General features: G+C 51.9%; 57 protein-coding genes, 3 tRNA genes and 1 pseudogene (1 of these 61 running past the window's edge). 7 read left to right on the top strand and 54 right to left on the bottom strand.

Going from position 1 to position 57671, the window contains the following annotated elements:
- The 9 genes from B5D32_RS10335 to B5D32_RS10295 all read right to left on the bottom strand — a co-directional run.
- Window positions 1-374 carry the 5' portion of an energy-coupling factor transporter transmembrane component T family protein gene (locus B5D32_RS10335; protein ID WP_078784946.1) on the bottom strand. The gene continues 457 nt to the left of window position 1, outside the view, so only the first 374 of its 831 coding nucleotides appear in the window; the start codon lies at window positions 372-374; the stop codon falls past the left edge of the window.
- Window positions 364-2088 carry an ABC transporter ATP-binding protein gene (locus B5D32_RS10330; RefSeq protein WP_078784945.1) on the bottom strand — a complete coding sequence of 575 codons (1725 nt, stop codon included), beginning with the start codon at window positions 2086-2088 and terminating at the stop codon, window positions 364-366. The genes B5D32_RS10335 and B5D32_RS10330 overlap by 11 nt, the downstream gene beginning before the upstream one ends.
- Before the next feature lie 83 nt (window positions 2089-2171).
- The gene (locus B5D32_RS10325; protein ID WP_078784944.1) at window positions 2172-2720 is read right to left on the bottom strand and encodes an ECF-type riboflavin transporter substrate-binding protein; all 549 of its coding nucleotides are present in this window, start codon (window positions 2718-2720) and stop codon (window positions 2172-2174) included.
- Window positions 2721-2890: 170 nt separating this feature from the next.
- Window positions 2891-2966: transfer RNA gene (locus tag B5D32_RS10320), tRNA-Gly, on the bottom strand.
- Window positions 2967-2972: 6 nt separating this feature from the next.
- Window positions 2973-3048 (bottom strand) — tRNA-Phe (locus B5D32_RS10315).
- A 162-nt stretch (window positions 3049-3210) separates the two neighbouring features.
- Window positions 3211-4461 carry a nucleotide sugar dehydrogenase gene (locus B5D32_RS10310; protein WP_078784943.1) on the bottom strand — a complete coding sequence of 417 codons (1251 nt, stop codon included), beginning with the start codon at window positions 4459-4461 and terminating at the stop codon, window positions 3211-3213.
- A 139-nt stretch (window positions 4462-4600) separates the two neighbouring features.
- A complete protein-coding gene (spo0A, locus tag B5D32_RS10305; protein WP_078784942.1) occupies window positions 4601-5359 on the bottom strand; it encodes a sporulation transcription factor Spo0A in 759 nt (252 codons plus the stop codon).
- A gap of 280 nt (window positions 5360-5639) precedes the next feature.
- Window positions 5640-6857, bottom strand: a complete 1218-nt coding sequence (gene spoIVB / locus B5D32_RS10300; RefSeq protein ID WP_078784941.1) for a SpoIVB peptidase — start codon at window positions 6855-6857, stop codon at window positions 5640-5642.
- A 93-nt stretch (window positions 6858-6950) separates the two neighbouring features.
- Window positions 6951-7841 (bottom strand): YitT family protein, encoded by an 891-nt coding sequence (locus tag B5D32_RS10295; RefSeq protein ID WP_333493863.1) that lies wholly within the window; start codon window positions 7839-7841, stop codon window positions 6951-6953.
- A gap of 359 nt (window positions 7842-8200) precedes the next feature.
- Here B5D32_RS10295 and B5D32_RS10290 point away from each other — a divergent pair.
- A tRNA-Leu gene (locus B5D32_RS10290) sits at window positions 8201-8284 on the top strand.
- A 56-nt stretch (window positions 8285-8340) separates the two neighbouring features.
- Here B5D32_RS10290 and B5D32_RS10285 read toward each other — a convergent pair.
- The 9 genes from B5D32_RS10285 to B5D32_RS10240 form a co-directional block, all read right to left on the bottom strand.
- Window positions 8341-10050 carry a recombinase family protein gene (locus B5D32_RS10285; protein WP_078784940.1) on the bottom strand — a complete coding sequence of 570 codons (1710 nt, stop codon included), beginning with the start codon at window positions 10048-10050 and terminating at the stop codon, window positions 8341-8343.
- Between the two features lie 98 nt (window positions 10051-10148).
- Window positions 10149-10328, bottom strand: coding sequence for a hypothetical protein (locus tag B5D32_RS10280; protein WP_005927535.1), 180 nt, complete (start codon window positions 10326-10328; stop codon window positions 10149-10151).
- A 355-nt stretch (window positions 10329-10683) separates the two neighbouring features.
- The gene (locus tag B5D32_RS10270) at window positions 10684-10929 is read right to left on the bottom strand and encodes a helix-turn-helix domain-containing protein (protein WP_078784939.1); all 246 of its coding nucleotides are present in this window, start codon (window positions 10927-10929) and stop codon (window positions 10684-10686) included.
- A gap of 6 nt (window positions 10930-10935) precedes the next feature.
- Complete coding sequence (locus tag B5D32_RS10265; protein WP_078784938.1) at window positions 10936-11367, bottom strand: sigma-70 family RNA polymerase sigma factor; 432 nt, start codon at window positions 11365-11367, stop codon at window positions 10936-10938.
- Window positions 11368-11949: 582 nt separating this feature from the next.
- Entirely contained in the window at window positions 11950-14304 is a 2355-nt protein-coding gene (locus tag B5D32_RS10260) for an ABC transporter permease (RefSeq protein WP_078784937.1), read from the bottom strand.
- On the bottom strand, window positions 14301-14984 hold the full coding sequence (locus B5D32_RS10255) for an ABC transporter ATP-binding protein (RefSeq protein WP_078784936.1): 684 nt from the start codon (window positions 14982-14984) through the stop codon (window positions 14301-14303). The genes B5D32_RS10260 and B5D32_RS10255 overlap by 4 nt, the downstream gene beginning before the upstream one ends.
- A gap of 63 nt (window positions 14985-15047) precedes the next feature.
- A complete protein-coding gene (locus B5D32_RS10250) occupies window positions 15048-16283 on the bottom strand; it encodes a sensor histidine kinase (protein ID WP_078784935.1) in 1236 nt (411 codons plus the stop codon).
- A 7-nt stretch (window positions 16284-16290) separates the two neighbouring features.
- Window positions 16291-16974, bottom strand: a complete 684-nt coding sequence (locus B5D32_RS10245) for a response regulator transcription factor (protein WP_078784934.1) — start codon at window positions 16972-16974, stop codon at window positions 16291-16293.
- Window positions 16952-17155 carry a helix-turn-helix domain-containing protein gene (locus tag B5D32_RS10240; protein ID WP_078784979.1) on the bottom strand — a complete coding sequence of 68 codons (204 nt, stop codon included), beginning with the start codon at window positions 17153-17155 and terminating at the stop codon, window positions 16952-16954. Before B5D32_RS10240 ends, B5D32_RS10245 begins: the two co-directional genes overlap by 23 nt.
- A 142-nt stretch (window positions 17156-17297) precedes the next feature.
- Here B5D32_RS10240 and B5D32_RS10235 point away from each other — a divergent pair, with 142 nt between their 5' ends.
- From B5D32_RS10235 to B5D32_RS10220, 4 genes are all read left to right on the top strand, one after another.
- Window positions 17298-17666 (top strand): helix-turn-helix transcriptional regulator, encoded by a 369-nt coding sequence (locus B5D32_RS10235; RefSeq protein ID WP_005927725.1) that lies wholly within the window; start codon window positions 17298-17300, stop codon window positions 17664-17666.
- Window positions 17667-17864: 198 nt separating this feature from the next.
- The gene (locus tag B5D32_RS10230) at window positions 17865-18194 is read left to right on the top strand and encodes a plasmid mobilization protein (protein WP_078784933.1); all 330 of its coding nucleotides are present in this window, start codon (window positions 17865-17867) and stop codon (window positions 18192-18194) included.
- Window positions 18155-19483, top strand: a complete 1329-nt coding sequence (locus tag B5D32_RS10225; RefSeq protein ID WP_078784932.1) for a relaxase/mobilization nuclease domain-containing protein — start codon at window positions 18155-18157, stop codon at window positions 19481-19483. Before B5D32_RS10230 ends, B5D32_RS10225 begins: the two co-directional genes overlap by 40 nt.
- A 111-nt stretch (window positions 19484-19594) precedes the next feature.
- A complete protein-coding gene (locus B5D32_RS10220; protein ID WP_005938463.1) occupies window positions 19595-20488 on the top strand; it encodes a BRO-N domain-containing protein in 894 nt (297 codons plus the stop codon).
- Window positions 20489-20604: 116 nt separating this feature from the next.
- Here the strand turns inward: B5D32_RS10220 and B5D32_RS10215 are convergent, their stop codons facing one another.
- From B5D32_RS10215 to B5D32_RS10110, 21 genes and pseudogenes are all read right to left on the bottom strand, one after another.
- Window positions 20605-20805 carry a transposon-transfer assisting family protein gene (locus B5D32_RS10215; protein WP_078784931.1) on the bottom strand — a complete coding sequence of 67 codons (201 nt, stop codon included), beginning with the start codon at window positions 20803-20805 and terminating at the stop codon, window positions 20605-20607.
- A gap of 2 nt (window positions 20806-20807) precedes the next feature.
- Window positions 20808-21752, bottom strand: a complete 945-nt coding sequence (locus B5D32_RS10210) for a hypothetical protein (RefSeq protein WP_478292485.1) — start codon at window positions 21750-21752, stop codon at window positions 20808-20810.
- A gap of 3 nt (window positions 21753-21755) precedes the next feature.
- Window positions 21756-24950: a YodL domain-containing protein gene (locus B5D32_RS10205; protein ID WP_078784930.1), complete on the bottom strand. Its 3195-nt coding sequence runs from the start codon at window positions 24948-24950 to the stop codon at window positions 21756-21758.
- Window positions 24951-25047: 97 nt separating this feature from the next.
- Window positions 25048-27171 (bottom strand): DNA topoisomerase 3, encoded by a 2124-nt coding sequence (locus tag B5D32_RS10200; protein WP_078784929.1) that lies wholly within the window; start codon window positions 27169-27171, stop codon window positions 25048-25050.
- On the bottom strand, window positions 27168-27890 hold the full coding sequence (locus B5D32_RS10195; RefSeq protein WP_078784928.1) for a DUF4366 domain-containing protein: 723 nt from the start codon (window positions 27888-27890) through the stop codon (window positions 27168-27170). Before B5D32_RS10195 ends, B5D32_RS10200 begins: the two co-directional genes overlap by 4 nt.
- Complete coding sequence (locus B5D32_RS10190) at window positions 27880-28131, bottom strand: DUF4315 family protein (RefSeq protein WP_078784927.1); 252 nt, start codon at window positions 28129-28131, stop codon at window positions 27880-27882. Before B5D32_RS10190 ends, B5D32_RS10195 begins: the two co-directional genes overlap by 11 nt.
- A gap of 18 nt (window positions 28132-28149) precedes the next feature.
- Entirely contained in the window at window positions 28150-30135 is a 1986-nt protein-coding gene (locus B5D32_RS10185) for a C40 family peptidase (RefSeq protein WP_078784926.1), read from the bottom strand.
- Window positions 30132-31028, bottom strand: a complete 897-nt coding sequence (locus B5D32_RS10180) for a DNA cytosine methyltransferase (protein WP_078784925.1) — start codon at window positions 31026-31028, stop codon at window positions 30132-30134. Before B5D32_RS10180 ends, B5D32_RS10185 begins: the two co-directional genes overlap by 4 nt.
- Window positions 31025-33427, bottom strand: coding sequence for a VirB4-like conjugal transfer ATPase, CD1110 family (locus tag B5D32_RS10175; protein WP_078784924.1), 2403 nt, complete (start codon window positions 33425-33427; stop codon window positions 31025-31027). Before B5D32_RS10175 ends, B5D32_RS10180 begins: the two co-directional genes overlap by 4 nt.
- Complete coding sequence (locus B5D32_RS10170; protein WP_078784923.1) at window positions 33354-33779, bottom strand: PrgI family protein; 426 nt, start codon at window positions 33777-33779, stop codon at window positions 33354-33356. The genes B5D32_RS10175 and B5D32_RS10170 overlap by 74 nt, the downstream gene beginning before the upstream one ends.
- 20 nt (window positions 33780-33799) lie before the next feature.
- A complete protein-coding gene (locus tag B5D32_RS10165; protein ID WP_078784922.1) occupies window positions 33800-34663 on the bottom strand; it encodes a VirB6/TrbL-like conjugal transfer protein, CD1112 family in 864 nt (287 codons plus the stop codon).
- Between the two features lie 103 nt (window positions 34664-34766).
- Window positions 34767-34850: pseudogene (locus tag B5D32_RS10160) on the bottom strand (Maff2 family mobile element protein); the annotation flags it as partial.
- Between the two features lie 90 nt (window positions 34851-34940).
- Window positions 34941-36611 carry a recombinase family protein gene (locus B5D32_RS10155; protein WP_055262334.1) on the bottom strand — a complete coding sequence of 557 codons (1671 nt, stop codon included), beginning with the start codon at window positions 36609-36611 and terminating at the stop codon, window positions 34941-34943.
- The gene (locus B5D32_RS10150; protein ID WP_002595176.1) at window positions 36612-36809 is read right to left on the bottom strand and encodes a hypothetical protein; all 198 of its coding nucleotides are present in this window, start codon (window positions 36807-36809) and stop codon (window positions 36612-36614) included.
- Between the two features lie 242 nt (window positions 36810-37051).
- Window positions 37052-38389 carry a virulence-associated E family protein gene (locus tag B5D32_RS10140; RefSeq protein ID WP_078784921.1) on the bottom strand — a complete coding sequence of 446 codons (1338 nt, stop codon included), beginning with the start codon at window positions 38387-38389 and terminating at the stop codon, window positions 37052-37054.
- Window positions 38358-39002 (bottom strand): CHC2 zinc finger domain-containing protein, encoded by a 645-nt coding sequence (locus B5D32_RS10135; RefSeq protein ID WP_078784920.1) that lies wholly within the window; start codon window positions 39000-39002, stop codon window positions 38358-38360. The genes B5D32_RS10140 and B5D32_RS10135 overlap by 32 nt, the downstream gene beginning before the upstream one ends.
- A gap of 65 nt (window positions 39003-39067) precedes the next feature.
- Window positions 39068-40648 (bottom strand): MobQ family relaxase, encoded by a 1581-nt coding sequence (mobQ, locus tag B5D32_RS10130; protein ID WP_078784919.1) that lies wholly within the window; start codon window positions 40646-40648, stop codon window positions 39068-39070.
- Between the two features lie 186 nt (window positions 40649-40834).
- On the bottom strand, window positions 40835-41173 hold the full coding sequence (locus B5D32_RS10125; protein WP_003509323.1) for a helix-turn-helix domain-containing protein: 339 nt from the start codon (window positions 41171-41173) through the stop codon (window positions 40835-40837).
- A gap of 525 nt (window positions 41174-41698) precedes the next feature.
- Window positions 41699-41995, bottom strand: a complete 297-nt coding sequence (locus B5D32_RS10120; protein ID WP_002594808.1) for a DUF3847 domain-containing protein — start codon at window positions 41993-41995, stop codon at window positions 41699-41701.
- Window positions 41988-42329 (bottom strand): replication initiator protein A, encoded by a 342-nt coding sequence (locus tag B5D32_RS10115; protein WP_078784918.1) that lies wholly within the window; start codon window positions 42327-42329, stop codon window positions 41988-41990. Before B5D32_RS10115 ends, B5D32_RS10120 begins: the two co-directional genes overlap by 8 nt.
- On the bottom strand, window positions 42326-42514 hold the full coding sequence (locus B5D32_RS10110; RefSeq protein ID WP_078784917.1) for a hypothetical protein: 189 nt from the start codon (window positions 42512-42514) through the stop codon (window positions 42326-42328). The genes B5D32_RS10115 and B5D32_RS10110 overlap by 4 nt, the downstream gene beginning before the upstream one ends.
- Window positions 42515-42997: 483 nt before the next feature.
- Here B5D32_RS10110 and B5D32_RS10100 point away from each other — a divergent pair, with 483 nt between their 5' ends.
- On the top strand, window positions 42998-43804 hold the full coding sequence (locus B5D32_RS10100; protein WP_005924756.1) for a helix-turn-helix domain-containing protein: 807 nt from the start codon (window positions 42998-43000) through the stop codon (window positions 43802-43804).
- 61 nt (window positions 43805-43865) lie between these two features.
- Here the strand turns inward: B5D32_RS10100 and B5D32_RS10095 are convergent, their stop codons facing one another.
- From B5D32_RS10095 to B5D32_RS10040, 12 genes are all read right to left on the bottom strand, one after another.
- On the bottom strand, window positions 43866-44828 hold the full coding sequence (locus tag B5D32_RS10095) for a DUF3658 domain-containing protein (RefSeq protein ID WP_005927687.1): 963 nt from the start codon (window positions 44826-44828) through the stop codon (window positions 43866-43868).
- A 29-nt stretch (window positions 44829-44857) separates the two neighbouring features.
- A complete protein-coding gene (locus B5D32_RS10090) occupies window positions 44858-45235 on the bottom strand; it encodes a TnpV protein (protein WP_005927690.1) in 378 nt (125 codons plus the stop codon).
- Entirely contained in the window at window positions 45195-45467 is a 273-nt protein-coding gene (locus B5D32_RS10085) for a helix-turn-helix domain-containing protein (RefSeq protein WP_002593556.1), read from the bottom strand. The genes B5D32_RS10090 and B5D32_RS10085 overlap by 41 nt, the downstream gene beginning before the upstream one ends.
- A 281-nt stretch (window positions 45468-45748) precedes the next feature.
- Window positions 45749-47368, bottom strand: a complete 1620-nt coding sequence (locus B5D32_RS10080) for a recombinase family protein (RefSeq protein ID WP_000945966.1) — start codon at window positions 47366-47368, stop codon at window positions 45749-45751.
- Window positions 47369-47479: 111 nt separating this feature from the next.
- Window positions 47480-47668, bottom strand: coding sequence for a transposon-encoded TnpW family protein (locus B5D32_RS10075; RefSeq protein ID WP_000427739.1), 189 nt, complete (start codon window positions 47666-47668; stop codon window positions 47480-47482).
- A gap of 14 nt (window positions 47669-47682) precedes the next feature.
- On the bottom strand, window positions 47683-48522 hold the full coding sequence (locus tag B5D32_RS10070; protein ID WP_000200031.1) for an ATP-binding protein: 840 nt from the start codon (window positions 48520-48522) through the stop codon (window positions 47683-47685).
- The gene (locus B5D32_RS10065) at window positions 48519-49313 is read right to left on the bottom strand and encodes a replication initiator protein A (protein ID WP_001205019.1); all 795 of its coding nucleotides are present in this window, start codon (window positions 49311-49313) and stop codon (window positions 48519-48521) included. Before B5D32_RS10065 ends, B5D32_RS10070 begins: the two co-directional genes overlap by 4 nt.
- 72 nt (window positions 49314-49385) lie before the next feature.
- Complete coding sequence (locus B5D32_RS10060; protein ID WP_000998386.1) at window positions 49386-49772, bottom strand: cysteine-rich VLP domain-containing protein; 387 nt, start codon at window positions 49770-49772, stop codon at window positions 49386-49388.
- Window positions 49762-51429: a relaxase/mobilization nuclease domain-containing protein gene (locus B5D32_RS10055; RefSeq protein ID WP_009249723.1), complete on the bottom strand. Its 1668-nt coding sequence runs from the start codon at window positions 51427-51429 to the stop codon at window positions 49762-49764. The genes B5D32_RS10060 and B5D32_RS10055 overlap by 11 nt, the downstream gene beginning before the upstream one ends.
- Window positions 51401-51799: a plasmid mobilization protein gene (locus B5D32_RS10050; protein WP_001126628.1), complete on the bottom strand. Its 399-nt coding sequence runs from the start codon at window positions 51797-51799 to the stop codon at window positions 51401-51403. The genes B5D32_RS10055 and B5D32_RS10050 overlap by 29 nt, the downstream gene beginning before the upstream one ends.
- Before the next feature lie 646 nt (window positions 51800-52445).
- Complete coding sequence (locus B5D32_RS15575) at window positions 52446-52637, bottom strand: hypothetical protein (RefSeq protein WP_000841357.1); 192 nt, start codon at window positions 52635-52637, stop codon at window positions 52446-52448.
- A gap of 131 nt (window positions 52638-52768) precedes the next feature.
- Window positions 52769-52966, bottom strand: coding sequence for a helix-turn-helix domain-containing protein (locus tag B5D32_RS10040; protein ID WP_001909500.1), 198 nt, complete (start codon window positions 52964-52966; stop codon window positions 52769-52771).
- 82 nt (window positions 52967-53048) lie between these two features.
- On the opposite strand from B5D32_RS10040, the gene B5D32_RS15805 reads away from it, so the two are divergent.
- Window positions 53049-53510, top strand: coding sequence for a hypothetical protein (locus tag B5D32_RS15805; protein WP_021659603.1), 462 nt, complete (start codon window positions 53049-53051; stop codon window positions 53508-53510).
- 41 nt (window positions 53511-53551) lie between these two features.
- On the opposite strand, the gene B5D32_RS10030 is transcribed toward B5D32_RS15805, so the two are convergent.
- From B5D32_RS10030 to tet(W), 3 genes are all read right to left on the bottom strand, one after another.
- Window positions 53552-54319: a class I SAM-dependent methyltransferase gene (locus B5D32_RS10030; RefSeq protein ID WP_000456787.1), complete on the bottom strand. Its 768-nt coding sequence runs from the start codon at window positions 54317-54319 to the stop codon at window positions 53552-53554.
- A gap of 231 nt (window positions 54320-54550) precedes the next feature.
- Window positions 54551-55006, bottom strand: coding sequence for an XRE family transcriptional regulator (locus tag B5D32_RS10025; RefSeq protein ID WP_001071126.1), 456 nt, complete (start codon window positions 55004-55006; stop codon window positions 54551-54553).
- 81 nt (window positions 55007-55087) lie between these two features.
- Window positions 55088-57007, bottom strand: coding sequence for a tetracycline resistance ribosomal protection protein Tet(W) (gene tet(W), locus B5D32_RS10020; protein WP_000691721.1), 1920 nt, complete (start codon window positions 57005-57007; stop codon window positions 55088-55090).
- Window positions 57008-57671: the final 664 nt, after the last annotated feature.

The raw sequence follows: 57671 nt of genomic DNA, 5'->3' as shown, positions 1-57671 counted from the left end.
TATTTCAGCGAGATGTTGAACATATAGAACAGCTGCTCGGCGGTCAGGTCGTACCGCCAGAGCAAGTGGCAAAGCACCGTGCGGGTGCCGTAGAGCGCCGTGCCCTGGTTCGGGTCGAACAGGAAGATGAACAGGTCGTTCAGCGCGAGGAACACCAGCATAAAGACCAGCATGAAACGAACCTCGCGCAGCTTGATGTGGCTGAGCCTGAACACCGCAAGGCTGACGGCCATCAGCCCCAGCAGCACCCAGGTGTTGTAGGTGATCATGCTGGCGAAGGTAAACAGCAGAAAGAACGCCAGCTTTGTCGTGCCGGTCAGGTCGTGTACCACGCTTTTGCGCGGTATATAGTTCAAAACGGTATTAGCAGCCATCGGCGCGCACCTCCCTGTCTGCCGCGATAAAGCGCTCCACAAATTTCTCGGCGGGCGTGATGCCGCAGCGGTTGGCCAGCGTGTAAAGGCTCGTCTCCTTCAAGGCCGCCTGCTCGATCAGCGCCGGGTCACAGAGGATGGCCGCCGCGCTGCGGTCCGCAATGAGCCGCCCGTCGCAAAAGGCCAGCGCCCGCGGCGTGTATTCCAGCATCAGGTGCATGTCGTGGGTGATCATGACCACGGTCACACCCTTGGCGTTCAGCCCGCGCAGGAACTCCATAATGTCGGTGTAATGTCGGAAATCCTGGCCCGCCGTCGGCTCGTCCAGAATGATAAGCTCGGGGTCCTGCACCAGCACGCTGGCGATGGTCACGCGCTTTTTCTGGCCGAAGCTCAGCGCCGAGATGGGCCAGTTGCGGAATGGGTACAAACCGCAGACCTTCAGCGTGTCCTCGACCCTGGCGCGAATCTCAGCATCGGTCAGGCCGCTGCCCTGCAGGCCCAGCGCGACCTCGTCAAAGATCATCGTCTTGGAGATCATCTGGTTCGGGTTCTGCATGACATAGCCGATATGCCTGGCGCGGCGGCGGATGTTTTCATCTTTCAGGTCTTTTCCGTCAAAGAAAATTTCACCGCTGTCGGGCGTCTCAAAGCCGCAGATCAGCTTGGAGAGCGTTGACTTGCCCGCGCCGTTGCGGCCCACGATGCTGACCATCTCCCCTTTTCCAATCGTGAAGCTCACGTCAGACAGGGTGTGCTGGTCCTTGCTGTAGCCGAAGGACAGACCCTTGACCTCCAGTAGCGGGGTCGGGGCAGGCTTGGTCGCGGGCAGCGGCTCGGCGCGGAACCAGGCGCGCAGCTTCTCGGTATCGGCATCATCCAGCACGACAGAGTCAACGTGGGCGGGGTGCTTGGCGGGCGTGATGTCAATGCCCGCATACCGCATGGCCGTGACGTAAAGCGGCTCACGGATGCCGTTTTCTGCCAGCAGTGCGCCGGACAGCAGCTCGTCGGGGCGCAGGTCGGCCAGGATGCGGCCCTCGTTGACCAGCACAATGCGATCCACGCTGCGCCAGAGCACGTCCTCAAGGCGGTGCTCAATGATGAGGACCGTCGTGTCGGTCTTTTGCTGGATCGTGTCGATCAGCTCAATGGCCTGCTTGCCCGTGGCCGGGTCAAGGTTTGCCAGCGGCTCATCGAACAGTAAAATCTTCACCTCGTCGACCATGACGCCCGCGAGGCTGACACGCTGCTTCTGGCCGCCGGAAAGCTCGTGCGGAGCGTAGTCGAGGTGGTTCTCGATTCCGACCAACTCGGCGGCGCGGCGGGTGATCTCGTGCATTTCGTCCTGCGGGGTGCAGCTGTTTTCCAGCGCAAAGGCGATGTCCTCCCCCACCGTCAAGCCGATGAACTGGCCGTCCGGGTCCTGCAGCACCGTGCCGACGTGGCCCGCCAGCTCAAAAATACTGCTGTGGGGCGCGTCCACGCCGTCCACAGTCAGCGTGCCCGTGCACTCGCCGGGGTAGGAGAACGGGTTCAGGCCGTTGATGCAGGCCGCCAGCGTGGACTTGCCGCTGCCGGACGGCCCGGCGATCAGCACGCGCTCCCCGGGGTAGATGTCCAGATTGATGTCATGCAGCGTGGGCTGCTTCTGGGCGCGATATTGGAAGGAAAAATTTTTGAAGGATATGATCGGGGTTCTCGTTTCAGCCATACGGCACCTCGCAGGGGAAATTGTGGTGGAACAGCAAAATGCCTTCCCGCGTTTGTGGGAAGGCATACGGGTTTAACAGCGGATCACTCTTTGTCCAGAGAACCCTTCTTGGCGATGGTCTTGGTGTAGGCCAGAATCAGCAGGCCGCCGACGACGACAGCCGTGATGATGTTGGACACAGCGGCAAACGCGCCCTGTGCAAAGACCTTTTTGGCGGGCTCGGCGTAGATCAGGATGTCCAGCACAGGCGCAACGACGATCCAGGCAATGGCATGGGCCGCGACATTGGCAATGGCGAAGGTGGCAACCTTACGCTTGTTGAAGTCGCCCTCCTGCACATTCAGCTTCTTGGCAAACAGGCCGACGACCACGCCGGTGAAGGCGGAGGCGATGACCCAGCTCCACCACGGGATGCCGCCCCAGGACAGGTCGATGAGGGCATGGCCGATGAAGCCGATCAGGGCGCCGGCCACAGGGCCGTACATGGCGGCCAGCAGACCGAGCACCGCGTACTGCAGGCTGATGTTGGTGTTGGGCACCGGGCTGGGGATAGCGACAAAGCGCCCCAGAACAAAGAACAGGGCTGCGCCGATGCCGACGGCAACGAAGGTTTTACTGTTCGAGTTTTTCATGATTCCGCACTCCTTTTATTACTATACCGCAAATCGTTCTTCCGCTTTCGCAAAAGAACAGTTTAAGTATACTGTTATAAAAGTGCCGCTGTCAATGGGCAAAAGTCGAGGTATGCACTATTTTGGTGAGATTTCGGCACAAAAAAACCACCCCGAAGGGTGGTCAAAAGTGGAGCGGCCGACGAGGCTCGAACTCGCTACCTCCACCTTGGCAAGGTGGCGCTCTACCAGATGAGCTACGGCCGCATAAAATGGTGCCTCCGATCGGAATCGAACCAATGACACGGGGATTTTCAGTCCCCTGCTCTACCGACTGAGCTACAGAGGCAAACAACAGGTATGATTATACACGAAGGAGGGACATCTGTCAAGCGCGTTTTTACAATTTTCTGCCGGATTTTGCCTGAATTTCAAAAAAATAAAGCAGCTGCTGCCGTGCCCCGGGTCATCGGGGCGCGGCGCAGCTGCATAAACAGCATGGCAAACGCGGTCAATCGCGGCGGAAGATGTCGCGCGTGTAGACCTTTTCCTTTACGTCGTCCAGGCATTTGTCATAGCGGTTTGCCAGAATGGCCTGCGACTGTGCCTTGAACCTGTCCAAGTCGTTGACGACAACACTGCCAAAGAAGGTCTCGCCATCCTTCAGCGTCGGCTCATAGATGATGACCGTCGCCCCCTTGGCCTTGATGCGCTTCATGACACCCTGAATCGAGCTCTGGCGGAAGTTATCGCTGTTGCTCTTCATCGTCAGGCGGTAGACGCCGATGGTCACGGGCTTTTCCCTGCCGGCATCATACTCATTCTCGTCGGCGTAGCCGTAGTACCCGGCCAGCTTCAGCACACGATCCGCGATAAAGTCCTTGCGGGTGCGGTTGCTGTCAACAATGGCCTCGATCAGCTTTTCGGGCACATCGGCATAGTTGGCCAGCAGCTGCTTGGTATCCTTGGGCAGGCAGTAGCCGCCGTAGCCGAAGCTGGGATTATTGTAGTGGCTGCCGATACGCGGGTCAAGGCAGACACCGTCGATGATCTGCTGGGTATTCAGACCCTTGCTCTCGGCGTAGGTGTCCAGCTCATTGAAGTACGCCACGCGCAGCGCCAGATAGGTGTTGGCAAACAGCTTGACAGCCTCGGCCTCAGTGAAGCCCATGAACAGCGTGTCGATGTTCTCCTTGATAGCTCCCTCCTGCAGCAGTGCCGCAAAGGTGTGCGCGGCCTCCACCAGGCGCGGGTCGTTCAGGTCAGTGCCGACAATGATGCGGCTCGGGTAAAGGTTGTCGTAGAGCGCCTTAGACTCGCGCAGGAACTCGGGGCTGAAGATGATGTTGCTGCTGCCGAATTTTTCGCGCACCGACACCGTGTAGCCCACGGGAATCGTCGACTTGATGACCATGACGGCGTTGGGGTTGTACTGCATGACAAGCTGAATGACCGCCTCGACAGCCGAGGTGTCAAAGTGCTGGGTGCGGCTGTCGTAGTTTGTAGGCGCGGCGATGACGACAAAGTCAGCGCCGCTGTACGCCTGTGCCGGGTCAAGCGTGGCGGTCAGTTTCAGTTCCTTTTCGGCCAGGTATTTTTCAATGTATTCGTCCCGGATCGGAGATTTGCGCCGGTTGATGAGATCGACCTTGGCCGGGATCACGTCAATCGCGCAGACCTCGTGGTGCTGCGCCAGCAGCGTTGCAATGGAAAGTCCCACATAGCCCGTTCCCGCAACCGCAATTTTAAGCATTTTGTCCATAGCCGATTCCTTCTCCGTGTTATTTTGGCGGCACCGGCGGACGCAGTGTGCATCCTGCGGTGCTTTTGTTTTGGTATTGCCTTATAATAAATGTATTATAACACGAAGTTGGGAGTGTGGCAACCGGGCGGCTGGCAGTTTACGCATGCCGCTTTTTGTCCAGACGAATTTTATCGCTTATCATGGCAATAAATTCACTGTTCGTCGGCTTGCCGCGCAGGTTGTGGATCGTATAGCCAAAGTAGCTGTTCAGCGTGTCCACGTCGCCGCGGTCCCAGGCGACCTCGATGGCGTGGCGGATCGCGCGCTCGACGCGGCTGGCCGTGGTCATGTTGCGCTTGGCGATTTCGGGATAAAGCCGCTTGGTCACGGCGTTGATGTACCCGTGGTCGGAGATCGTCAGCAGAATGGCGTCGCGCAGGAACTGGTAACCCTTGATGTGCGCGGGTACGCCGATCTGGTGCAGAATTTCCGTCACGGTCAGCTCATCGCTGTCCTGCGAGACGACCTGCGGGCGCATCGTGTTGCCCGCCGCCTTCAGCACACGGCTGACGAGGACCGACTCGTCAAACGGCTTGACGAAGAAGAACGAGAACCCGCTGTCAAGAAGTTCCTGCTCCATCTCCTCGCTCTGGAATGCCCCCGTGACGAAGAACGTCGTGTGGGTGCTGCTGGTGTTCTGGGCCTCGTAGCGCTGCTTGACCGTGATCGCGTCCAGGTCCGGCATGAACGCATCCAGCAGAACGGCCTGCGGATGAACGGCCAGAAGGGTTTCCAGGGCCTTGGTGCCGTTTTTCTCACAGACGGTCACGGCAATGCCTTTGGCTTCCAGCGCACGGCGGCACACAGCGGACACCTGCGTGTCCGTGTCGGTCATTACAAATTTGATCTTTTCCATCGTCACATATCCTCCATACATTTTGAGCTGCGCGTACCCCGCGCGTAAACTTCGCTCGGTTTCTGTTTACATTGGGAATTCTACCATATTTTCCCACATTTATCAATAGATTTCCCGCTGTTTATTGTTATTTCCCGAAATTTTCGTTCGACAATTTTTTCTATAATTCGTCAGTCATCGGCAAAATAGTACACGTATCAACATCATTTTATTCTTTTCGTGGTTTTTGTTGTCGGTCAGCAGTCCCGCTTTTTCGTCCGATGCGTCCCACTTTCGGCGCTCATTTGCTGCTGGCGACAGCATCCGCTTTTTCCAGCATGGTTGTTGCAAAGATTGCGTAGCCCCTGCTCGGATCGTTCACCAGCACATGTGTAAGCACTGCCGCCAGACGGCCATTCTGCACGATGGGCGAACCGCTCATGCCCTGCACTACGCCGCCGGTGGCGTCAAGCAGGCGCTTGTCCGTCACGCGGATCAGCAGATTTCGGTTCGGGTCGCTGCCGGTCATCGTCACACGCTCGACCTGAATCGTATAGGGCTGCGCCGTCGTGCCCAGCACAGTGGTCCACAGCTCGGCCTCGCCGGGCGTGACCTCCTGCAAATTTGCCACGGGCAGTGCCGGGGCGGTGCAGCTGCCGGTGTAGCTGCCGTAGACCCCGGCGGCATCGTTGGCCAACACGGTTCCGGCTGGCGCGGCGGCGAACTCCCCGCGCAGCTCGCCCGGGCTGCCCGCTGCGCCGCGGATGCAGCCGGTAATCGTCACCGGGACGATTTCCCCGGAGAGCAGCGTCAGATCCGCACCTGTGTCGGCATCGCTGATGGAATGCCCCAGCCCCGCGAATGTGCCGCGCTGCGGGTCCACAAAGCTCATGGTGCCGATGCCCGCGCCCGAGTCCCGCACCCAGACGCCCGCCTTGTAGTGACCGCTTTCGTCCGCCGTCGGGGTCAGCGTCGCCGTGTGCCGGGCACCGCTGCGCCGGTACACCACGGTCAGGGGTGCGCCGCCCGCCGCCTGAATGGCCGCGGTCAGGTCCTCGTTGCTGCGTACCGGCCTGCCGTTGGCGGAGACGATCAAATCGCCCAGCCGCAGCCCGGCTGCCTTGGCGGGGTTCTCGCTGCCCAGCACCGTGTAGCGATCCGAGAACGCCACGACAAGCGCCCCGTCGGAGAACATCTTGACGCCGAACGGTGTCCCGCAGACCTGCACGGTGCGCCGCTCGGTGCTGACGGCACGCACGGTCTTGACCGGCAGCGTGCCGAACAGCGTCAGCGTGACGTTGGCGCTTGTGTCAGGCGTCGTGCTGTCCGCGGCCACACTCCCCTGCCGCTTTTTTACGGTCAGGTAGGGCATCGAGGCAATTTCCAGCTCCGCCGCCGGGCCGTCGGTGTAAAGTGTATCCGGCAGAGCCGCCGCCAGGCCCGCCAGTACCACGGCCGCCAGCAGGGCCGCTGCCGCCAGGACAGCCGCCGCATGCCGTAAAAATTTGTGTCGGTGCATATTCATCCCTCGCTTTGGGATTAGAATGTGCAGGCAGTCCGCGGATTATGTCACAAAAAGCCCCCTGCATCGCGGGGATGCAGGGGGCTTGGGTCAGGCGGTTTCTTCTTCCTTGCTGCCGTGCAGCAGGTCGGCCACCGGGCTGATGGCCATATAGGCGTTTGCGTCGACACCCTTGACCAGCGTCTTGAGCTTGACGGTCTGGAAGCGGTTGACCACAACGTACAGCACCGTCTTGGGCGTGTCCGAGTAGAAGCCGTGAGCGTCTATGATGGTCAGACCCGTGCCGAATTCCTCCGACACGGCGCGGGCGATCTCGTCCGGGTGGGTCGTGATGATCATGGCAGCCTTGGCGCTGTCAAGGCCGTCCACGATGAAGTCTACGGTCTTGGAGCCCGCCGCGTAGGTGACGATGGAGTAGAGCGGCAGTATCCAGCTGCCCATGACGATGCCGCAGATCATGTACAGCAGCACGTTGTAAATCAGCACAAATGTACCGACGGACAGCCCGAGCGGCTTTGCAAAGATGACGGCGACGACCTCAATGCCGTCCATCGCGCCGCCGTAGCGGATGGCCAGGCCGCTGCCAACGCCCGAGATGATGCCGCCGAACAGCGCACACAAAAACAAATCCGTGCCCGCCAGCGGCGAGGCAATGCTGACGTCGATGGGCAGCACATCGGTGATGAGCCAGGCCGCCACCGAGTAGACGCAGACCGTAAAGATGGCGTAAATCGAGAACACCGCCCCCTGCCGCTTGAAGCCGAACAGCAGCAGCGGGATGTTGAGCAGGATCAGGAAGAAGGACAGCGAAAGATAGTCCGGCGTCAGCTGGGAGAGCAGGATGGATGTGCCGGAGATGCCGCTGTCGTACAGCTGTACCGGCGCAATAAACAGCGTTACACCGATAGCATTGATGATGCCTGCGATCAGCAGCATCAAAAAATGGAAGGGCGAGAGCTTGGCTAGGATGTTCTTTTTCAAGGTCTACCTCCGTGGTCACAGGCTGGCAGGCGGTTTGCCTATAGTATACCGTACAGCAGGGGCACACGTCCATAGATAAAACGTAAATTGTGCGCAAGCCTTCCTATGGCAACACCGCATAATTCCCGCCTTACGGCTTAAGCACCGCTCCGGCAGCTGCGGCACGGCATCTGCGTTGCCAAAATGCTCGATAATACACAAAGTATTATCTGCGCTTTTGGCTTAGCAGCTGCCGCACCTCGCTCGCCGTATCGGCACTTAGAATTATGCGGTATTGCCCTATATTAAAACGGATGCCCGTGTCAATACGGTTTTGCCATTGACAAACCGCACAAAAAAACGTATACTAATTTTGTTATGCGGCTATGGCGGAATTGGCAGACGCGCTGGTTTTAGGGTCCAGTGTCCACGACGTGCAGGTTCAAGTCCTGTTAGCCGCACCATGACGAATGTTCTTACAGCATTTAGCTGTCAAAGAACATTCGTCATTTTTTATTTGCTAAATAGCGACATCACAGGGGGCGTAGTTCACAACTACGCCTTTTCTTGTATTCACCGACACATCGGGTGTCGGTAAAGGAAGTGCGCTTGGAATCTCGATGGTGCCCACGCAGTTGTAGTGAATGCGGAGCCGCTGCTCCCATACACCGTTGACCTTTTCTGCATTGAACACTTCGATTTTTTCCACCAGTTCGTTCAGCATCCGGGGTGTCAGCTTTTTCGCTCTGGTGTACTTGCGAACCAGACGGATGAACATATCCGTTGTCATGGTGCGGCTGCTCTGCTTTTCGATTTCGGAGCGGAGCTGTTTGATTTTCTCGGTCAGCTCCTTTTGCTCGTCCTCATATCTCCGGGACATTCTGGAAAAGCGTTCATCAGAGATTTTGCCGGAAACGTTGTCCTCATAGATGCGCTCAAAGAGGCCGTCCAGTTCTTCATCACGGGCAAGGAGTGCTTTCAACTCTTTCTCTTTCAGCTTGCGGTCGGCTTCGTCTGCCTGCTGGGAGTGCCCGATAACAGCCTTCAAAAAGTCGTCCTCATAGAGGCTGGCAAACTTGGTCAGCCGCTGAATCTCGCCCAGCACCACTTCTTCCAGAAAATCCACACGGATGTAATGGGTGGATTGGCAGGTGCCACGGTTGCCCTTGTAGTTGGAGCAGTTGAAATACTTGATTTCCGGGTTGCCCTGATTGAAGTGGAAGTGCAGATTGCAGCCGCAGTCTGCGCAGACAAGTAAGCCAGAGAACATATTGTGTTCTCCGTTGCTGGTACGGCGTTTGCGCATTTTTCCGCGTTTCTGCTGTACCTGCTCAAACACGGCACGTTCAATAATGGGTTCGTGAACATCTTGGAACACCACCCAATTTTCCGGGTCGTTATGAATCCGCTTCTTGTTCTTGTAGGACTTGGAGTAGGTTTTGAAGTTCAGAACATCACCACAATACTCCTGCTGGTACAGAAGATGGGTAATCGTGGAGCCATTCCACTTGGTGGCGGGGCGCGTCTTGGTCTTTCCGGGACGGCCGATGCCTTTCTGAATCCAGTAGGCCTGCGGCGTCAGGATGCCTTCCTTTTCAAACTGGGTGGCAATCTGTTCCGTGCCAAAGCCCTCCAACGTCATATCAAAAATGCGCCGGACAACTTGTGCAGCTTCTTCATCAATGACCCAATGCTTGGGATTGTTCGGGTCCTTGATATATCCATAGGGAGGAAGCCCCATCGGTTCGCCGGAGTTGCCTTTGATTTTATTACTGATACGGCGTTTCTTGCTGATGTCGCGGGCATACCACTCATTGAACAGGTTTCGGATGGGTGCCAGTTCATTTTCTCCCTCGGCCGTGTCGATGTTGTCCGAAACGGCAACAAGTCGGATGTCATGGTCCGGGAAAAATTCTTCTGTCAGCCGCCCGACCTCGATATAGTTTCGGCCCAGACGGGAAAGGTCTTTGACGAACACAGCGGAGGCTTTCCCTTGTTCAAGTTGCTGCATCATTTCAACGAAACCGGGACGGTTCATGGTCACGCCGGAAATGCCATCATCCAGAAAGTGAACCAGATTGGTATAGCCTTTTTCCTTTGCAACTTTGGTGAGCAGTTTCTTTTGGTTGCCGATGCTGTAACTCTCGCCCTCCAAATTATCATCACGGGAAAGACGCTCATAGAGAAAAGCGGTTGCTTCACGGGATTTCTTGTTACTCGACTGTTTCATACTCGCTCCTTTCTTGGGACAGTCGAATAGCAAATTCACTTGTACACCTATATTATAACACAATCCGCTTTCTCTGTCCGCTGCCTCCCGAAAGGTCATTATAATTTTTCGCTTTCGGATTTCATCAGCCGGAGAAGAACTTCTCCTAAGGTCTGGGAACTTTCTTCTTTGAACACCGGCTCAACGATAAAGGAGCGATTGCCAATACGATAAGTCGAATCCAGAGTAAGCATCTCTGGATTTTTTGTTTTTTCCGGGTTTGTCTTTTTCGCTTGCATCGTAAAAATCCCCTTTCTTAAAAATCAAAAAATGAGCCAACGGATGGCTGCTGGCAGCAACCCACGGGAATCTCACCCCTGCATTCCTCATGCAGCCCTACTCATTGCCTGCGACGCTCTGAACGCTCGGACTTTGACGGTAAGGGAGTATCAGCCTGCCTGTATGTCATGGCCCGCAAGCAGCCGCGCTTGCATTGCGGCGTGGTGGTGATCGCTCCACTTTTCAGAGAAAAGCATCGTGGCGCACCCGCCGTCCGGCTCGATACAGACAGCAACGTATCCGTTTGCCCTATGATGCACCGCCATTGTCCTGCGGGCATATTTTTCAAGGTGCTGTCCCGAAACGTGGAAAGGGTCAGCCCGTTTCGGCTTTGGTTACAATAGAAGAAATCAGTTTGATTTCCAGATGGCGTTTCATGTACTCGTCTATGCACACATGAGGCTGACCGTGCTTGTCATAGAGAATGCCTGTACAGAGCTTGTTGATATAACCTCTGTAATGTCGCAAAACCTGTTCAACTGCATCGGTGTCCCCAGCGCAGGCAGAGCGAATCACCGAGAGCGGTAAAAACTCTCTGCTCGTGTGTTCATAGGAGTTCATTTACGCCTAACCTCCCTCCGGCAAGTGCGCCTTTAGCTTTTTTTGCAGCTCGTTCAGCGTTTTTGTCCGGTGGCGCTGTACAGCACTCCGGGACAGTCCCATGAGGTCGCCAATCTCGCCATCGCCCAGTTCCAGAACGCAAAACAGAATCAGAATGCTCTGTTCTTGCTTTGGCAGAGCGGCAAACGCATTGGCAACAAGTTCATTGTCGATGTGCAGATCACAGCCGTAGGATGAAAATACAAATTCTTCACTTGGATAATGGTCTACACTCGTGAGCTGCCCCAGTTCTTCCAACGAAAGAACGCTGAATGACTTTTCACGGTCAAGCAGACGTTTCTTATTTCGGTGATAGTTCCGGGCCTCATTTCGCAGCACCGCTTTGCAGAACGCATCGAATCGGTACTGTTCGCCATCGTTGCGAGGGATAGCTTCCATCTTCTCACCCCCTTTCCGTGGGGATGTCGGGTGGATTTTTCCCTTTCCGCTAATATGACACCTGAAACACCCGATTCTGCCCGCTTTTTTGAAAATTTCCAAAAATATTTTTGAAACAGGCAGCTTTTCAGGCGGCAATAGAAAAGCCCAGCAGACCGAAAACGGTCAACCGGGCATAATGGCAGCACGAAACGCGCAGTACCTACATCGTATAGTACATAGTAAAAGCCCTGCTGACCCTGTGCGGGAGCAAGGCTTTTTTTGACAGTTCAAAGCTAGGCGTTCGATAGAATATCAGGCGCATGGCGGCATCCTCCTAGTGGCCGCCATACGGACGATGAAACGCTTTGATAAGCAAAAAGAACCGGCGGCCTTGATTTTCTCAAAAGCCGCCGGTCAAAAATGGACGCACGGATATGCCTGCTACACGACGACTTTTTTTCTTTTGCCGTCGTGCGGCAGGTTGTTCTATATGTGTATTTTACAGGTTCAATCTTACTTTGAAGTGAAATCCATCTTACTCATTTGTAAGGGTAAAGAAGCTGGCCTGCTACAAATGTGGCAGACCAGCCATTATGATGATTATTGTTGGGATTTAATGGTGTCTACGATTGCCATATCATGTAAACGTTTTGCGGGGCTTCGTACCGCAAGAAAAGAAGTAAATAACACAATACCAATTATCAATGCAAGCGGAAAGATAGGAATACTCCATGCTGTACCCCAGAAATTCGTTATGAGACTTGCAAAAACAACCCAGTGCATAGGAAGTCCAATGATACAGCCCAAAATTATACCGCTTACTGCGTATGTCATTGCTTCTGCAACAATCATTTTTATGAGTTGCTGATTACTCATGCCGATTGCCCGCATTGTCCCATATTGTTTCGTTTTTGCGATAACGCCCATGTTAATTGTATTCATAATGTGAAAAATGGTTATCGCAACAATGATCGAGAGAAAACCATATACAAGTACAGCGAAAGCAGAATACAGGTTTCTTTGTTGTTGAACTTGTGAAAGCTGCTCTGTAAATACCACCCCACCATCGGTAAAAATATTTTCAATATCTTTCACATCTTCAATAGAAGCTCCATTTTGAAACTGGACGTCAATAATTGTATATCCTGTTTGCCCTGTTAATGCAACAAAGGTCTTTTCAGAGCAGAAAATGGTTTCCGTTCCCTCCTCGCGTGCCAACGGACTGTCAGACAGAATACCGGCTACCGTCACCGCTTGTTCCTTGCCGTTGATGGATAAAGTTATCACATCTCCAACTCGAACATCCGTATTTTCAGTATTCACAACCAAAACCTGATTTTCTTCTTGTTCTACAACACTTATTGAACCTGCTGTCAAATAATCGGCAGACCACTTAAATTGATTTGCCTCATACGAAATAACATTTGCTTTGTGGTTACTTCCGTCAATGTTTACAGGTACATCATAGGCAAACATACGCCCATACGCCCGCTTAACATTTTCATTCTGCTTGATATTTTCTAACAAAACGCTGTCAATGGAACAAGTATTTGTTTCGCTAACGATTGATAGTTCTGGTGTCCATTCAGATGGCATAAAAGCATTTTGCATAAAATTTACAAGCGTGCTGAATGTAAGAAATAATACAATGCAAATTGCAAATGCACCTGTCATTAGGACATAGTTCTTCTTATTTGATTTGGCATGATGGACGCCCATAGCGGTTTCAATCTTAAAAAAGCTCGTATTTGCAGCCTTACGAAACATAGTTGTTTGTTGTGCATTGCCTGAAACAGCCTCTAACGGGGAAGATTTTGCTGCCTTTTTTGCAGGAGTACGGGCCGCTAATAGCACTGTCAGAAGTCCTAACAATACGCTTACTGCAATACTGATCCAACTAATTCCCCATGTTGGCATATACGCAAACCATTGCGGGCTGATTTTACGCATAGCAGCAGATGTTACCCAAACCACAACAATAGATAATGCTACACCTGCTGGAATGGCTGTCTTGCACCAGTATAATCCCTCAAGCCGAACAAAATTCATAATTTGTTTTTTAGTAGCCCCCAAACACCGAAGCATACCAAAAAACTCTGTACGTTGTGTGACATTACTGTTCAAGGTACTTGAAATCATTAAAATACACGTCAGCATAACAATGATTGAAAGGATAAGCGCGATTGAATAAATCTGGTTTACACCTGTTTTTCCTGCTAACTGCCCCTCAATATTCAGCAGGTTCATATTTGCTTCAATTTGCCCGTCGGATAAGGAATATTGCGATTTTATCTTTTCGATTGTACTTGACATATCGCAATGCTGTGAAAGCTGAATAATATATTTTTCAGAAGCAGGGCTATTAGAAGCAGATATAAAAGTGGTAAATCCCTCTTGTGCTAATATTACACTTTGTTCGCTTCCGACGATCAGTCTTGCTTTTTCAGGATTATCAAAAAAACCAACAATAGAAAAACTCACAGTGCTTCCGTCAGGACAGGTCAAATCAATTACGCTTCCTAAGTCAAGATCATTGCTTTCTTTCAATACAGAAGACACCGCAATTTCATTGGCTGCATTGGGATATTTCCCCTCTGCTAATGAAGCCAAATAAATTTCACCAAAAACATCTTCGTCCAACCCGCTAATTGCGATAGGTTGTCCGCTGATAGAATATCCTGCGTCGGCGGAAATTGTACTATGCCAGCCAGAAACTTCTACTTCGGGCCGAGCCGCAATAAGATCAGAGGTTTTGGTATCAATGGAAGTAATCTGATAATGCCAGTCTCCATTTTCTTGCATCACTTTTTGGGTAATGCCCTGCAAGTACATATCTGCAAGCCCAAACATAACAGCCACCAAAAAGACGGCAAGAATGATACAGATGCGGGACATCTTGCTTTGCTTCCGATGTACTTTTTCATATTGAGGAACCAGATCAAGATAGCTTTTCACCGTAACGCCACCCCCAAATCTTTCAGAACCCCATCTGACATACGGAAAACACGATCAGCCGCCCCAGCTTGATTTTCATTATGGGTAATCATTAAAATCGTCTGCTGGTATTTCTGCGACATGGATTGCAGGAGAGCAATCACCTCCTGACTGTTTTTGCTGTCAAGGTTTCCTGTCGGTTCATCGGCCATAATCAGAGCCGGGTGGGTAACCAGTGCCCGGCCAATCGCGACTCGTTGCTGCTGACCACCTGAAAGCTGGCTGGGCAAGTGATTTCTGCGCTCGGTCAGCCCCAGCACTTGCAGCAGTTCGTTTACAAATTTCTGATCTGGCTTCTTATAGTCCAACAGAAGCGGGAAAGTGATGTTCTGCTCTACATTCAGTTCAGGAATAAGGTTGAAGGACTGAAAGATAAAGCCAATATGCTGCCGACGAAATACAGTCAGTTTCTTTTCAGGCATAGAAAAAATATCTTTTCCATCAATCAAAACTTTTCCCGCCGTGGGGTTATCCAAAGCCCCCACAACATTCAGCAGCGTACTTTTGCCGGAGCCGGACTCACCGACAATCGCAACAAATTCTCCTTTGTGAACAGAAAATGTCACATCGCGCAGAGCTTGAACGGCAGCTTCCCCTTTGCCATAGGTTTTGCATAAGTTTTGTACTTCAAGAATGTTCATATTTCATGCCTCCTTATGCAGCCTAGCATAGCTTCCTTGGCTTACTTCCGTATGACCGCTGCCTTACTCCTTTGTAAGATTGAAAAAATTGAGTGTGAAAGTGGTTCCTGCGCCGAGCGTGCTGTTTACAGAAATGGTTCCTCCGTGCGCCTCAACAATGGACTTTGCCAACGGCAGCCCCAATCCTACTCCATGGACATCCGATGAAAAGCGGCTGCGGTAAAACCGTTTGAAAATATTATAGAGGTCCTCTTGATGAATGCCGATTCCATCATCCGAGATAACAATTTGCGTCATGAGCGGCGATCGTGCCCACTGCACGGAAATGTGACCACCCGGCCGTGTATGTTCCAGCGCATTTTTAATGATATTTCCGAAGGCTTCCGACATCCATAGCGCATCACAAGCAAGTGTGACATCGCTTCCGCCGGATAGAACGATTTCTTTATGGTCTTGTTCGGCCCATGTTTCAAAGCGTTCCATCACATCCTGCATAAGAACGGAAAGGTTTTCCTCGTTTTTCTCCATCTGGATAATGCCGGCATCCAGCCGTGCCAGTTTCAGCAGAGTATAGATAACATCTTCCATCCGCTTGATTTCCCGTTGCGATTTTTCGGAAAAACTCTGCACAGTTTCAGAATCTTCTTTATGGCTGATAATGATTTCGTGGTACATTTTTAATGCGGCCAGCGGTGTTTTGATTTGATGGGACACATCCGAAATGATGGATTGTAAGAACTCTTTCGTCTGTTTTTGACTTTCTGCATGAGCCGAGAGAATAGCCGCCATTTCATTTACGCTGTGGAACAAACTGTACCAATCACCAGCCTGTGCGCACTCAATTCGGGACATTGTATTTCCGTCCAAAAATTCTCGGATTTTGCCCTCGGCTTCACGGATTGCTTTATGCTGGCGGTTCAGATAAAGAAATAGCGCAAAATAAATTGTACCAAACGAGAACAGCAACAGCAAAAACAGACACCACATGGTTTGATTGCGATAGTTCTGAACCATGGGCAAAAGCTGCATCGAAGTTGCGCTGCTGTACCCAATGGAAGCTAAAGCATTTTTTCCACGCGCAATATCACTTTCGTTGGGCTGTGCTGTGAATGCCGAAATCAGCAATTTTTCCGTATGATTCAGCTGATAGCCGGAAACGCCATAGTCATGGAGCAACAATTCCTGCTGAAAGCCTTTTGCTAAGAAAAAAGAAATTCCGGTCGCCAATAAAAATGAAATTACACAGATTGTGGTAATGGCCAGCAGCAGAATCTTTGTTTCTTTTCCGAACTTTCCCATATTTTCCTCACACAACGACCCACTTATAACCAATTCCGCGTTCCGTCAATAGGAACTTGGGCTGATTGGGGGTGTCCTCAATTTTGTTCCGCAGCCTGCGGATATAGACGGACAAGGTGTTATCATCCACAAAGTTTCCATTCCCGTCCCACATTCTATCAAGAATAAGTTCACGGGACAAAAGGTGGTTTGGATTTTGCAGGAACAGGCACAGTAATTTATACTCGACCAATGGCAGGTCAAGCGATTTTCCATTTTTCCAGACGCGCCGTTCTGCTGTGTCAATGCGTATTCCGTTTGCTTCCAAAACAGCGGCTACCTTGGAGAATTGCAGAGAACGGCGGAGGATGGCTTTGATTCGAGAAAGCAATTCGTTTAACTTAAACGGCTTTGTGATATAGTCATCCGCGCCTATATCAAGCCCTCTTACAATGCTGATTTCCTGATCGGATGCCGTCAGAAATATAATAGGAATGGTTGAAATGGCACGCACTTCCTTGCAGACATCAAACCCGGTTCCATCTGGAAGTGTAACATCCAGCAATAATAAATCGTAAGTGTCTTGCTTGAATCGTGCCAAAGCCTCACTTGCCGTTCGGGCATTATCCACAAAATACCCGCTGTTTTCCAGCGTGTACTTCAAACCATCAATCAGGCTTAAATCATCTTCAACGTAAAGTATCTTCTGCATTTTTCAATTCCTTTCCCTGTTTCGTCCGGCCATCCACCGGCTTATCAGCATTTTTTGGCACCAGCCAAACGCTGGCCATTTTTACCGCACCGGGAATGCGTCCAGCTGAACACAGGTAGTTGACTTGCCGAGGTGTTACGTTCCACTTTTCGGCGGTCTCTTTCAAGGTCATGTAATCCATAGCACACCTCCAAGTTCTATTATATTTCGCTTGCTCGAAGAATACAATGCACAAAGTATGAACAATAAAGTTTAGCATATATGCAGTTTGCATCATTTCGCCAATCGTCCATGAACTATAAAATGTATATGGGTGATGCAGAATGGCAAAAATTGAGGACTGTCCCGGCTTTGAAACGTTCGGAGCGGATGTCAAGGCAGCACGAAAGGCAAAACAGCTTTCCCGCAGTGCGCTGGCCGACATGATACATTGTGACAGCCGGTATCTTGCGAACATCGAAAACGAAGGCACGTTGCCCAGCTTGCCGGTGGTGATTCAGCTGATAAAAATATGTGGTCTGCCGGTGGAACGGTACTTCAACCCGGAACTTATGCGGGAAGAAAGTGCAGAGCGTCAGCGGGTCAGCCACAAGCTGCAGCTTTGCCCGGAAGAATACTTGCCCATCGTAGAAGGTGCCATTGACGGTGCCTTACGAATCCATGAACAGGAAAAAGAGCCCGTGTGTGTCTGATTGTCATGCACGGTCATTGAGAGGATGCAAAAGCATCCTCTTATTTTTTTTTTTTTTTGCATTTTGCGGGCAAAACGGGGGTGTTGCGGTGTCATAGTAGTGGGGAAAGGTAACGTAGCAAGCATAGGGAGTGTAGCCACTCCCGGCAAAAATGCTTGCTGGGGAGTACCCCAGACCCCCAAGAAACGAGGTGAAACTATGACGAATCGAACCCGAAAAATTGTTCTGCGTGTTCCCGTGACGCCGGAGGAACAGGAACTTATCCGGCAGAAGATGGCTCTGCTGAACACACGGAATTTTTCTGCCTACGCCCGGAAGATGCTGATAGATGGTTATGTTGTCCACATCGACACCACCGACATCCGGGCGCAAACCGCCGAACTGCAAAAGATTGGTGTCAACGTCAATCAGATCGCGCGGCGGCTGAACAGCATGGGGCCGCTGTACACACAAGACGTTGCGGACATCAAGGGAGCATTGGCGCAGATATGGCAGTTACAAAGATACATCCTATCAAGTCAACGCTGAAAAAGGCATTGGACTACATCGAGAATCCGGCCAAGACGGACGAAAAAATGCTGGTGTCCTCCTTTGCCTGCTCCTACGAAACCGCCGACATCGAATTTGAACTGCTGTTGTCACAGGCCATGCAGAAAGGCAACAATCTGGCCCATCACCTGATACAGTCTTTTGCGCCGGGAGAAACCACGCCGGAGCAGGCCCACGAGATCGGCCGGCAGCTTGCAGATGAAGTCCTGCAAGGCAAATACCCGTATGTGCTGACCACACACATTGACAAAGGGCACGTCCACAACCACATCATCTTTTGCGCCGTGGACATGGTGAACCAACGAAAGTATGTTTCCAATCGCCAGAGCTATGCCTACATCCGGCGCACCAGCGACCGTCTGTGCAAGGAACACGGCCTGTCTGTGTTGGTCCCCGGTCAAGACCGGGGTAAAAGCTATACCGAGTGGGACGCACACCGCAAGGGCATGAGCTGGAAGGCAAAACTGAAAGCCGCCATAGATGCAGCCATCCCGCAGGCCAAGGATTTTGACGATTTTCTGCGGCTCCTGCAGGAGCAAAGCTATGAGGTCAAAAGGGGCAAGTATGTGTCGTTCCGTGCGCCCGGACAGGAACGGTTCACCCGCTGCAAAACGCTGGGCGAAGCCTACACCGAGGAAGCCATCACCGAGCGCATCAAAGGGCGGTTCGTGGAGCGGAAGCCCAAAGAAAACCGCAAAATTTCGCTGCGGATTGATTTGGAGAACAGCATTAAGGCCCAGCAGTCCGCAGGGTATGAGAAGTGGGCAAAACTCCACAATCTGAAACAGGCTGCCCGGACGCTGAACTTTCTGACGGAGCATGAAATTGATAGTTACCCGGATTTGGAAAGCCGGGTGGCCGAGATCACCGCCGCCAGCACCGAAGCTGTCGCCGCGCTGAAAGCAGCCGAACGCCGACTTGCAGAAATGGCTGTGCTGATAAAGGATGTCACCACCTGTAAGGAACTGCGTCCACTGGTGCAGGAATACCAGCGGGCCGCTGACAAAAAGCAATTCCGGCGCAGGCACGAGGGCACCCTGATTCTCTATGAAGCTGCGGCCAAGGCCCTGAAAGAGCAGGGCTTTCAAAAGCGGCCCGACCTCTACGCCCTGAAAGCCGAGTATAAGCAACTAACCGAGCAGAAAAAGCAACTGCAACAGCAGTACGCCGAAATCAAACGCCAGATGCAGGAGTATGGCATCATAAAGCAGAATGTGGACGGCATTCTGCGGATAGCACCGGGAAAGGAGCAGATGCAGGAACGGTAAATCTGCACAAAATATTGTTCGGATTTTTGAATTCCAAACGCTTAGACCGGGTGGCGTTTCCGCCCGAAATCATGTAAAATAGACTTAGACAACGAAAGCGAGGAACCCTCTATGGCAGAAGTGAACGATAACAGCTCTATCCAGCTTTTTGAAGATCAGAAAATCCGCACTGCATGGGATGCAGAAAAGGAAGAATGGTATTTTGCCATCGTTGATGTGATTGCTGTTCTGACTGACAGCGCAGACCCACAGAACTATTGGCGCGTTCTAAAAAAGCGTCTTAAAGACGAAGGAAATGAAACCATTACAAATTGTAATGGTTTGAAAATGACCGCTCCTGACGGCAAAAAGCGCAAAACGGATGTTGCTAACACCGAACAGCTCCTGCGCATCATCCAGTCAATCCCATCTCCGAAAGCTGAACCGTTTAAGGCATGGCTGGCAATGGTAGGCAAAGAACGCATCGAGGAAACAATCGACCCGGAGCAGGCCATTGACCGTGCGCTTGATACCTATTTGAAGAAAGGCTACTCCGAAGAATGGATTCACCAGCGGCTTTTGGCAATCCGTATCCGAAACGAACTGACGGATGAATGGAAGAAGCGCGGAGTACAAAAGGGCAAGGAGTATGCTATCCTGACCGATGAAATCTCCCGCGCATGGTCTGGCATGACCACAGGGCAGTACAAGCGGCTGAAAGGTCTGACGAAAGAAAATCTCCGGGACAATATGACCGATTTGGAACTTGTGCTGACCATGCTGGCGGAAGCCTCCACCACGGATATTTCCAAAACTGCAAAGCCACAGACCTTTGAAGAAAACAAGCAGGTTGCCAAACGCGGCGGCAAGGTGGCCGGCATTGCGCGGCAGGCTCTTGAAGCGGAAACAGGCAAGCCTGTTATCACAGAAAAGAATGCGTTTGACTTCCAGCAGCTTGTGACCGACATTGTAGAAGATGCCGCCGAACTGCCGGAAAATCCCACCGAGAAAAAAGATAAAGACTGATACATGAAAAATAGCCGGACACAGCAACCCCAAGGCCACCGTGTCCGGCTATTTCTGTGTTGACAACGACACATTACTTTGATTAAAAATAATGCGTCATTGTCAAGCTGACGGTATTATTCACCCGTAAAATCAAACCTCTGTCCGTCAAAGTCAGCGTCAGTCATACGCTCCAACTTTGCAATGGTACCGTTTGCCAGCCGCCGCATTTCCGTGTTCATACCCGGTAGAGCGGCCAGCATCCGCGCCATCGTCCGGCGGCGGTCAGAGGTGTGGTACATACAGATCAAATTTTCTTCTTCAACGCTGAAATTCATGGTCAGACCTCCATTTCGTATTGTTTGCTGCGGGCCGCTGCCTTTTTCGGGCTGACGGCCTGTTTGGTTTCGGAAAGCTGCTTGCGGACGGAAGCACGGGGCTTGCGGATGCCCCTGTCCCGGTTCTCCTTTTTGTCAACCAGTGCGTAGATGCCGAAACGGTCTTTTACGCTGGACAGATGTAAAGATTTATACGGCAGCATGGCAAGCAGCTGGTCCGTGTCCCGGCTGGATGCCAGCTTGGTGAAGTAGGGCGATACCTCTACCATGAAATGATTCTTGTCCGGGCTGTTGGGAGCAGCCAGACGCTTCATATCGGCTACGATACGCTGCGCCTCGGCCTCGATCAGCCCAGTGTGCAGTGCCGCAAGATGTTCTTTGAAATCACCGGGCCGTGCCGGTTCTCGACTGCGCTGCTCTTGCCGGATGGCCGTTTGCAGAAGTTCCGGGTCACGGGGCTGCATTTCATACCGCACGAACTCTCCGAAATATTTGTCCGGGCGACTGTCGAAATGCTCTTTGGGGCCAATCTCCCGCATCCCGCTTTCGTAGATCAGGCGATTGGCACCCACGGGCAGAGCGGCATCCCGGATATGCTGGAAGTGCTGCTGATAGTCCAGTTCATACAGATGGCCTTGCACGGTTCCGTTGGCCGCACCGGTCAACTCCACCGCATAGGCAAGAATCCTGTCATGGGTCTGTTCGCCGCAGAACTTCCATGTGTTGTAGGCTTGGGTATCTTTGAGCAACGCATCCCGTTCCCGGAAGCAGAATGTTCCAGAGGGCCGGGACAGCCACAACAGCAGCTTATCTTCCGGCTGGTCGCTGCGGGCGGCCTCCCGCAGCATCTTGATGTCATAGGCAAAATCGCTCTGATAGTATGCGGTGTTCTGGTGCATAATGGCTTCCAGCGCAGCGATCACATCCATATTTTCAAATTTTTGCACGGCTTATACCTCCAATTCCTTTGTCTTTTCCCGTGGCTGCGTTTGCTTGCTCTGCTCCTTTTTTGCGGCATCCAGCTGTGCCCGGATGGACGGCTTTTTCGGTTTTGCGGCGCGGGACTTCTTGGTTTTCGGTGCCTTTTCCTCGGCCTTGACTGCGGCGGCAAGGTCCGTCAGAGAAATTTGTTCCCCGGCTTTTGCTTTTGCCTCCAATTCGCCCAGAGAGGGCGCATTGTTCAACACACCATCAATCATATTTTCGTTTTGTTCGGTGGAAAGTTCTGCGGTGCGCAGCGGATTTTCCCGCAAAAATTCCGGCACCTGCTGGAAGCCCACACTGTCGCAGTAGTGGGCGGTATCCTGCCCATTCTGGTGCAGCACCACCACATCCGAAACAGACAGTGAGTGTCCCTTGAAATCTGCCGGATAGTCCACATTGAATGTGCGGTAGATGTCCTCCAACGTGGTGCCAGCAGTCAGCGGCGCGGCGTATACTTCCGTATAGTTGGCCTTGTCCACGGTCAAACCGGCAGTCTGCAGGCGGTCGTAGGGCTCAAAATGATAATCACGGGTGGAATCCTCATTGCGCAGCTGGTAGATGGAAAAGCTGTCCTGCTGCGGTGCTTCAAAGCCTGCCGCTGCGTATTCCTCTACGGTCATTCCGGCTGCAGCCGCTTCCTGCGCGATCTCGGCCTGCACCTGTGCCTTGTAATTCTGCAAGCTCTGGTCAAAGTCAGCCAGCTTGGGCGGTTCCGGCAAGTTGTACTGGCCTTGGTTGAGCAGTGGGCGGCAGTCCTGCACATAGGTCACAACAGCGTTGTAATAGGCAGCCTGTTCCGGCGAAATGTTCTGTCCCTCCCGCAAAGCGGCGGTGGCTGCCTGCTCCATGGCCGAAAGATTGCAATGTTGTTTGAGGTACGGGATAAACTCGGTCAGCACCATTTCCCGCTCTGCCTTGTCTTGTTCCCACGCTTCCGGGCCTTTGTTGTGTAGAACAAAATTTTTCCAGTTCTCGTCCTTGGCGTAGTATTCGTGGTAGTTCTGGATATGCTGAACCAAAGAACCCTCTCCGTCACCAAAATCCTGCCGTCCCTCGTAGTTGTCGGGCTGGCCGTTCAGGGTAAAATCAATACGGAATGCGGTCTTGTCGTACCAGCCGCCCGTGTAGCCGTCCTTTTCCCTGTCCGTGTGCTGGGCGGTGTCCAGTTCTTCAAAGACGCGGTTTGCCACAGACAGCGGCATGATTTCGCCGTCCTGCAGCTTGTCGCTTTCACTCCACAAAATCGTAACCGTGGGCTCTGCGGTGGGGTCTGGAATTTTAATGGGTGCGGGAATTTCGTTGGCCTTTTCGGCGGCCTCTTGGAATGCCGCTAGCTTATCGCCCAACAGGACTTCTGACACCGCGGCTGTCTGCCCCAACAGATTAAGCGCTTCCTGCCCGGCATCCGGCAGGGTCAGACCGGGCGCGTCCAGCTGGCCTCCGTCCAAAGTCTTGTTATCCGGGCCGTACAGGGTGTAGTCATAGCCGGAATCGCAGGTCTGGATGAACAGGGTGTTGCCACTGTCCAGCACAAATGCAGTCTCCTGTGCAGCAGAAAGATTCGCTTCCCGTTGCTGGCGCAGTTCTGCCAGATGTTCGTCCAGCGCAGAGATCAGCTCATGGGCCGCACTACGAATAATTTCCAGAGAGGCTTTTAGTTCGGCCAGTTCCCGACCCGAACTCCACCCGGCCACATAGCCAAAGGAATACTCGGACGTGTCCAGCCCGTAGTGCTGGCAGACGGCATAGGCCACACTTTCGGCCTGCACCTCGCGGGTGCGGCTGTCCGGGCAGTTGGTCTGTTCCGGGTCGTTGGGGTCGATGGCGTGCAACTTAGCATGGGCAATCTCATGGATGGCTGTCTTGATGGTTTGCAGCTGGCTCATGCCCTCTTGGATGGCAATGCGGTTGTCGAGCAGATGAAAATAGCCGTGCGCCCCGCCCTCGATGTCCTCAAACCCGATGGGCACCGGGGATGCCTGCTCCAATGCCTTGAAAAAATCTTGGTAGTCCTGCACGCTGCCGGACAGTTCATCCACTGCGATAGATGGCAGCGGTTCGCCCTCGGTCTGGCTGACATCGAACACGGACACCACCTTGAAGGCCGGAATCTGCACCGTCTTTTCTTCCGTCAGCGGCTTTCCGTCCTTGCCCAGAATCGGCTTGCCCTGTTCGTCCAGCTTTTCCATCTTCTGCTTGACCTTGTAAGGCGCAGGAGCAAGGATTTTAATGCCCTTTTCGCCCTTTTTTACGGTGCGGTGGAATGTGCCTTTCCACTTGTTGAAGCCTGCCACCAGCTGCCCGCCCTGCATGGCGATCAGCAAGGTGTTATTGAAGCTGTAATTGTGGAATTTTGCCATCGTGGTGAGGTAGGCTTTATAGCGGTCACTGTCGAATAATTCTTGAATCCCTGTTTCCAGCCGGTCCGTTATCTCTTTCATCCGCTCTGCACTGTCCTTGCCGTTCAGGATGATGGGGAGAACTTTTTGCCGTTGCGGTCCACTCTGGATGGGCGGCGGGATGTTGACCGCATCCCGCAGGATTTCCGGCGCAGGAAAGGACAGCACCCGGTATTCTTCTGGTACAGGCTGGCCCTCGTGTACTTTCTGCCACTCGTCCCCGCTTTTGACAAGGTAGCCGTACTGGGTGAACACGCCCTGCTCCTGCTGGGCCACATAGCGGCCAAACTGCGCCGTGTCGATGCCGCCTTTCCATTCCTCCGGCATATCCACCATGCCGGAGCGGTTCAAGTAGTAGTCGCCCAGCTGGGCAGGCCCGTGTATCTCCGGCAGATGCACATAATAGTCCACGTTTTCGGGAAAGTCGGTGATTTTCCCAATGCTGGAAAGCTCACTCTGCGGGGCTTGCAGGGCGGCGTTCAGCTCTGCGCGTTCCCCGGCAGAGAGTGTTTCCAGCCGTGCCGCCAGAAAGTTCAATTCATCCACACTGGATGCCAGCACCATGTTGTAAGGAATCGCAAAACGCTTTTCTTCCTCGGCAAAGTAGCCGGAAACAAAAAGGCCCTGCGGATTATCAGACGAAATGCCGATTTGCCGCAGGGCTGCTTGTACCTGTTCGGTTGTGGTGGGCAGGTCCAGCCAGACGCCATCCCTGCCTTGCTGCTGCCGATTTTGCAGCTGGATGGAAAACAATTCGCTCATTCGGTCACACTCCTTTTTTGCTATCCTACGGATAGAGAGAGCCGGTTATGGCAAAATGAATGCTTCACCTTACCATAACCGGCCCTCGTATTTTTCCTTACTCTTTACGCTCTACCCGGTAATTGACGTACTTGCCTCCCGTATCTTCCAGAAGCACCGTTGCATCATAAGTTTTGCCTGTTTTCTCGGAGTAGAGGCCCTTGACTTTTGCCTTGCCGTTTTTGAGCAGAGCGGCGGCAATCTTCGGGGTGAACACCTTTTTCCGCTGCTCAAAGAAGCGGTCATTCTTCCACATCACGAACTGACAGCCACGGTTCCCGCAGTAGAAGTTCTTTTTACCCTCATAGACATTTTCTCCGCACCGGGGACACTTGCCGATGATGAGCCGTTCTGACTGGAACAGGTTTTGCTTGTCTGCGCTGATGCAGGAATAGGTCTTGACCAGCTGGCGCACCTGCGCCTCGATTTCGGCCATGAACTCGTCCGGGTCTGCGCTGCCCTTGGCGATCTCGGTCAGGCGATTTTCCCATTCGGCAGTCAGGGTGGGAGAGGTCAGGCTTTCCGGCAGAACGACCGCCAGATTGATGCCATCCTTGGTGGGGACAAGCTGCTTGCCCTTGCGCTGCACAAAGCCCACTTGCACCAGTTTTTCCAGAATTGCGGCGCGGGTGGCGGGTGTACCCAGTCCTTTGCGTTCCGCATGGCCCAGACCACCCTCTCTTGCTCCTGCGAAGCAATTCACCTTGTCCTCCGGTATATCTTCGGCCCCGGCCCGCTCCATTGTTGATAGGAGCGTATCTTCGGTGTAGGCTTTCGGCGGGGACGTGAAGTGTTCCGATACGGTAGAAGTTACGCGGAAACTCTGCCCCTCGGCCAGTTCCGGCAGGGTGTTCAGGCTTTCCACTTCTTCTTCGCCGTCTGCTTTCATGGTGGAGCGGAACCGTTGGTCGATCTCTTTCCAGCCGGGGACAAGCACGGTCTTTCCCTTGGCGGTGAACTCATTTCCTGCACTGGAAAATACCGCAGTCACGGTTTCGTACTCATGGGGCGCGGCTATCGCGCAGAGCAGTTTGGAGCAGACAAGGTTCATCAGCTTGCATTCACTCTCGGCAAGACCAGTGAAACCCTGCTTTACAAATTCGGACGTGGGGATGATGGCGTGGTGGTCCGACACCTTTTTGCTGTTCAGCACCCGGCCCACATTCGGGGCAAGTGCAAGCCCTTGAGCAAAGGGCAGCAGCCCCAGTAGGTCAGACACAAGATGTTGTACCGTTTGGCCCATGTCCTCGGTCAGATATTGGCTGTCCGTGCGGGGATAGGTCAGCAGTTTCTTTTCGTAAAGCTGCTGGGCATAGTCAAGGGTCTGCTTTGCCGTGAAGCCGAACAGGCGGTTTGCCTCCCGCTGCAAGGTAGTCAGGTCATAAAGTTTGGGCGGCTGTTCCGCCTTTTTCTCTCGCCGAATGGACGTGCAGACTGCATTTGCACCTGTGCATTTTTCTTTGAGAGAATTTGCGGTTTCTGCATCCGCAATGCGTCCGCTGTCCGCTTTCAGGCTGCCGGACTGGATACCGACCGTATAATACTTTTCTTTCTGGAAGCGCAGAATTTTTGCATCCCGGTCCACCAGTATTTTCAGTGTCGGGGTCTGCACCCGGCCCACCGTCAGGGTTTTGTGATACAGCACCGAAAACAGCCGCGTTGCATTGATGCCCACCAGCCAATCCGCCTTTGCGCGGCAGAGGGCCGACTGGTATAGCGCGTCGTAGTCCGAATCCGGGCGCAGGTTTGCAAAGCCCTCCCGGATGGCGGCATCCTCCATGCTGGAAATCCAGAGCCGCTTCACAGGTTTTGTGCAACCGGCTATTTGGTAGACGAAACGGAAAATCAGTTCTCCCTCCCGGCCTGCATCGGTCGCGGCGGTCACACTGTCCACATCCGGGTGGTTGAGCAGAGAGCGCACAATTTCAAACTGCTGTTTCTTTTCGTCCGGCACGATGAACTTCCACGGCTGGGGCAGGATGGGCAAATCTTCATACTTCCACTTGCAGTATTTTTCATCGTACTGGCCCGCCTCGGCAAAGGACACCAGATGCCCGATGCACCAGCTGACCAGATACCCGCCGCCCTGCCAATAGCCGTTTTGCTTTTCAGTGGCCCCGATCACGGCGGCGATGCTGCGGGCTACACTGGGCTTTTCGGCAATTACCAGCTGAAAGCTCATGTTTCGTCCTCCTGTCCGTCCTCTGAATGAATTTCGATTTCAGCCGGTTCCTCGTCTGCATCTTCGTCCTCGCCAAAATCGTATTCGTCCAGATCATCGTGCCCGGTGGTATCGGCCTTGGGCTTGCGGAACTTGAAATAATAGAGTGCCGCGCCACCGCCAGCCAAAGCCAGCACCAGCAGGATCATCAGACTGCCCATGTTGGACTTGGGCTTTTCCTGCGGCGTTTCGGTGTCGGTTTTCACCGCTTCCGGGGCCGTGCAGTTGCGCAGGCTCTTTTCACACAAGGGGCAGTTTTCATTGACATCCCCGACATCACACTTCACGGTGCAGGTGCAGACTTCGGTTTCCTGCGGTTCTTCATCCAGCAGAGCCAGCAAGTCGGCATCATCCACTTGGTTCAGGAAGTGGACAGAGGTTTCTTTGTCCTCGTTGGCGCGGTCAATCAGGATGTAAAAATAATTCCCGGCCTTGGTGGTCACGGTGATAAGCTGCTTGTCGCCGTAAAAATCATCCACCAGTGTTGCGTTGCCTTTGGGCGTGATGGACACGCCCTCCGGCTCCATGCCGCCCGTAGTGGGTTCTTCTTCGATAATCTCCGGCAGAGGTTCCGGGGCAGGGTCAGAGCCGCTTGCAAAAGCGGGCATGGAAAAGGAGCAGAGGCAGAGCAGGATAGCCAGCAGCCCAGCTGCAAAACGGCGGTTCCAATCAGGTTTCATCAGCGGCATCCTCCTGTTTGTGGTACGGTGTGGCGGTGGGTGCAGCATTCAGCGCACCGCTGCGCAGGAAGGCCGCAAACTCGTCCGGTGTCATATTCATGCTGCGCACCAGCTGAATGATTTGAAGATTTTCCTGCTCAGTCTTTGCAGCTTCCAGTTCTTTCAACTGCTGCTGGTATTCGGAGATTTTTTCTTTGAGCCGTTCAATATCGCGCTCAATGCGGGAAAGTCTTTTTGCCATACAAAATCCTTTCTGGCGTCACGGTAAACGCCCATAGCTGTAAAAATGTTCCTGCCAATATTTTGAGTTGAGGTTTGTGTAAGAGATAGGGTCGCCGCAGTGCAGCATGATGGAATTGCCCACATAGATGCCGCAATGGCTCACGCCGGGGGTATCGTAGGTTCCCTTGAAAAACACAAGGTCGCCCGGTTTGACCTGCGCCGTCGAAACAGGAGTACAGAGGTTGTAAAGGCCCTGTGCGGTCTGGCGGCCCACGTTCCAGCCGGAGTGATTCAGAACCCACGAAATGTAGCCGCTGCAATCAAAGCTGGTGCTGGGCGAACTGCCGCCCCACACATACGGATAGCCGATGTACTTCGTGGCTTCCTCCATCATGGCGGCGAACTTATCATCCTTTAACGCTTCCGGGGGAATATCGTAGTAGGTGGGCTGCTTGATGGTGGACGCATTGGGGTATTGCGCTTTGCCAAACAAATCCGGCCGGTTGCCCAGCGTGCGCATATAGAGCGAATAGGCACTAAGCTGTTCCTCGGTCAGCACTTCCACGGGCAGATGGGATAAATCCTTGTTCTTCAGTTTGACGGTGCAGATGTAGTATTCATACGGTTCTTGGTAGGTGATAACTTGCGGCACACCATACGGGCCAATAATAACCATCATTTTTGTACGGTAACGTATCTGCATGGTCACGGTCTCGGTCAGGATGTACTGCTTTTCAAAGAGCATTTCAAGTTCGCCCTGCACCTCGGCCAATGTAAAAACGCCATCATGGAGCGCGGACAAAATCGAGATCAGCACATAGGGGTCATGCTCGATTTCGTCCAGATAAAAATGGTATTCATCGTAGTTGTGGGTGGCCTCGTAGGTGTCGAGATACCGTTGCAGTTTTTGTTCCAGCTTGGCGTAGGCTTTTTCGGCACCCAGCATATCCTTGTCCTTGGAAAAATAAGAGGATGCCGTCACGCCGGTTCCAGCGGTGCCCGCCATCACGGTGCAGGACTGCAAACCCGTTATCAACAGCAGGGCCAGCAGACCGAACACCGCCACGATCAGAATGGTTTTCCAGTTCCGGGCCGCAAATTCGGCTACCCGTTCGCCGCCCTCGGCTGCCAGCTTTGTTACCCGGAAACCGTTCTCTGCGGTGGCGGCTGCACCCTGCGCGGCGGCTTGGCCGGCCTGCCGTGCAGCTTTGGCATACTGCTGTTTGATACGCCGTTTCTGCCACATCCGGGAAATGGGGTTGCTGGCCGCCTGTGCAATTTGCGGATTGTCCCGCAAGGATTTCTGGTAAAAGTATTCTGCATTGGCAGACATGAGCTGACGCTCTGCCTTTTCCACGGCCTTGTAGGGTTTCATCTTGTGGTGCCGGATGCCGCTGCGGATGGCCTTGGCGGTCTGATGCTCCACCAGTTCTTCACCCTTGTGGCCACCCTCCACACCCACATTTTCGTGTTCGACTTCATGGATTTTTCCGTGAGCGAACAGCAACGCTTCTGATAGCGGGCGGCTGGCCGGGTTTGGTTTCAGACCGGGCGGACCTTTGTCCTGCTTCTCAAAACGCAAGGTGAATTTTGCCTTGCCGCTGGCGGCATCGTAGACTTTTTCTTTGACCGGGACACGCTTTTTCGGCAGAGCGGCGCGGGCCGCATCCAGCTTGTCGGCTTTTGCTTCCGCTTTGTGGATATACGGCTGTAATTCCGGGTCTGCCCGTTCTTCCTCGGTCAATTCCAGACGGGCAGCGGAACCGTGCAGACCATCTTCACTTTCAGCGGTGGCTGCGGTTTCTGCCGCCTTTTTCGCTTTCTTTTTATTTTTATGCCCGCCCTTGATGTCCTCGGCCCGTTCTAAGATTTTTTCAGCCTTGCCCTCGGCATCCGTGGAGTAGTCCTGTTCCGCCTCCCGACTGGAAACATTCTCTACAGTGGCGTCCGCTTGATTTTCTACCACCAGACCGTCACGGGTCATGGTCTGGGTGACTTTGGCTTTTGCCTGCAATTCTTTCAAGGTTCTTCACCTCCCATCGGACAGCGGCCCGTTTCAATGTCCGCAATGTATTTGAGAATCGGGAACACCTGCGGCGGCGAAACCGCATTGCCCAGCGTTTTCATCCGCTTGCTGCAGTTCGGCACATCTTCGGTCAGGCGCGGGATGTCGGCGGGTTCTTCGGCCCAAAGGGAATGTCCGTCCATTTGCGCGGGAAACCCATCAGCCACTCTACCCAGTCCGGGTTGAGGTAGGGCTTTTCCAGCGTGGTAGGTGTCATGCGGTAGACCACATGGGAAAGCCGCGCCGTCCACGCCTTGCCATCCTTGTTCATCTTGCGGTAACTGCCGTTCGCAGAGATTTGGATGTCCAACCCCTTGCCCACATCCCCGGTGTCGCTGGCAAGGGGTGTGGGAAGCAGCGGAGCCGATGATGAATACCCGTTTCCGTTCGTGCCACGCGCCAACGGCAGCAGCAGGTAATACGAAAACCCGAACATCGTAACCTGCCTGCTCCAAGTCAATGAGCGTTTTGTCGAGCCCCATACGGAGGAAGCCAGCAACATTTTCTCCAAGCACCCAACGGGGCTGCAATTCCCGGATGACCCGCAGCATTTCGGGCCACAGGTAGCGTTCATCGTGGAAGCCGCGCTGCCGCCCTGCGGTGGAGAACGGCTGGCACGGGAAGCCACCTGAAATGAGGGTGACGGTGCGAAGTCCTGTTTTTTCAAAGAAAGCCTCCTTTGTTACAGTGGTGATGTCCTGAAAACGGGGCACTTCCGGCCAGTGGCTTGCCAGCACAGCGGCGGGAAATGCCGCCCACTCGCATTGACAGACAGAGGTAAACCCCGCTGCTTCCGCGGCAAGGTCGATGCCGCCGATGCCGGAAAACAAGCTGAAATGTGTTAAGCTCATAGCTCCACCACCTCGCTGAGCCGGGTGGTCATGATCTTATAGAGCTGTGTGTTTTTCGGGATGGGGTTGGAAAACGGAAGCACCACGTTTTCAAAAATCAGCAGTCCTTCGCCCGGTTCCGAATTGTCGATGTACTTCTGCTGGTCTGCGGAGAGGTTCAGCCGTTCCGAAAGGATTTTGCGGTCGCCGGATGCCTGATTCAGCAGCGTGATGAAGTCGCTGTTTTCCAGAATGTTCTCAATCTCCGGGGAAGAAAGAAGGTCCTTCACATTTTGGGTGGCACCTGTGGGCACGCCGCCCCATTTGCGGAAGCGCTTCCAAATCTCGGCACTGTACGCGGCGGTCTGTTCCTCTTTCAGCAAAAGGTGGAACTCGTCTGCAAAATACCATGTGGCCCGGCCTTGGCTGCGGTTCTGGGTGACGCGGCCCCATATCTGGTCTTGGATAATGAGCATCCCCAATTTTTTTAACTGTTTTCCTAACTCTTTGATGTCAAAGGCCACAAGCCGGTTGTGGATGTCCACATTCGTTTTGTGGTTAAACACGTTCAGCGAGCCGGACACATACAGGTCCAATGCCTGCGCTACCCGGTCCGCTTCCGGCAAGTGTTGGTCGAGCAGGGCTTGGTGCAAATCGGAGAGGATGGGAATATTCTCCGGGCAGGGGCTCGCCAGATAGGGGCGGTAGATGGCTTTCACGGCACGGTCTATCACGGTGCGCTCAATCGCTTCCAGACCTGTTTTACCGCCCATGACCAGCTCACAGAACGACAGCACAAAATCCGATTTCAGGGCAAGCGGACTATCATCCTCGGAGTAGTTGAGGTTGATGTCCAGAGGATTCACATAGTCCTTGCTGGTGGGCGAAAGTTTGATGACCTGCCCATGCAGCCGCTTGACCAGCGGGTAATACTCGGCCTCTGGGTCTGAAATAAAAATATCGTCAGCAGTCGTTAAAAACACACTGACGATTTCGGACTTGCAGCTCATGGATTTGCCGCTGCCGGGCGTGCCCAGCTTCAAGCCGTTGGGACACCGGGCCTGCTTGCGGTCCAGCATGATCATGTTGTGGGATTTTGCGTTGATGCCGTAGTACATGGCCGCGCCGCTCTGGAAAAGCTCCTGCGTGACAAAGGGCACAAACACCGCCACGTTGGAGGTGGTAAGGCTGCGCTGAATCCTTATCTGGTTGATGCCCAGCGGCAGACTGGACACAAGGCCCTGCTCCTGCTGGTAGTCCAGCCGGATAAGGGAGCAGTTGTACTTTTGGGCTACACCTGCGGCTTGGAACACATCGTTGCCCAGTTTTTGCTTGGTGTCGGCCACATTCAGCACTAAAAAAGTCAGCATGAAAAGCCGTTCGTTCCGGGTCTGCAATTTGTTCAGCAGCTTTTTGGCATCCTCGCCGTAGGTGGCAAGGTCGCTGGGGAGGATGTCCATGTCGTACCCAGAACGGACAGCCTTTTTCTGCTCCTGAATCTTCATGGCATCAAGGTCTGTTATCTTCCGCTTGATGGTTTTGATGGCCTCGGTCTGGTCAATGGCCTGCACATGGAGATTGACGAGAATGCCGCTTTCCGTTTTGAGAAAGTCGGCCAGCATTTCGTCCGAAAGTTCCGGCGCAAGGATTTGTAAAAAGCTCACCGCTCCATATTTTCCGCCCAGCCCAAAGGTCTTGGCCGTGCCGAAGCAGAGGGAGGACGGTGCCACAAAGTCCTTGGTGGAGAGGCCGGAGGGTGCCAGCCAGTCCCAGTCAAAACGGAACGGTTCGCCGTCCGGGTGGAAGATGCCGTGCAGAACCTCCAAACGCTCCTGTCCGTCCATGACGTGCGCCACGCAGCCCATGGTCTTGAAATAGCCCAGCAGGTCAAGACCAATGCGGGTCAGCCGCGCCCGTGCGGTTTTTAGATTGTCTGCCTCGATGGTGAAGGTCAGGTACTTGGTTTTGACAATGCCGTTGTTTCCGCTGGCAAGCTGCTTTTGCAGGATGGCGGTGTACTCGGCGCGGATGTCGTCAAAATCATCCCCCTGCGGTGCGATCTCAAAACTTTTTGCGTACTGCACCGGGTCAACCTTGCGATTGAGAAACGAAAGCTGCACATGGATGGAGGCATCCACATAGTTGTACAGGTCGCACAGGTGTTCAAAGATGGCGGTCCTCGTTTCCGGCTGGGCCAGCTGATAGCTGATGTCCTCAAAGGCAATGCACTTGGAGAACGTGCGTCGGTCAATGCGGCACACACCGTCCGGGTAGATGGCCTCATACGGGATGGTGGCCTGTGCCGTGCGGGGCTTGCCGTCACCCTTGTACTTGCGGAGAACGGCATCAATTTCTTTTTTCTGGGCGCGGGTGAGCTTTTTGGGCTTTTCGGTTTCGCGGGGTATCGTTTTTCTGGACAATGGCCTTTACCTCCTGTTCCATTTGGTATTGCCGCACAAGGGCGGCGTAAGCATTGTTGGTCTGATAGGGCCTTTCCTTGGGACGAATAAAGCAGCACTGAATCATTTGCTGAATCACCACTTCAAGGGGCTGGCCGTGCCGCTCAAACAGAGCGAACAGCAGCCCCGGCAACATGGCAAAAATCATCAGCAGGGCCGCCGCGCTGTTGGAAAGATAGTCCCGGGTCAAAAAATAAAGCGGCCCGCCCGTGAGGAGCGCGCCGCCGAAGCAGACCAGCTGCCGCTTGGTCAGCCCGAATAAGACTTTGGATTTTACATGGGTCAAATCTTTGGGAACGGTCACATACGCCATACGTTTTTCCTTTCTCGGCCTTAGTGGGCACCAAACACCGACTTGCTGATGCTGCCGGTCTTGAACAGACAGAAACAGAGTAGCACGGTGTAGCCCATGCAGCCCCAGATGGCCCCGGCAATGTCCGCTGCACCTGAAATGTTGCGTATCAGCACCGCATAGATGCCCACGACAATCATAATCAGGAACGCTTGGAAGCCTAACGCCAAAAGCGATTTCAAATAGTTCTGCCCGGTGCTGCGCCACTCGCTGCTGCCCATGGTCGCCAGCGGGATAGGCGCCAGTGCGGTCACAACGTAAATCTCAATCATGCGGCCGTAGGTCACAAGGAAGATGCAGATGGACAGGATGTTCATGGTCAGGCCCACTACAAGGGTCTGGAACCATAGGCTGAGCAGACTGCCGATGGTCATGCTTTCCAGTTGAAATTCCAGTCCGGGTATCAGGCGGTCAAAGTGGATGGATGTTTCGCCGATGATCACGCCGGAGCTTTGGTTGACAACGCTCTGGGTGGCATCGAACACACCCATAACGATATTCCATGTGTTGCTGACAATGAGGATGGCAAAGGCAGACTTGAAAATCCAGCGGAAGAACATAGAGGTGTCGAAGTCGTGCATATTGTTCTTTTCGGTAATCATCTGGATAAGTTCATGGCACATCACAAGGGCAAGGATGGCCGCTGCAATGGGCAGCACTACCGTTTCGGAAAGACTACGCAGCATATTGAAAATGCCGCTGTTCCACGCCTGCGGGGTAGAGCCGACATCCGAAGCGATTTCGCCCACCTTGGCGTTCACGTTATCGAACAGGCCGGAGAGGTTGCCCGTGATGCCATCTATCAAAATGCCCTTTATCCATTTCTCGATGATCTCACTAATCAAGAAAAGATACCTCCTTTCCCGCGCCCTCCCATGTGAGAGGGAGAGCGCGGAGTAGGATTTTAAGTGTTAGTTGTTCGGAAAATTGTGGGCAGCGATGCAGGACTTAGCCCAGCAGCCCGGACAGCAGCGGGACAAGGGTCACGCCGATCAGGGCAACGCCGCCGCCCGCGACCAGCTGTTTTATCCCCAATTAGGTGTAAAACTCTGCTCGATGGCGGGCGGCGGCGTACAAAAAATCTATATGGTGTTTTTAAGAGAACCGTCCCGGCGGGACAGGTCAGGCAGTGACCTGTTCCACCTCCGGGATGGGTTTGAGATTAAAATGAATTTCGATAGAAATGTGTCTTGTTTTATCTTCGTCAATGCGTTCATGCACGACGATTTCTTTGATTAAGCGGTTAAGGGTGGCTGCGTCCAGCTCTGTGATGTTGGCATATTCCTGAATGGCTTCCACCCATTGTTTTGCGTCATTGGCAAGCTGGACTTCATCAGACAGCCGCTTTCTGCCCTCGGACACTTTTGCTTTAAGCTCCGTCTGCTCGGTCTGTGTCTTTTCCAGCATGGTGTTGAAATTCTGCTCACTGATACGCCCTGCAATCATATCCTCATAAAGCCGCATGACCATTTTGTCCAGAACCTCAATCCGTTCCTCGTCCCTTGTAAGGGAGCGTTCCATTGCTTCCCGCTGTTCCCGCTGCTCTGCTTCACAGGTATTGGTCAGGCGGTCGGCAACCGCTTCCCCGTCCATCAGGGCAGCTCTGGCACATTCCCGGATTTTCCGCAGCACATGGCTGTAAAGGGTGTCATAGTCAATCCGGTGCTGGGTGCAGTGGTTCTTTCCAAAGGCGTTGTAGGTCTTGCAGGAATAAATCCGCTGGGGATGTTTTGCGTTTGTGTAGCGTACCGTCAGCGACTTCCCACACTCGCCGCATTTTAACAATCCGGCAAACAGGCTGATTTCATCGGTCTGCCCCGGACGCTGGCGGGATTTCAGCTTGTTCTGCACAATGTCAAAGCTCATGCGGTCAATCAGCGGTTCATGCTGTCCCTCCACCACAATCCAGTCCTCCGGCTTCTTTTCCCCAATTGTGCCGATTTTGAAACGGTAGTCTTTTTTCTGGGAAGCAATCGCACCGGTGTAGACGGGATTCATCAAAAGGTCTTTGATAACGGAGAAGTCCCACATATACCGCCCGTTTTCCGGGTCTTTCTTTTCCCATTTGGTTCGGGTGTTGCGAAGCCCCCGTTCCCGGTTCCACCATGTGGGGCAGGGGATTTTTTCTTCCTCCAGCCGTCTGCGGATATAGTTCGGACCATGACCGTTCAGGGCATATCCGAAAATCAGCCGCACAATCGGGGCGGTTTCCTCGTCAATGAGCAGATGGTTTTTGTCCTCCGGGTCTTTCCGATACCCAAACGGGGCAAGACACCCGGTAAACTGTCCTTTCTGCGCTTTCAGAAGATAAGAGGAATGGACTTTCTTGGAAATATCCTTGCTGTACATCTCATTCAGGATATTCTTGAACGGGGCGATGTCGTTGTTATCCCGCAGGGTGTCGATACCGTCATTCATGGCAATATAGCGGACACCGTTTCTTGGGAAAAAGTCCTCAATCAAATGCCCGGTTTGCAGATAGTTACGCCCCAGTCGGCTGAGGTCTTTCGTGATGACAAGGTTGATTTGCCTGCGCTCAATGGCTCTCAACATTCTCTGTAAATCAGGACGCTCCATATTAAGACCTGTGAAGCCATCGTCCTGATAGACTGCCACAACCTCCCATCCCTGCTTTTCGCAGTATTTTTCCAGCATATCACGCTGGTTTGCGATACTGGCACTTTCGCCTTGCAGGTCATCGTCCTTTGACAGCCTGCAATAGACCGCCGCACGATAGCCCCCGGCAAGTGCTGAACCGATTGTTCTGTATTCCATTTCGTTCATCATAGCCATTTACCCACACAATCCAGACGGTATCTGGCTCTGTTGAACCTCATCTTCATTATACTTCAAATCTTTCTTTTTAGCAAGATATTCTTTTGTATTTGTTTTGCCGTATTTCTGGGAAATCAGGCTGACGAACACATCGGTGGCGTCCAGTTCCCCGTCAAATACGGTTGTCACTTCAATCTTGGTCTTATTTTTCGCCATAGGCAGTTATCCTCCATACATGAAAATAGCCAGACAGAGAACGGTCGGCAACGAAGTCCGGCAACGGGCTTCAAAAGACCTTGCAAACAATCTCAATCTGGCGTTGATTACTATTTATACTTTTCTTTTATTTTTCTGTTGTTTTGGTTGTCAGAGAGGGAAAAAGCCCGGAAATAAGGGATTTTCCCCGGCAACCGGCTCGGCAACGGGATAGCAACGAAGTCGGCAACGGGCTGTCATTTTCAGAATGGAAGCTCCATCTGCTCTGTGACCTCCACAAAACCGTCCATAGATTTTTCGGGCGGGTTGTCGGTGTCCGTTGCCGGGATTTCACGCTCCCAGCCCTTTTGTCTGCCGTATTCCGCAAACATCCTCGGATTGGAAAAGTAGTTCCACCCGGTAATGCACTGGTTCATAATCTCGTTGATTTCCCGGATTTCCCATTGCTTCGGCTCATCAAAGGTGTGGTTTAAGGCTTCCTTGTAGAGCTGCTTGGAGCAGACCGTTTCCCCGGTGTACTTATCAAGGTAAGCCTGTATCATCCCGGCTTTGGTGTCCTCCGGCATAAAATCCCGCTGGTGTTCTTTGAGATACCGCTGCATGGCTGGGCTGAATGACAGCTTGAACATGCCGCTTCGGTAAATCTCCATTGCTTCCGCCCACATCTGGCTGATATAGGCTCTGGAAGCGGCTTCGTCCTCCAAAATGTGAACCTCGGCTTGCTCCGGGTACACCATGACCGGGATAAATCGGCGGTTGCCGGAACGGTCAAGGGGGAGAAAGTCAAGGGCGTTGGAAGTGCCGCCGAACACGCATTGACGGGGGCGGTCTGCCGGGTGAGTTTCATAGGGAATTTTGTAAACCTCTTTCTGGCGGCTTAGAAAGGACTTGATTTCCTCAATGCTCTTGGCATTGGCGGTTGCCATCATTTCCGACATTTCAATTATCCAGTGACCTTGCAGCTTGCGGTACACATTGTCATCGTCCAGCTTCCGCAAATCATCGGAGAACCACTCGTCCCGGACTGCCAGCAGACGGAAGAAAGTGGACTTGCCAGCCCCCTGACCGCCGACCAGACAGAGCATGATTTCAAACTTGCCCCCCGGCTGAAAGGCTCGTGAGATTGCACCCAGCAGGAACAGCTTCAACGCTTCATAGGTGTAATCGTCTGCGTCAGCCCCCAGAAAGTGCCGCAGACAGAAACGGATTCGTTCTGTACCGTCCCACACAAGGGCACTTAAATAGTCCCGGATGGGGTGGTACTTGTTTTCATTCGCCACAATCCCGATGGCGTTATCAATCTTTTTCTCATTGGTAAGCCCGTAGGTTTCTTCCAGATAGAGAAGCAGATACTTCATGTCCGTATCGTTCAGGGCGGTGCTTTCCCTGTGGAAGCCGATGGGCTTTATGATGTCCTTGCGGTCGGTCAGGATGTTGTATGCGATAGCCCCGGAAAGCAGCGGGTCACGCTGGAATACGGTCAAGCAGTTCCGGATGCTCTGACGGACGCCGCCTTTCTCGGTGGTTTCCAGCCCCGCCTTGATTTCCTCAATGCTCTGGGGCGGCTGCATGGCGTTCATGGTGTTTTTTAGTTCTTGCTGCGTCTGCGGCTGCAAGCTCTGCCATTCGCTGTTCAAGCTGTATCACATCCTTTCCGTAGTCCGTAATCAAAGCCGCTTTTTCCTCCGTTTCCCCAAACAGAAGCACATCCAGCAGATATTCCACATGGGCTTGCTTCTGTAAGGCTTCCACAAACCGGGGATGAAAGGCTTCCTCCGGGGAGTGCGGGGCATAGTCCGTTCTCCATGCCATTAGCAAATGGAGATAGTCGGCAAGGATACGGAAGCAGCGGTTCTTTGCTTCCTGAAACTGTTCCTCCGGGGATTTCTGCCGAGGCTTGGGCTTTTTTGCCTTTCCCGGCGGCTTCCAGTCCTCATAGGAAAGCCCGAAGTCATTTGCCAGTTGTGTGGCGGCTTCTTTCTTTCCCAGCCCATACAGGGCGGCGGCAAAATCAATCACATCCCCATCCGCACCGCAGCCGAAGCAGTGGTAACGCCGATCCAGCTTCATGCTTGGGGTTTTATCGTGATGGAACGGGCAGCAAGCCATCCCGTTCCGACCTACATGGATTCCATAATGCTCCGCAGCCTGTCTTGTTGTGACGGACTGCTTCACAGCTTCAAATACATTCAAATCTATCCCTCCTTGAAAATAAGAAAAGCACCTGACATTCTCTGCTTGAAAATGGCAAGTGCCTGTTAAAGTTCCATATCCTGTTGTCTGTGTTTCGTCTGCGTCGGGGCGGTTCTTTGTGCTTTTTTCTCGTCTGCCTTATCCTGCAAGACTTCCTTGATAGGCTGCTTCCTGGGCGGCTCTTTGCTTTCCTCTGTGCCGGGTGTGGCTTTCCGTACCCAGTAGCGGATGTCCCGCAGCTTCTTCAAATCCTCCTGTACCTCGGTCAGCGGTATTTTCAGCTCTGCGATTTCGCTAAGAAGCGTTTCCTGCTCCTGTTGCAGCTCATTTTTCGTTTTATCCTTATCGTCCGGGTGCTTGGCAAGATAGGCGGCGGCTTTCGCATATCGGGCAACCTCCGGGTGTTCCTGTTTGAATTTCTCCTTTGTTTTCTTAAAAAATATCTTCTGGTACTTCTCATAGACAGCCTTACATTCCTTGCAGTCTGTCCGGCTGGCAAGAATCCCGTCAATCACTTTGCTCCGGGCTTCCTTTGGCTTCATCTGATTGCGGTAATCTGCGGCTGATTTCCCGGAAGATTCCAGAAACGCTTCTAAGTCCTCCACAGTGGAAAGCCCCTTTTGCCGGAGATAGGACAGGGCTTCGCTGACTGCCTTTAAGTCCTGTGAAGTTCCCCGGTTCTGTCCAGCCCTTGTCCAGTCCTTCCGTTCTTCCTTTCGTATCTCCATATACTTCATCAGCAGATTGGGAAGAAGTGTCGCTTCCTCCGCCGCCTTTTGTGCAAGCAGCTCCTTCCGTTTTTCTCCCAGCTCGGTAATCCAGCCTTTGAGGTTTTGGATAAGCTGCCGGATGGACTTCATCAGGCGGTTGGCGGCTCTGATTTCCCGGTTCAGGTTGCCGATATTCGTCTGGATACCTCGCTTTTCCATCTGCCGGACAGCAGCCCCCTCATGGACAGTAGGGATAATATCAAACCCCTGTCTGGCATAGGAACGCAAGTCCACACGCTCCGGGCGGTCATTGGCTTCCAGATAGCGGTTCTGGATGACCTCCCATTCATGCCGCCAGATTTCACAATACTTCTGGTCGTTCCAGTCCACCGTATCCTCCTTGTGGCTTTTCCACCTGCCGGATGGCAGCTTTATCCGTTCCCCATTCTCGTCAAGGTCATAAACCTTGCGGCTCTTGGGAAGCCATTTCCCATGTTCGTCCATTGCCCGCATAGTGAGCAGGACATGGGCGTGGGGATTATGTCCCGGCGGATAGGGGTCGTGGATGGCAAAGTCAACAATCATGCCTTTGGAAACAAACTGCTGTTCACAAAACTCCCGGACAAGGACAGCGTACTGGTCGGGCGGTATCTCTCTGGGGATGGTAAGCACCCACCGCCTTGCAAGCTGGGAATTCCATTGCTTCTCCACCGCTTCGGCGGCGTTCCATAAAGTATTGCGGTCTGCATACGACCGTGGGGCATTTGCCGGAAGCAAGATTTCATTGTGGACGATACCACGCTTTTCCGGGTAGTGCTTCACTTCCTGATCGTATCCACAGAACAGCTTTTCGCCGCTCTGGTAGGCAGCGGCGGCAACCGCAGACTGCTGTTGGCTTCGCTGCACAATCGAGATTTCGTTGTGTGGACAGGGCATTTCGTGTCCCTCCTTTCGGTAATTGGTGGATGGGGTGGCGTTTTACCACCTCATTTGGGGCAGAAAAAAAGCAGGAGACCTTTTCAGATTTCCTGCTCGGTGGTGCCGCCGGTGGGCGGCTGGTATTCAGTTTTGAAAGTTCGGGTCAGGGTGGCCCGATGATGAAATAAAATATCTGCATGAAGATTATTCAACTTCTTTTAGTAATTCTTCAACAGAAATACCGTAAAGTTTTGCAAGTGCAAAAAGATTTGATGTGGAAGGGTCGGATGTTCCATTTTCCCATTTTGAAACAGCCTGCCTGCTAACACCAATCGTTTCAGCAACAAATTCCTGCGTCATTTTGCACTGTGTTCTGTGTACTTTGAGTGCTTCACCCAACGATTTCCTCACTACGGATTTTTCCTGCCGTACATCTTTTGAATGGATATATTTGAGTAATGCACGAACAATAAGGGTAAGCAAACCAACAAAGATACATAAGAAAATTATTCCAACGATTATCATAAATACGGTTACTTTCATTTGACCACCTCCTAATGTTGCTGTTGGCTTCATTTCTCTGTACGGATATATTTAAGCAATGCACGAATAACAAGGATAAGCAAGCCGACAAAGATACATGAGAAAACTATTCCGACTACAATTATAATGATGTTTACTAACATTTGGATGACCTCCTTTCTTTGTTGGCTTTATTCTATCTGAATTACCGTGTTGCTACCACCAACTATCAAGCAATTATCAGTTGCATATCGGTTGCACAATGATAGCGTTCTGTTTTTTGACCTTATTATACTAAATTACCGTAGATAAGGATAGCTCGACTGATAAAACTTGCTGGACGGGAACAGCTTGCAGCGCAAGGTGTTTCCGGGCGGCAAGTCCACAAAAGGGTAGCTGGCGACAGCCAGCGCAGGGGAAGCGTAGCGTCCCCTGTTTGATTTGGAGCAGACCATGACTGCGGAAAATCACAGCCCTCCGGCGAGGAGCCTTCGGAGAACGCAATGCACCAACCTTTGGGTGGTGTATAATTGCGCCCTTAGTAAACTAAGGGGTTTCCGGCTTCTCCCGTTCCAACAGTTTTTTCAATAGTTCCTGCGTGTCCTGCCTGTGAAAAATGAGTTTCAACAACAGCATGACATCATCATCTGTCAGGCGTTCCGGCTCTTGCAGAAAACTTTCCAGCATACCGCCACGAGTACAGAGCCGGTGTGTCCGTTCTTTTCGGGTAAGCTGCTTCAACTGGTGCTGCAATGCCTTTTCATCATTGATGGCTTTCCGCAGTTTCTTTTCGCTTTTCTCCAGCTCCCGGTTGAGCTTTTCCAGCTTTGAGGTATCAGGCAAGGGCAGCGTCCTCCTTTCCCGGTATCAGAACATAAATCCTGTTTGGTTCTCCAACGCTCTGACGCACCCGCATGATAAGTCCTGCAGTTTCCAGTTCATTCAGAGAACGCTTGACCGTCATGGAGCTGCGGGACAGGACTGCGGCAATGGCTGTGACAGGGAAGCAGACAAACAGGATTCCGTTCTCGTCCTCCTGTCCTTTGGAGAGCATAGCGTCCAGCATCCGGCAGTACATGAGCTTTGCTGTGCTGCTGACTGGAAATCCTGTCAACGCTCTGGGAAATGGCATACAGGGCGGCAAGGGTGTGTCTATCGTCATAAATTCAAAATTCATTTTGTGTGTTCCTCCTTTTTCTTTGCTCGTTTGGATAAATAAAGAGGGCAGTCAACCACAACTGCCCGGAAGCTCTGCCTGCACCCATGCTGGCATTTCCGGCATAATTCGTTGTAAGTGACACGCCCCCGGTCATTGAGGTAAAAGGAAAGCTCATACTTCCTCTTTTTGCTCATTCTCGGCATATTGCGCTTCCTCCCGTTTTAGTGTATGGTTTCGGGGCGATTTTCGGTAAAATTACAGCCATAGAGCCGCTTAAAATCTCCCGAAGTATCAGCGATAGGGTAGACTGTCCCCCTATCAGATTGTTGTGTTTCGGTATCATTTCGGTGTCAGTTCGCCAGTTCTCCCCGGTGTCGTTCCTCCCCTGAATCTCACAGCGGCGTATCGCTCCCTTTGGTACGCTCGTTTTGGTCAGGGTTCCTCCATATCCCTGCCAAAATTCATGGCGCTACATCGCCGGGGAAGCATATCCCACACAGGCTGGTCATTCGATTGGAATAATCCATCGATGAACTACCTGTATCATAGAACATTTTTGTGCCCTGTGCCGTATGTCCACAAAGTAGGAATTAAGGGTAAAAATCAGAAATTTCCACGATTACGGAAAGTGTGATATAATCCAGATAAGCGGCAGCAATGAAACCGTTGGAAAGGAGCGTGTGCCCATGAAAGGAGCAACAAGCATACAGGAACGCCTTTGGGAACTCCGCAAGGACAAAGGCTTAAATCTGGAAGAACTATCAAAACTAACGGGTATTTCTAAATCAGCCCTTGGCAGTTATGAAAAAGAAGATTTTAAGGAAATCAATCATGGCAACCTTATCACGCTGGCAGACTTCTATGGGGTTTCCGTCGATTATCTGCTGTGCCGGACAGAGAACAGGGAGCAGATCAACACGCCACTGACGGAGCTGCATTTGAACGATGAAATGGTTGCACTTCTGAAAAGCGGTCGGATCAACAACCGTCTGCTCTGCGAACTTGCCACCCATAAGGACTTTATCAAGTTTCTTGCGGACATTGAGATTTATGTGGATGGGATTGCCACCATGCAGATTCAAAACCTCAACACCCTTGTCGATACTGTCCGACATGAAATCATAGAACGGTATCGCCCTGGCGAAGATGACCCACATTTGAAAGTGCTGCAAGCCGCCCATATCAGTGATGATGAATATTTCAGCCACATGGTTCTGGATGACCTAAACCTGATTATCCGGGATATTCGGGAAACCCATAAAAAGGATAGTGAGAGTGCGCCCCAGACCACTGTTGCCAATGAACTGAAAGAAAATCTGGAAGCGGTCGAAAATTTCAAGGGCAGCCGTTTGGAAAAACTGGCAGTGCTTTACTGCAAGCAGCTCGGTATCAACTATAAAAATCTGTCAGATGAAGAATTTCGCTGGCTTATTCGGATTCTCCAAAAATCAAAGAAAACGGGAACGCCTATCAACCAGAGGAAAAAACGGTAAAGGAAAACCGCTGTTGCATGGTTTGTTGGATTCCATGTAGCAGCGGTTTGTGCTGTGGTTATTACTTCATTCGTTTTCTTAATATTCGGCGATAATTTGTTTCTCCCTTTGGTGCGTCCTGTATAATTTCCAACACACCATCTTCAAGCATTTTATCAATGCGATTGGAAATCCATACATCACTAATTCCAAGTTGATATTTTCCTAAAACATTACCTATGACAATAGCCATTTTGAATTGCTCTGGCTGTTCCGCAATTTCACGAAGAATGAAACTATCATATATATCTTCTGAAACGCTTTGCAATTTACCATTTAACATTGCACGCAAAGGTGCATTTTCATTTTGAAGTTGATTCCATTTCATAGCACAAGCTGAAAGAAATACAGGATTAGCTTTCTCTTGTAGAGTTATATAGTTTCCCCATTCGCCAGGAGAGACCTCGCCCCATGCTATTTTGGATGTCATAGTATTTTCTTTTCCATATTCCCATGTAGGTAACTTAACCAAATAAATTGTTGTCTGGCAGTTTAAGGGTTGAAGTTGTTTCATAAGCCAATACATACCACAAAGCTCATCTGGATTATAGCTATACCAAATGCGAATTTCTTCCCCAGCTACATATCGTTCAATCACTGAGGTCAATGTAGTTTTAATTTTCTGTATTTTTTCTTCAACCTGATAATCTAAATCCTCTACAAAGCAGACAGACAGCATTTTCTTGAAAACATTTTTCCGCTGTTCGCCAATTCCATTATCAGAAATATCTCCCACACTAAGAGCCATATCAAAACAATAAACATCACAGCTCTTGCCTCCCAATGGAATAGCATTCTCCCAAGCAATGCGTTCTTGTTCCTGTGCTTGAAGCTGTGCTTTTTTCATTTCATCTGAAGATGGAACACTCCCGTCTTCATGCCTCATAAATATTGAAACAGCACTTCCTCTATACTTTCCCTTGCCGTAAGTTTGGGCAATTTTCAAACTTCCACAGGCACTTTCACCAAATACAATTTCAATCATCTTATATACCTCCGATTTAATTGCTCCCGTTATGAATAAATCATCTCATGCAAAACAATTTCTTCTGCCCGGTTATGAATGTTATTGCAACGCTGCACCCATTCCATTTGGTGGGTACGCTTCAATTCCTCGGTTACGCCCTCGGCAGTTTTCATCTGCTCCATGATGGTGTCTAACCGTTCCTGTGCCTGTTCGTTCAGGTCTGCAAGATATGTCCACAATTCCCCGGTCAGTATCAATGTATTCAATCTGGCTGGGTGGACTTCCCTTAAATATTCCCGGTGCATCCGTCCGTACTTTCCGATAGGGCGGTGTTCCTCCGGCAGTTTCAAGTCCGGGATGTAATAATCTCCGACAAGGATATAATCAATTCCGTTTTCCGTTATTCTTGGTTTCAATTCGCTCATGTTCCTTACCTCCTGTGGAAGCAGGCTCGTCTGGTACTAACTCAATCACATCGGTAATCTCACAATTCAGCGTTTCGCAGATACGGGCTAATGTATCCATGCTGATGTGCTTTCCCTCTTTGCTCATGTTGGCAATCATATTTGTTGTCATACCAGCGGCAAGCCTTAAATCCTCTTTTCTCATATCACGCTCTAACAGTGTGTGCCAGAGTGGCTTATAGCTGATGTGCATATTGTTTTCCTGCCTTTCTATCTATACCACCGGGGCGGCTGCCCCGGCAGGAACTTTTCTCTTATTATAGCACCAATCTTGTGAAATCACAATTTATTCTTGTAGCCTGCCGCTGATACCGTCTGGATTGTGCTTTTCCTTTCGTTTTTTGTTCCAACTAATTAGCCATGAACTGCTTCACGCCCTGGCTCTTTGCTAATGTGCGATAAAGAAGTAATAGAAGTGTAAAAAATTTTGCCGTTCCTATCCGGCACTTAGGGCTGTGTCGGATAGGTCAGGCGTTAGGCTTCCGGCAAGTCTATCTTGCCGACAAAGCTGTAATAAATCTCAATGTCCTGCCTGCGGGTGCCGTTCTCGTCATAGCTGCACTCATGCACGACGATTTTCTCAATCATTTCCCGCAAGAGGGTGGGGGTCAATTCTTCAAAAGCAAGGTGCTTTCTCACAATCCCCATGAATTTCTCGGCGTTGACGGTGGCGGCCTGCGACTTGGAAAGTTCCTCCTGCAAAGCGGCAGCCCGGTCTTTCAGTTCCCGCTGCTCCTGCTCATAGTCCGCCGACAGCTCCATGAAACGCTCGTCGCTGATTTTGCCGCTTACATTGTCCTCATACAGCCGCTTGATAATGCGGTTCACTTCGGCAATGCGTGTCTGGGCCTGTTCAAGCTGCTTCGTGGCTGCGGCGGTCTTTCTCTTGCCGCCGATTTCGTTCTGCTGGATGAGCAGCTTTACAAAGCGGCTCTCATGCCTGGCGGCGTATTCCGTCACTTGCCGGAGATTGGAAAGCACGCCCGCCGTCAAAAGGTCGGTGCGGATAAAGTGTGCCGTACAGTCACGGGTACGCTTCTTGTAGCTGCCGCAGATATAACAGTCCTGCTTGCGGTTCTTGTTCTGATACCGCTGCTGATACAGCACATGGCCGCAGTCGGCGCAGAACAGCATACCAGAGAACAGCCCCACTTCATCATAGCGGTTCGGGCGTTTTCGCTGCTTGCGTAACTCCTGCACACGCTCCCATGTTTCCGTGTCGATAATCGGCTCATGGTGATTTGGGAAGATAGCCTGCTTCTCGATGGGGTTCTCAACGCTGTGCTTGACCTTGTAAGAGGGCTTCTCCGTCTTGAAGTTTACCAGACAGCCAGTGTACTCCCGGTTTTCCAGCAGATGGACGACGGTGTTTGTCGCCCACTTGCACTCATAGCCGGGGTGGTAGCGTCGGGTGCTGCCCGTCCTGCGGTATTCCAGCGTCCCCGGCGTGGGGATTTGCTGCTCCGTCAGCATACGGGCAATCTTGGTCGGGCCATTTCCCGCAAGGCAAAGCTGGTAAATCTGCCGGACAACCGGGGCGGCTTCCTCGTCAACGATATAGTTCTCGTCCTTGTCCATGAGATAGCCATAGACTGGCTTGCTGGTTACAGGCTTGCCGCTCATGCCTTTTGCTTTCTTTACTGCCTTGATTTTCTTGCTCGTATCTCTCACCAGCCATTCGTTAAATAAGTTCCGCAGAGGGGTAAAATCATTGTCCATGCCGCCGTTTGCGCTGTCCACGTTGTCATTGACAGCGATAAAACGCACGCCCTTTTGAGGGAACAGCATTTCCGTGTAAAATCCCACCTGCAAGTAATTACGCCCCAGCCTGCTCATGTCCTTGACTATGACGGTGCCGACTTTCCCGGCTTCAATGTCTGCAAGCATGGCTTGAAATCCGGGCCGCTGGAAGTTCGCACCTGAGTAGCCGTCGTCGGTGTACCAGCGCAGATTGGTAAAGCCGTTCTGCTTGGCGTAGGCTTCCAAAATCCGTTTCTGGTTGGAAATGGAATTGCTCTCGCCTTGCAATTCGTCCTCATGGGACAATCTCGGATAAAGGGCGGTAATGAGGTTTTGGGTGGCTTGTCTTAACATAAAATCCTCCGTTTCCGACAGCCAGCCCCACTATTCCGTGGTTTCATTGTACCACGGAACAGGGGCGGCTGTACAGCGGTAAAAGTGATAAATCTGCTTCTTTACAGCTTGTCAAATCGCCTTTTTTTGTGTAGCAGCGGCTTCCGCTTCCAGTACCCTCGCCATCTTGTCGGCGGCGGTGCTGGTGGTGTCTTTCTTGAAAAAGCCGGACACGACAAGAACGGTATTCCCCATGCGGATTTCCGTCACGCAGTCGGGGCGGCGGGTGGTACGGTGGTCGTGCTGCTTGATATTCTCCATAGGCAATACTCCTTTCATTCAGCCAGCAGTTTCTTCATGGTTTCCATTTTCCGCTTTGCGGTTTCCTGCCGGAAGTTGACGCCAGTAAAGCGTATCGGGACGCACATGGACAGCAGTCGGTCATAAATCCGGGAATGGGCCGTGTCTGTCGGCTTTTTCAACTCGTCCAGCGGGCGGTTGGTGGTGGCGATCAGCGGCTTGTTGCTGCGGTATCGGGTATCAATCACATGGAATACCTGTTCCAGTCCATAGTCGGTGCCACGCTCCATGCCGAAGTCGTCAATGATAAGCAGCGGATAGCGGCAAAGGCGGGAAATATACTCATTCCGGCCTGTAAAGCCGGGAGAGAGGTCGCCCAGGATAACGGCGAAGTTCGTCATATATACGGGGACTTCTTTCTCCATGAGGGCGTTTGCGATACAGCCCGCAAGGTAGCTTTTCCCGTTGCCGACGTTCCCCCAGAACAGGCAGCCGATGTTTTCGGCCTGCATTTCTTCCCAATGCTCCGCATACCGCCGGGCAATCCCGGTCTGCGGGTTTCTGCCGTTGTCGTTCTCGAATGTCCATTGCTGCATGGCTGAGTCGGCAAAAGCCCTCTGTTTCAGATTTTCCACGGCTTCCACATGGCGGCGGTGTTCCTCGGCGGCCTGCCGCTGCTCACGGGCGGCTCTCTGGCAGTCGCACTCTGCCGGGTGGCGGTCACGGCCAAACAGCTCCTTACCCTCCGGGAAGTAGGCTTCTTTCGGCGTATGGCACTTTCCGCAGTAAAGCAGTCCGTCCTCGCCGATATAGTCCTCCATCTCCGGGGCGGCGGTTGTCATGTTCTCCAAAATATCTTTGATTTCACTTGTCATAAGCTTTCTCCCTCCATACAGGTATAGTCGGGGATGCCCTGTTTTACGGCTCCCTTTTTGTCATTGGCCGCCCATCTGTGCAAGGCGGCGGCATAATTCTGGTAGGCTTTCCCGCTGGCGGCAAGGTAATGGCTCATTTCCTCAATCAGCCGTTCCAGCCTGTCCGGGTATTCTGCCTGTAACTCGTCATATTCGTCCTTTGACAGAAAAATATTCTCATATCGGCCATAAGCTGTGGGCGGCTCCCCACTCGCTCTCATTGTTTGGTTCTCTATTAAGTTGTTTATATTAGTTTTGTTAGGGGTCGGTTTTCCGACCATCATAGGGTCGGTTTTCCGACCGTCATAAGGTCGCTTTTCCGACTGTATGAGGGTCGCTTTTCCGGCCATCAGTTGGTCGGAAAACCGTACCACTGGGACAGGCGGCACTTTCACATAAAGCCGATTGGGTGCGGAGAAGCCCCGCCGTTCCCGTTCTAAAAGCCCGGCTGCGTCCAGTTCTTTCAAGGCTCCCTTGATGGCGGTACAACCCTTGTCCAGCATTTCCGCTATCTCCGCAACGGGGTAGACAATGAATATCCTGCCCTCGCCGTCCTGCCAGCCGTTCTTCTGTGACAGGGTGGAGCGGTCTAATAAAAGCGCATACAGCAGCTTGGCGGTCTGTGAAATCTCCATTTTCAGCAGGAAACGGGGGTATGGAAGATAGGCGGGCAGCGTGGTGTCTGCCCTGATATAATCAGCGATAGTATCACCTCCCTCTGTGTTGTGTCGTTTTTGGGCTTTGTCACGCATTAGGACGGCATTTCCGGGGGGAAAGGATAAATGTATCGCATACCCTTTGACACCCACGAAAAAAGCCTTGATTTATGCGGGTTTGAAAGGCTCTAAAGCGTGACATTTCTGCCTTTGTTTCCGCTTTCTCTCGGCGGCTTTGCGTTTCTTCATGCACCCGGCGCAGCCGGGGCAGTATTTCCCCCGGTTGGATTTGGGGACAAAGGCCGCCCCGCAGACCGCGCAGCGTTTCCGGCTCCCCCGGTACAAGAGGGCTGCGGCCAGCTCCCCGTCAAGGGGCAGGACAGCCACACGGAACCAGCGGCACATGAGGGAATAGGAAATGCTCTGGACGCACACGCAAGGCTCCCCGTCGTCTAACAGCAGGCAGTTCCCCTCGTCGTAGTTACAGCACTCATGCACAAGGCGGCGGGCTGCCTGGTGCTGGCGGTAGTCCATGCGGGACGGCTTATCGTTCATGGCTCTGCTCCTTTCTGCGGTGCGGCTCTTCCCGGCGCAAAATCTGGTCGATGTTCCGCTTGACGGTCTGCAACTCCCTGAACCGCTGCTTCTGTTCGTGATAGGTGTTGTACAGGCCGTCTTTCTCGGAGATAAGCTGCTCGATCTCGGCCTGCAACGCTTTTCGGCCGGGCAGCTTGGTAAGCCCCTGTGCCTTGAAATACCGGGCGGCGGCTTCGGCTATGATAAAATCGCTCTCGTTTGCCTGGCGGTATGCGGCGCGGGCTTTCTCGGATTTCTGCGCTTTCAGCCCCTCGCGGATGGGCTTGGTCTTGGCATAGGCAAGTACCTGTTGCCGCAACTCCCTTTTCCCTTGCAGCTTCGTTTCCAGTGCTTTCAGTTCGCCGCTGGTCTGGCGCATTTCCTGATAGGCGGTAGCAACGGCGGCTTCAAGCTGTTCCGGGGAAGAAAAGCCGTACTGTTGGTAGATGGTCAGGGTCTTGGCGGCCTGTTTCAGATTGTGTATCTTCGCCCATCGTTCATAGCCTTTGCCCTTGCCCTCGGCCATCTTCTGCTCAATGTCCACAAGCCGCTGCACACTGTCCTGTCTGGGGTCGATTTTCCCTGTCTTTTCGCCCTGTAAGCGGCCTTTCCCGGCGTGTAGGTATTCGGGTATGGCTGCGGTCTGTTCGGCGGCTCTGGCGGCTTGGTGCTGCGGGGTGTAGCGAACCGTTACGCCCCTCTGGGCGTTCTGCTCCAAAACGGCAAGGACGGCGGTGCGGTCAAAGTCGCCGCCCAGCTTCCGGGCGGTGATAGGCTTCGTCCTGTCTGGCGTGAGGTAGGACAGCCGCCCCCGGCTCTCCTTGACGGTCACACCCTCCCGCAACAGCAGAGAGGAAAACTCGTCAAAGCTGGCAGCGGTGGCAAGGGCTTTCCGTAGGGTCTGCCGCAGCTTCTCCTTGTTCGTTTCAAACTTGGTCTGCCGGGGCGTGATACCGCCTGCAATCATGGGGGCGTTCTGCTTGTCCAGTGCGGCCTGTCCCTTTTTCTGCGCCCAATATTCCCGGTCTGTGACACGGTTCTTGCTGCCGTTCAAGAGGTCGATTTGGTAAAGTCCTTCCCGGTGGCACATCTCCATGACCTCGGACTTGAAGTAGCGTAGGGCTGCGTCGGTGCAGCGGTGCTTGCACCCGGCTTTCGTGTCCGCTGGCCTGTCCATGTAGGGCAGGAACGGCACTTCCTCTATCCGCAGGCTGTTAATGACGATATGCACATGGATGTTGCCGCTGTGGTTATGCCCGTCCGGGTGGGTGCAGACAAGGGCCTGATGGCCGGGGAAATGCTCTTTACAGAATTGCTCCCCCAACGCCTGCGCCCGGTCTACGGTCAGGCCGTTGTCCGGCCCGTCCCGTGGGTCAAAGCTGATGATATAGTGGTGGCTTTTCACATCCTCCCGCCGCTGATTTTTCTCATAGCGGAGATTGGAGCGCATACACGCAACGGCAAAATCCTCGCCGCCGCAGTTCAGCGTGGACAAGCGATAATCCTCACGGGGGATAAGCCTGCCGTTTTCATCAAGGACGGGCTTCATAGTAAATTCGTCATGCTCAAAGAGCAGGTATTGTTCGGCGGCTCCGTAGTCGGCGTTCTTAGAGCCTAAATGCTTGAGTGTTGCCAACGGCGTCACCTACTTTCTTTAGGACTTCATACTTGAGGGCGGCAAGGTCGGCGGCCGCTTCCCGCAATTCCTTTGCCATAGCCGGGTAGGGGCTATGCCACTCGTTGAGGGTGCGGGCAATCTGGTTGAGATTGCCGCCAATCCTGCCGTACTCGGCTGTGAGCTTCCCGACAGCGGAGAGCAGCTCGTCATTGACTGACGACACATGGAGTACGGGGCGTATGGTAGTGCGCCGGATGGCCTGCCGGAGAAATTCGGACTGACTGATACCATAGGGCGCAAGCCGTTCTGTGAAGTCGGCGTATTCTTCATCGGTCAGCCGGGTTTTCACAACATGGCTGCGGTGGGGGGTGTTGTATCGCTTCGGCATGGGCTGTAAACCTCCTTTCACTTATCACAAAAAATGGGCTGGTCTGTTAGCTATTTTCGGGGCATTTCCTGTCTGCCGGACAGAAATATTTTTGCGGCGTAAGCCGCATAGCAGGGTTTGGGGAAGGCACTCCCCAACAAGTTTCCCGCGAGGGGCAAAACCGCAGAATTGCGGATTTTGGCACCGTGGTAGAAACTTGCTCTAAGTAAGCCGTAGATTTCCCCTTGCACTTACTACTCGTATAGCTGCCGCCTGTTTTGGCCGGATTTCTGCAAAAATCTTACGGCGTGGGGCGATTTTTACCCGCAGTTCTTTCTTTCCGCTAAAGATACATTTCAAAGGCCGCCAGCTACCCGCTTGCCGGGAATTTTCTCAAATTTTCCTTTGCCTTAGAAATACAGAAAATGCAGATTTGGCTACCGCCGCAGAAAATTTTTTGTTTCCGGCTTCACCTACCTACTACGGATGACTTTGCGATTTTGCCAAACGGATAAAGAAAAAAGCAGCAAATCTTTTTCAGACTTACTGCTTTCGCTGGCCGCCGATGGGCGGTGGATATTCAGTTTTGAAAGTTCAGGTCAGGTTGGCCCGATGATGGATAGCACAATAAATTCCTGTTTTCCCTTTAAGGCATTGTGCATTTTTTCTATTTCTCTTGATGATTATTTTTTTCATAATCAATCAATGTACCTATAACAATTCCAATCAACATTCCGATACCTGCACAAATAGAAATAGCAAAAAGATTTTGCAAAAACGCCCATGCCAACACACCTATGCAACCACCGACAATAAATCCTGTTAATAAGCCAATAGTTAAGTATTTATTACTTTTCATATTGCTATATCTCCCCTAAAAGTATATTTGTCGTTGGTTCTATTATACTATGACCTGCTTCCTTTAGGAATAGATGAATTGTAAACTGGCTGGAGTGAAACCGCTAATGACAGCCAGTGTTTGTTCTTTGTTTATCGGTCAAAGCGAAATTTGAACAGGGCGGCAATGAGCTGTTGCTTTATATGTTCCTCAACTTCGGCGTTGACTTTCCCGTGTACTTTGGAACAGTAGCGGATATATCCGGCATAGTGGGAAAGAATGGTGTCGATTGCGTCCGGGTCGCCCTCATGGGCTTTGACGATTGTTTCATAGGGGAGAAGTTTACTCATAGTCATTTCCCTCCATGAGCCGCCTTAACCGCTGCAAGGCAAGCCGGATATGCCGCCCCGCTGTGCTGCGTGTCCGGCCAATATGTACGCCGATCACTCGCTGCGGCTGGCGCAGGAAATAGTAACGAAAAATTTCTTCCTGCGTCTGCTCCGGCAAAAGGGCAAGGGCGGCGGCAAGCTCCGCATGATACAGAACGGCGGTCTGGCCGCAGGCGGTAAAAAGATATTCTTCAAGCTACTCCGGCTCGGCAAGCTGGACAAACTTTTCACTCATCAGATAATCAAGGGAAACTTCCCGTTCCCACCTCCGGCGCAGCTTCAAGATTTTATCTATGGCTGCGTGACGAATGACTACCTTGCAAAAGGCATTGAATGTGTACTGGATATGCACCTTGTAGGCTTCATCTTCGGTCATGGAAATTCCCCCTCTCTGAATAATAGTGCGGGGCGGCAGTACTCCTTGCTGTCGCCCCTTGATTGCCTACCAGCAAAGACGGGCGGGGCTGTCAACGACGGCGCGAAGCGGCGTTCATTTTATCGTTGACTGGCTCGGCTGGGTTTGCTATTTACCCGACAAACTTGAATTTATTTTAAGCTATCACGTTTTACCTTCTTAAGCCTTACTATCATTACCATAGGAATTTCTTTGTTGGTTTTGAAACATTCTTCATAAAATCCATCAATGACAAATCCAGCTCTAAAACAAAGGTTAAAAATATCTTGTATGGAACGATGATAATAAATCTGCTCTTTCGGTTGCCCTTCAATCGCTATATCATAGTAACTGTGCGGTGTCATATATTTTTCAGTCAACGTGACAAAACAAGGGTGTTGCGTTGCAAAGACAAAAATTCCGCTTTCCTGCAACAGTTCATAAACAGCCATAAGAAGTGGTTCAATGTCCGTAATATCCATAATTGCCATATTAGAAACTGCTTTCGTAAAGGCTCGATTTCTTTTTAATTCTAATATACTTTTTCTATCGGTCGCATCCGCCACACAAAATTCAATTTGTTTTGCATATTGTGATTGCCGTCTTTTAGCCAATTCTATCATTTTTTTGCTGTAATCAAAAGCGACAACCGAAGCACCTCTTTGTGCAAGATACGAAGAATAATTTCCATTGCCACACGCAATATCCAAAATGTAATCCGCAGGATTAGGAGATAGAAGTTCCGTTACTTTGGGGCGCACTACCTCTCTGTGAAATTCATTAGATTCGTCACCCATTGCATTATCCCAAAATTGTGCGTTCTCCTCCCAGATTTTTTTACTTTCCTCTGTTCCCATGTTCTCTCCCACTCCCAAAATTTGCTTTTTTGCTTCCATTAAATCTTCCTTACTATATTCCATTGTTACCCTCCATAACTTCTGATTGTTGTCGTCTTGACTATTATGTATCTTTTCTTTCCAAAATGGTATAGGCTTTTATTTTTGTAATGCTGCAAAACTTTTCTTCTGTAAGGTATTCAAAGGATATTTCCCTTTGCCGCCGCTTGCATTAAGCCGCCGCTATTGGAAAGCCAAAAGCAGCGGCTTTTTTTACTCGGTATTACCGAAAAGTATAGAAAGCAGGATATGTCATCATTTGTCATTTCTTCTCAATGTAATAACTGCATGGCATATCAAGCCAAATACAAGAGAAAAACAGCCACCGCCAAATAGTGATGCTCCCCACCCTGCACCTGACATTGTCATAAAACCGCCAACAAAGAAAATACCAATGCCAAGAAATATACCAACACCATAAAAAAGTCCAATTGCCATATCGTACTTATTAAATTGTCGTTTCTCCTTTTTTTCATATGTTTCCATCTTTGTTATTACCTCCTTCGCAAAATCGTCCATGTTGACTCCAAAAAGAAAGCAAATTTTTTTCAACATATTTAAATCGGGTTCATTAACATCTCTCTCCCAATTCGATAGTGCCTGCCGGGTAACATTCAATTCCCCGGCTAGTTCTTCCTGTGTCATTCCCAATTGTGTTCGCAGATGACGTATTTGCTTTCCTGTTGTAATATTCGTCTGTTCCTGGTTCAAAATAGTTTCTCCTCTCTGATACTGATTTTATCAATGATATTTCGCAATAGCCAGCAATGAACGCTTGCATTGCGCAAGACGTTACATTATCTTCTGAAACATATAGCGCACCTTGTCCAGGCGGCTGTTTGGACGGCGGGGCTGGATGACTGGCTTGCCGACAGCGGCCTGATACCCTTTCAGTTCTGTAAGGCATACGCTCTGCCCGTTGGTGTAAAAGGCCAGATCAGTACGGTATGCCTGTATACAGCGGGCGGGAATCTCGCCAGTAAAGACAACTTCATCCTTTTTTACCTGGACCGTTTCGATGGTGGCACAGTATTTCGGTGCATCATGATAAGCCCTGGAAAGATATTCCCGGGGCGCATAGAGGGTGAAGGAGAGATAAGGTTCCAGCAGTTGCGTCCCTGATTCCTTCAATGCCTGTTCCAATACAATCGGGGCCAATGAGCGGAAGTCCGCCGGCGTGCTGACCGGACTGTAATAAAGCCCGTATTCAAAGCAAATCTTACAGTCCGTTACGTTCCAGCCGAACAAGCCCTGCTCCAGCCCGTAACGGATACCATCCCTGACAGCGTTTTGAAAACTCTGGTTCAAGTATCCCAGCGAAACCCGGCTCTCGTATTGTACACCGGAGCCAAGCGGGAGTGGTGTAACAGACAGTCCGATGGATGCCCAAAACGGGTTGGGCGGCACCTCGATATGGATGGTGTGGCTGGCTGCTTTGAGCGGCCGCTCCATATAAATGACGGTGGGTTCCTTTACCACTGTTTCAAGCTTGTATTTTTCCGACAGCAAAGCGGAAACAACCTCCAACTGCACCCGGCCCAAAAAAGAAAGAATGATCTCATGGGTGATGGAATCCACCTCGCAGCGCAAAAGCGGGTCAGTATCCGCAAGTTGCGTAAGAGCGTCCAGCAGCCGTTCTCTTTGCGCTGCCGTTTTCGGCGCAATCGACGTCCGCAGCATGGGGAGGGGGTCCTCACGCCACCTTTTACGAGGGAGCCGGGTTGGGTCCCCTAATACATCGTTTAACCTCACGCTGTCGCTGGGAAGGATAACAATTTCACCCGGATAAGCGGTGTCTGTCCGAACAATTTCCCCTTTGGATGGAATACGCATCTCTGTGATTTTCAGCTTTTCTCTCCCGGCCAGGGCCACCGTATCCCGCAGGCGCAGCGTTCCGCTGTATAGCCGTAGATAGACACGCCGCTGGCCGCAATCTGTATACTCCACCTTGAAAACGCTGCCGCATAGGGCGGCGCTCCCCTGTTCCCCAATCGGTTGGAACAGCCCTGTCACCGCATCCATCAACGGTTGAATGCCAAGGCCCTTTTTGGCGCTGCCATAATAGACCGGGAACAGGGAGGCGTCTTGAACCCGCCGCTGTTCCTCCCGCACAAGTTTTTCCCGGCTGATTGGTTCTCCTGCGATATACTTTTCCAATAATTTATCGTTATTTTCGATGACCGCATCCCATGCTTCTATGTCGGTATTTTCCTCCAGGACTATTTCCGGGGACAGCGACACCGTCTGCTTGATGATAATATCGGCGGAGAGCTTATCCCGAACAGACTGAACCACGCTCTGCAAATCAACGCCAGCCTGGTCGATCTTGTTGATAAAGATAACGGTGGGAATGTTCATTTTCCGCAGGGCATGGAACAGAATACGGGTCTGGGCCTGCACGCCATCTTTAGCGGAGATCACCAAGATGGCCCCATCTAAAACAGCCAAAGAGCGGTACACCTCCGCCAAAAAATCCATGTGGCCGGGCGTATCCACAATGTTGACTTTACATCTGTGCCACTGGAAGGAAGTGACTGCCGCTTGAATGGTAATCCCACGCTGCCGCTCCAAAAACATGGTGTCCGTCCTCGTTGTCCCTTTTTCGACGCTCCCCGGTTCTGAAATGGCTCCGCTGGCATATAGCAGGCTCTCCGTCAAGGTCGTCTTTCCAGCGTCTACATGGGCAAGAATTCCAATATTGATTATTTTCATGTGATTGTCCTCCCTTTACTGCCCCGAAGGGCATAAAAATCCCCAGCAGTAAAATACTTTTACCACTGGGGATGATAATTTGCGGACATACACATATACAGCATACACCTGTTTGTGAGTGCTGTTTTTGGGGATATGTCAAAATTGATAAGGCAAAAGTATTCTTAAATTGGGTACAAAAAACTAAGCCCCTACAAAAGGGACTATCATAATCCTTTGTTCCCACTATTTGATTATAGTTTTATTTAAGAATACCTTGCCGCATATTTTTTACTCCTTTTCTGGAATTGAATTATTATATCACATCAGTTTTAGGAAAACAAGTATCTAAAAGAAATTTTTCTTCCCCTTATATGTAACAATCATACCGGCTTCCTAACGTTCAGAATGGTTTCTACTGTCTGCTGCGGTGTTTGGTTGGAATTGTCCAGCCAAAAGCCGATCCGTGGTGTTGTCTGCATTTTACTAAATACAAATTCAATGTATACAGAAAGAAATATATAAGGAGTGGGAGGGATTCCGCCGTAGTCGGCATTGTAGGAAAATCCAAAAGTTTAGATTTTCTCAAAATGCTTATCTTTTGGTCTTTGGTTCGGAATAGTGTAGTGCTGGCGGTCTATCTATTGTTTTCGGTTGCTTGCTTCTTTACCGTACATGAGCATTG

Origin of the sequence: Gemmiger formicilis (assembly GCF_900167555.1) — a bacterium.
Taxonomy (GTDB): Bacteria; Bacillota; Clostridia; order Oscillospirales; family Ruminococcaceae; genus Gemmiger; species Gemmiger formicilis.
This window is presented reverse-complemented; position numbering and strand designations above follow the sequence as displayed.

Coding starts and splice junctions, on each gene's coding strand:
- B5D32_RS10330 (WP_078784945.1), bottom strand. CDS start 2,088: ATGGCTGAAACGAGAACCCCGATCATATCCTTCAAAAATTTTTCCTTC.
- B5D32_RS10325 (WP_078784944.1), bottom strand. CDS start 2,720: ATGAAAAACTCGAACAGTAAAACCTTCGTTGCCGTCGGCATCGGCGCA.
- B5D32_RS10310 (WP_078784943.1), bottom strand. CDS start 4,461: ATGGACAAAATGCTTAAAATTGCGGTTGCGGGAACGGGCTATGTGGGA.
- spo0A (WP_078784942.1), bottom strand. CDS start 5,359: ATGGAAAAGATCAAATTTGTAATGACCGACACGGACACGCAGGTGTCC.
- spoIVB (WP_078784941.1), bottom strand. CDS start 6,857: ATGCACCGACACAAATTTTTACGGCATGCGGCGGCTGTCCTGGCGGCA.
- B5D32_RS10285 (WP_078784940.1), bottom strand. CDS start 10,050: ATGAAACAGTCGAGTAACAAGAAATCCCGTGAAGCAACCGCTTTTCTC.
- B5D32_RS10280 (WP_005927535.1), bottom strand. CDS start 10,328: ATGCAAGCGAAAAAGACAAACCCGGAAAAAACAAAAAATCCAGAGATG.
- B5D32_RS10270 (WP_078784939.1), bottom strand. CDS start 10,929: ATGAACTCCTATGAACACACGAGCAGAGAGTTTTTACCGCTCTCGGTG.
- B5D32_RS10265 (WP_078784938.1), bottom strand. CDS start 11,367: ATGGAAGCTATCCCTCGCAACGATGGCGAACAGTACCGATTCGATGCG.
- B5D32_RS10255 (WP_078784936.1), bottom strand. CDS start 14,984: ATGAACATTCTTGAAGTACAAAACTTATGCAAAACCTATGGCAAAGGG.
- B5D32_RS10250 (WP_078784935.1), bottom strand. CDS start 16,283: ATGGGAAAGTTCGGAAAAGAAACAAAGATTCTGCTGCTGGCCATTACC.
- B5D32_RS10245 (WP_078784934.1), bottom strand. CDS start 16,974: ATGCAGAAGATACTTTACGTTGAAGATGATTTAAGCCTGATTGATGGT.
- B5D32_RS10240 (WP_078784979.1), bottom strand. CDS start 17,155: ATGGATTACATGACCTTGAAAGAGACCGCCGAAAAGTGGAACGTAACA.
- B5D32_RS10235 (WP_005927725.1), top strand. CDS start 17,298: ATGGCAAAAATTGAGGACTGTCCCGGCTTTGAAACGTTCGGAGCGGAT.
- B5D32_RS10230 (WP_078784933.1), top strand. CDS start 17,865: ATGACGAATCGAACCCGAAAAATTGTTCTGCGTGTTCCCGTGACGCCG.
- B5D32_RS10225 (WP_078784932.1), top strand. CDS start 18,155: ATGGCAGTTACAAAGATACATCCTATCAAGTCAACGCTGAAAAAGGCA.
- B5D32_RS10220 (WP_005938463.1), top strand. CDS start 19,595: ATGGCAGAAGTGAACGATAACAGCTCTATCCAGCTTTTTGAAGATCAG.
- B5D32_RS10215 (WP_078784931.1), bottom strand. CDS start 20,805: ATGAATTTCAGCGTTGAAGAAGAAAATTTGATCTGTATGTACCACACC.
- B5D32_RS10205 (WP_078784930.1), bottom strand. CDS start 24,950: ATGAGCGAATTGTTTTCCATCCAGCTGCAAAATCGGCAGCAGCAAGGC.
- B5D32_RS10200 (WP_078784929.1), bottom strand. CDS start 27,171: ATGAGCTTTCAGCTGGTAATTGCCGAAAAGCCCAGTGTAGCCCGCAGC.
- B5D32_RS10195 (WP_078784928.1), bottom strand. CDS start 27,890: ATGAAACCTGATTGGAACCGCCGTTTTGCAGCTGGGCTGCTGGCTATC.
- B5D32_RS10190 (WP_078784927.1), bottom strand. CDS start 28,131: ATGGCAAAAAGACTTTCCCGCATTGAGCGCGATATTGAACGGCTCAAA.
- B5D32_RS10180 (WP_078784925.1), bottom strand. CDS start 31,028: ATGAGCTTAACACATTTCAGCTTGTTTTCCGGCATCGGCGGCATCGAC.
- B5D32_RS10170 (WP_078784923.1), bottom strand. CDS start 33,779: ATGGCGTATGTGACCGTTCCCAAAGATTTGACCCATGTAAAATCCAAA.
- B5D32_RS10155 (WP_055262334.1), bottom strand. CDS start 36,611: ATGGCTATGATGAACGAAATGGAATACAGAACAATCGGTTCAGCACTT.
- B5D32_RS10150 (WP_002595176.1), bottom strand. CDS start 36,809: ATGGCGAAAAATAAGACCAAGATTGAAGTGACAACCGTATTTGACGGG.
- B5D32_RS10140 (WP_078784921.1), bottom strand. CDS start 38,389: ATGAACGCCATGCAGCCGCCCCAGAGCATTGAGGAAATCAAGGCGGGG.
- mobQ (WP_078784919.1), bottom strand. CDS start 40,648: ATGCCCTGTCCACACAACGAAATCTCGATTGTGCAGCGAAGCCAACAG.
- B5D32_RS10125 (WP_003509323.1), bottom strand. CDS start 41,173: ATGAAAGTAACCGTATTTATGATAATCGTTGGAATAATTTTCTTATGT.
- B5D32_RS10115 (WP_078784918.1), bottom strand. CDS start 42,329: ATGAATTTTGAATTTATGACGATAGACACACCCTTGCCGCCCTGTATG.
- B5D32_RS10110 (WP_078784917.1), bottom strand. CDS start 42,514: ATGCCGAGAATGAGCAAAAAGAGGAAGTATGAGCTTTCCTTTTACCTC.
- B5D32_RS10100 (WP_005924756.1), top strand. CDS start 42,998: ATGAAAGGAGCAACAAGCATACAGGAACGCCTTTGGGAACTCCGCAAG.
- B5D32_RS10095 (WP_005927687.1), bottom strand. CDS start 44,828: ATGATTGAAATTGTATTTGGTGAAAGTGCCTGTGGAAGTTTGAAAATT.
- B5D32_RS10090 (WP_005927690.1), bottom strand. CDS start 45,235: ATGAGCGAATTGAAACCAAGAATAACGGAAAACGGAATTGATTATATC.
- B5D32_RS10085 (WP_002593556.1), bottom strand. CDS start 45,467: ATGCACATCAGCTATAAGCCACTCTGGCACACACTGTTAGAGCGTGAT.
- B5D32_RS10080 (WP_000945966.1), bottom strand. CDS start 47,368: ATGTTAAGACAAGCCACCCAAAACCTCATTACCGCCCTTTATCCGAGA.
- B5D32_RS10075 (WP_000427739.1), bottom strand. CDS start 47,668: ATGGAGAATATCAAGCAGCACGACCACCGTACCACCCGCCGCCCCGAC.
- B5D32_RS10070 (WP_000200031.1), bottom strand. CDS start 48,522: ATGACAAGTGAAATCAAAGATATTTTGGAGAACATGACAACCGCCGCC.
- B5D32_RS10065 (WP_001205019.1), bottom strand. CDS start 49,313: ATGCGTGACAAAGCCCAAAAACGACACAACACAGAGGGAGGTGATACT.
- B5D32_RS10060 (WP_000998386.1), bottom strand. CDS start 49,772: ATGAACGATAAGCCGTCCCGCATGGACTACCGCCAGCACCAGGCAGCC.
- B5D32_RS10050 (WP_001126628.1), bottom strand. CDS start 51,799: ATGCCGAAGCGATACAACACCCCCCACCGCAGCCATGTTGTGAAAACC.
- B5D32_RS15575 (WP_000841357.1), bottom strand. CDS start 52,637: ATGAAAAGTAATAAATACTTAACTATTGGCTTATTAACAGGATTTATT.
- B5D32_RS10040 (WP_001909500.1), bottom strand. CDS start 52,966: ATGAGTAAACTTCTCCCCTATGAAACAATCGTCAAAGCCCATGAGGGC.
- B5D32_RS15805 (WP_021659603.1), top strand. CDS start 53,049: ATGTACGCCGATCACTCGCTGCGGCTGGCGCAGGAAATAGTAACGAAA.
- B5D32_RS10030 (WP_000456787.1), bottom strand. CDS start 54,319: ATGGAATATAGTAAGGAAGATTTAATGGAAGCAAAAAAGCAAATTTTG.